Raw genomic sequence first — 57,671 nt, 5'->3', positions numbered from 1 at the left:
ACCCGTTTCCCCGAGGACCCGCGTGACCGCCTGCGGGCCTGGGACGCCTCCGACGCGTATCTGCTCCGGCACCTGGTGGACCGGGAGGTGCCGCTGACCGGCACGGTCGTGATCGCCGGCGACCGCTGGGGCGCGCTGGCGACGGCGCTGGCGGCGCACGCGCCGACGCAGATCACCGACTCCTTCCTCGCCCAGGAGGCGACCCGCGCGAACCTGGCGCGGGCCGGGGTGCGGCCGGGCACGGTGCGGCTGCTCACCACGCAGGACCCGCCGCCCGAGCGGATCGACGTACTGCTGGTGCGGGTGCCGAAGAGCCTGGCGCTGCTGGAGGACCAGTTGCTGCGGCTGGCGCCCGCGCTGCGCGCGGACACGGTGGTGGTCGGCACCGGAATGGTGAAGGAGATCCACACGTCGACGCTTCAGCTGTTCGAGCGGATCATCGGGCCGACCCGTACCTCGCTCGCCGAGCAGAAGGCGCGGCTGATCTTCGCCACGCCGGATCCGTCGTCGCCGCGGCCGGAGAACCCGTGGCCGTACAGCTACACGCTGCCGGACGGCATCGGGCCCGCCTCCGGGCACACGGTCGTCAACCACGCGGGCGTGTTCTGCGCCGACCGGCTGGACATCGGCACCCGGTTCTTCCTGGGGCATCTGCCGCCGAGCCGCGGGGCCGAGCGGGTGGTGGACCTGGGCTGCGGCAACGGGGTGGTCGGTACGGCGGTGGCGCTGGCCAATCCGCAGGCCGAGGTGCTGTTCGTGGACGAGTCGTTCCAGGCGGTCGCGTCGGCCGAGGCGACGTACAAGGCGAACGGGGTGCCGGGGCACGCGGAGTTCCGGGTCGGGGACGGGCTGGCGGGGGTGGCGTCCGGCAGCGTGGACGTCGTGCTCAACAATCCGCCGTTCCACTCCCACCAGGCCACGACGGACGCCACGGCCTGGCGGATGTTCACCGGCGCCCGGCGGGTGCTGCGGCCGGGCGGCGAGTTGTGGGTGATCGGCAACCGGCACCTCGGGTACCACGTGAAGCTGCGTCGTCTGTTCGGCAACAGCGAGGTGGTGGCGAGCGACCGGAAGTTCGTGGTGCTGAAGGCGGTCAAGCGCCGCCAGGGGGTGTCGTGAGGACACGGATGATCCGCGTCACCGCCTCCGCCATCGCCTCCCGGCCCACCGTCAGGTAGCCGCGGGAGTCGACCGCCTCGGGGTGGGCGGCGAGGTAGGTCCGGATCGCGGCGGTCATGGCGATGTTGAGGGCCGTGCCCACGTTGACCTTGGTGATGCCGCCCGCCACCGCCTCGGTCAGTTCGTCGTCCGGCAGCCCTGAGGAGCCGTGCAGCACGAGCGGTACGTCGAGGGCGCCGGCGAGGCGTTTGAGCAGGGCGTGGTCGAGGCGGGCGGTGCGGGTGGTCATGGCGTGGACGCTGCCGACGGCGACGGCGAGGGCGTCGACTCCGGTGTCCGCGACGAAGGCGTGGGCCTGTGCCGGATGCGTGCGCGCGCCCGGCGCGTGGGCGTCCAGTGCGGGCCGCCCGTCCTTGCCGCCGACCTCCCCCAACTCGGCCTCGATCCACAGCCCTTGGGCGTGCGCCCAGTCGGCCGCTGCGCGGGTGGCGGCCAGGTTCTCGGCGTACGGCAGCCGGGCCGCGTCGTACATCACGGAGCTGAACCCGGCGTCCGGCGCCTGCCGCAGCAGGCTGTCGCTCTGCACGTGGTCGAGGTGCAGGGCGACGGGTACGGCGGCCCGTTCGGCGGCGGCGACGGCGGCGCGGGCCAGCGGCAGGAGCCGTCCGTAGCGGTACTTCACGGCGTTCTCGCTGACCTGGAGGACGACGGGCGAGCCCGCCGCCTCCGCGCCGGCGACGACGGCCTCGATGTGTTCCAGCGTGATGACGTTGAAGGCGGCCACGGCGGAACGGGCCGCGGCGGCGCCGCTGACGAGCCCGCCGGTGGGGACGAGAGGCACGGTCTGTCCTTTCCGGCGCGGGTCAGGGCGCGAGGATCACCGAGCGGGTGAGGTGGCGGGGCCGGTCGGGGTCGAGGCCGCGGGCGGCGGCGACGGCGACCGCGAGGCGCTGGGCGCGGACCAGTTCGGCGAGCGGGTCGAGGGTGCCCGCGACCCACTGGGCGCCGGTGGCCCGTACCTGTTCGGCGAGGCCCGGGGGTGCCTCGCCGAACATCCAGGTGGCGGTGCCGTGCGTGGTGACGCTGATGGGACCGTGCCGGTACTCCATGGCCGGGTAGGACTCGGTCCAGGCGCGGGCGGCCTCGCGCATCTTCAGCGCGGCCTCGTCGGCCAGGCCGACGGTCCAGCCGCGGCCGAGGAAGGTGAACTGGGTGCGGTCCGCCAGCCCTTCGGGCAGGTCCTCGGCGAGGGCGGTACGGGCGTCGGCGACGACGGCGTCGGTGTGCAGGCCCAGGTGGGCGCGGAGCAGGGTGAGCGCGGTGGTCGCGAAGCGGGTCTGCACGACGGAGCGTTCGTCGGCGTGGTCGAGCACGACGAGGTCGTCGGCGACCTCCATGACGGGGGTGCGCGGGTCGGCGGTGATCGCGGTGGTGCGCACCCGGCCGCGCGTCTTGCCGAGCAGTTCGAGCACTTCGGTGGTGGTGCCGGAGCGGGTGAGGGCCACCACGCGGTCGTAGGGGCGGTCGTGCGGGAACTCCGAGGCGGCGAAGGCGTCCGTCTCGCCCTGCCCGCTGCTCTCGCGCAGCGCGGCGGCGGCCCGTGCCATGAAGTACGAGGTGCCGCACCCGACGACCGCGACCCGCTCCCCCGGTGCGGGCAGGGCGGCACGGTGTCCGGGGGCCTCCGCGGCGGCCCTGGTCCAGCACTCCGGTTGGGTGCGCAGCTCGTCCTCGACATGCGTCATGCCGTAACCCCTCCCTGCGGTGATTGTTTTTGCAAGGTAGCGCGATTTTTCAAGCATCTTCAAGCATTCGATGGAAGGTGGGGTGCGCTAGGGTCACCGGGAGGACACGGAATGGAGGGTGCGGATGTCACGCGACGCCCGCTGGAAGGCGCTGCTGGAACTGCTCGTCGAGCGCGGCCGGCTGGACGTCGAGGAGGCGGCCGCCGAGCTGGAGGTCTCGGCCGCGACGATCCGCCGGGACTTCGACCAGCTCGCCGAGCAGCAGATGCTCGTCCGCACCCGGGGCGGCGCGGTGGTGCACGGGGTGTCGTACGAGCTGCCGCTGCGCTACAAGACCGCCCGCCGCGCCTCCGAGAAACAGCGCATCGCCAAGGCGGTGGCGGAGCTGATCGCGCCCGGTGAGGCGGTCGGTCTCACCGGGGGCACGACCACCACCGAGGTGGCCCGCGCGCTGGCCGTGCGCGGCGACCTCGGCTCCGGCTCGCCCGCGCTCACCGTGGTCACGAACGCGCTCAACATCGCCAACGAGCTGGCCGTACGGCCCCAGTTCAAGATCGTGGTGACCGGCGGGGTGGCGCGGGCCCAGTCGTACGAGCTGATCGGGCCGCTCGCGGACGGCGTCCTGGCCCAGGTCACGCTGGACGTGGCGGTGCTGGGGGTCGTCGCCTTCGACGCGGTGCACGGCGCCGCCGCGCACGACGAGGCCGAGGCCGCGATCAACCGGCTCCTGTGCGAGCGCGCCGAGCGGGTGGTGGTCGCCGCGGACTCCAGCAAGCTGGGGCGGCGGGCGTTCGCCCGGATCTGCGGCACGCGCGAGGTGGACACGCTGGTCACGGACACGGCGGCGGACGAGGCCACGGTCCGCCGGTTCGAGGACGCGGGGGTCCGGGTCGTCGCGGTGTGACCGCGCACGGAAACCTCGCGCCCGGCGGGCGAGGCGGTGGGGCGGCCCGGCGGCGTCGCGGTCGGCTCCGGCCGGCGTGGAGCCGGGATGGGGGCCGGCTCGTGGACTGATCCATTCCGGGGGTCCGGCCATCCTCGGCGCCCTAAGCTGGGAAACGCGTTGGGGCGGACCGTTCGAGGGAGGCTGCGATGGGCGAGGCACCGAGTGACGGCACATCCGGGGGCTCGCGCTATCTGCCGATCGCCGAGCACGGGCTGATCGGCGATCTGCGCAGCGTGGCCCTGGTCGGCACGGACGGCACGATCGACTGGTACTGCTGCGGCGCGTTCGACGCCCCGAGCGTCTTCGCGTCGGTCCTGGACGCGGAACGCGGCGGCTCCTTCCGGCTGTCGGCGGCCGGACCGGCGAAGACCAAGCAGTTCTACTTCCCCGACACCAACGTCCTGATCACCCGCTTCTTCACCGAGGACGGCGTGGGCGAGGTGCAGGACTTCATGCCGATCCGGGGCGAGTCGGTCGAGGCCGAACGGCACCGGCTGATCCGGCGGGTGGTGTGCGTCCGCGGTTCGGTCGTGTTCCGGGTGCGGGTGGCGCCGCGCTTCGACTTCGGCGCCCAGGAGCACACCCTGCGCATGGACGGCGACGTCGCGGTGTTCGAGTCGCCCGCGCTGTCGCTCGCGCTCACCGCGACCGTGCCCCTGGAGCCGGACGGTCCCGACGCCCAGGCGGAGTTCAAGCTGGCCGAGGGCGAGTCGGCGGTGTTCGCCCTGGACCAGGTCGGCGGCGACGTGTCGCCACGCCGGTGTCCCCGGATGGAGGCGGAGGAGCAGTTCGACGCGACGGTGAAGTACTGGCGGCGCTGGCTGTCGCAGTCCCGGTACCGGGGCCGCTGGCGGGAGATGGTGCACCGCTCGGCGCTCACCCTGAAGCTGCTCACCTACGCGCCGACCGGCGCGATCGTCGCCGCCCCGACGACCAGCCTGCCCGAGCAGCCGGGCGGCGAGCGCAACTGGGACTACCGGTACGTGTGGGTGCGCGACGCCGCCTTCTGCGTGTACGCGCTGCTGCGGCTGGGCTTCACCAGCGAGGCCGAGGCGTTCATGAACTTCGTGACCCGGCACATCAGTCCGGGCGACGGCCACGCCTCCGGACCGCTGCAGATCATGTACGGCATCGACGGCCGCACCGATCTGACGGAGCGTGAACTCGACCACCTGGAAGGGCACGAGGGCTCGGCCCCGGTCCGGGTCGGCAACGCGGCCGCCGAGCAGCTGCAGCTCGACATCTACGGCGCGCTGATCGACTCCATCTACCTGTACGACAAGTGGGCACGGCCCATCTCCAGCGCCCAGTGGGACGACGTGTGCGCCCTCGTCGACTGGGTGTGCGAGCACTGGGACCAGCCCGACGAGGGCATCTGGGAGACCCGGGGCGGGCGCAAGAACTTCCTGTACTCGCGGCTGATGTGCTGGGTGGCGATCGAGCGGGCCATCCGGATGGCCAACCGGCGCGGCCTGCCCGCCGATCTGCCGCGCTGGCAGGCCTGCCGGGACACCATCTACCGGCGGATCCACAGCCGCGGCTGGTCGGAGAAGCGGCAGGCGTTCACGCAGTACGAGGACGGCGAGGTGCTGGACGCGGCGGTGCTGATGATGCCGCTGACCAAGTTCATCGCGCCGACCGACCCGAAGTGGCTGTCCACGCTGGACGCGCTGACCGATGAACTGGTGTCGGACTCGCTGGTCTACCGCTACGACCCCGAGGCCAGCCCCGACGGGCTGCGCGGCGACGAGGGCACGTTCTCGATCTGCTCGTACTGGTACGTCGAGGCGATGGTGCACGCCGGCCGGGTGGACGAGGCGCGGCTGGCGTTCGAGAAGATGCTCACGTACGCCAACCATCTGGGCCTGTACGCCGAGGAGATCAGTCACACCGGCGAGCAGCAGGGCAACTTCCCGCAGGCGTTCACCCATCTCGCCCTGATCAGCGCCGCGTTCAACCTGGACCGTGCCCTCGGCTGATCCGTCCGCGTCCTTCTGGAGAGTTCGTATGACGAGCCTCGACGGCGTCCCGCGCCCCCGCACGGCCGGGCACGCCCGCGTGGTGCCCGCGTTGACGCTGACCGGGGTGCGGCTCGGTGCGGGCGGCCCGGCCGGGGCGCTGCGGATCGCGGGCGGCCGGATCGTCGCCGTCGCGGCGGACGCCGAGGACCTGGGGACCGGCGCCCGGGAGAGCGTCGTCGACCTGGCGGGGCGGGTGGTACTGCCGGGGCTGGTGGACGCCCATGTGCACGCGGCGCAGTGGGCGAGCGTGCGGCACCGGCTGGATCTGTCGCAGGCGGACTCGGCGAGCGCGGTCGCGCGGGCCGTACGGCGGCGGGCGGCCGAGGCGGCGGAACCGGAGGTGCTGATCGGGTACGGCTTCCGGGACGGGCTGTGGCCGGACGTGCCGCACCGGTCGCTGCTGGACGCGGTGTGCCCGGACCGGCCGGTCGCGCTGGTCAGCGCCGATCTGCACGCGGCCTGGCTGAACTCTGCGGGCCTCGCGCTGGTCGGGCGCGGCGGGCATCCGACGGGGGTGCTGCGCGAGCACGAGTGCTTCGCGGCGGTCGCCGCGCTGCCCGAGGTGCCCGTGGACGTCCTGGACCGCTGGGTCGCCGAGGCGTGCCGGGCGGCCGCCGCGCGCGGGGTCACCGGCGTGATCGACTTCCACTACGCGGACAACCTCGGCGACTGGGGCCGGCGTGCCGCCGCCGGGCCGCTCGCCGTGCGGGTGGACGCGGCGGTCTATCCGGAGCACCTGGACGCGGCGGTCGGGCGCGGCCTGCGCACCGGCGACGTCCTGCGCGGTACCGGCGGTCTGCTGCGGATGGGCCCGCTGAAGCTGTTCACGGACGGCTCCCTCAACACGCGCACCGCGCTGTGCTGCGACCCGTACCCCGGGCTGGAGGGCACCGAGGAGGCGTACGGCATCGAGCAGACGCCGTACGAGGAGCTGGTGCGGCTGATGCGGCGGGCCGCCGGACACGGTGTCGAGCCGGCCGTGCACGCGATCGGCGACCGGGCGAACACCCTGGCGCTGGACGCCTTCGCGGCGGTCCGCTGCCGGGGGCGGATCGAGCACGCCCAGCTGCTGGCCGCCGCGGACGTGCCGCGCTTCGCGGAGCTGGGGGTGACGGCAGGGGTGCAGCCGGCGCACGCCCCGGACGACCGGGACGTGGCGGACCGGCACTGGGCCGGGCGCACCGGGCGGGCCTTCGCGTACGGCGATCTGCTGGCCGCCGGGGCGCGGCTGGAGTTCGGCTCGGACGCGCCGGTCTCCCCGCTGGACCCGTGGCTGGGCATCGCGGCGGCGGTCAGTCGAACCGGCGACGAGCGGCCCGCCTGGCATCCGGAGCAGCGGATCCCGCTGCGGGCGGCGCTCACCGCGGCGGCGCGGGGGCGGGGCCTGATCCGGGTCGGCGACCCGGCCGACCTGGTGGTGCTGGAAACGGACCCGCTCACCGCGGACGCCGGCACCCTGCGGGAGATGCCCGTGCACGCCACGCTGCTGGGCGGACGCTGGACGCACGGTCCGCTCGCCTGACGTCCCCCTTCCGAGTGTCTGCCCGTCAGAGGCCGACCGCGCGTCGCGCCAGCAGGGAGCGGTGGATCTCGCCCGCGCGGATCGCCGTGGTGGACAGCAGGGTCGAGGTGAGTCCGTGGGTGTGTTCGGTGCTGCCCTGGAGGTAGATGCCGGCGGCGACGTCGGGGGCGGTCTCCACCAGGTGGTCGCGGGTGACGCGCAGGGCGTCGCCGTCGTCGCGGAGGCAGACCTTGGCGGCCTCGCCGAGCAGGGCGGCGGGGTCGCGCGGGCGGTAGCCGGTGGCGTGCACGAGGAGGTCGGCTTGGAGGGTCCGCTGTTCGCCGGTGGGCAGGAACTCCACGCCGACTTCGAGCGAGCCGTCGGCCCGGGTGCTCACCTCACGGATGCGGGAGACGTTGAGGAAGCGCAGCCGCTCCCGGCCGGTGACCTTCTCCTGGTAGGCGGTGGCGTACAGGGACTCGATGAGGTCCATGTCGACGACCGAGTAGTTGGTTGAGCGGTGGTAGTCGAAGAGGGACTGCTTGACCTCGGCCGGGGCGGCGAAGTACACGTCCACCGCCTCGGGGTCGAAGATCCGGTTGGCGAACGGGCTGTCGTCGGCGGGGGTGTAGCCGTACTTGGCGAAGACCGCGCAGATCTCGGCGTCGGGGAAGGAGCGGTGCAGGTAGTCGACGGTCTCGGCGCCGCTCTGCCCGGCGCCCAGGACGATCGCCCGGCGCACGGGGGCCCGGGTGGCGGTGAGTTCGGCCACCCGGGGCAGTAACTGGCTGTTGTGCCAGACGCGTTCGGTGAGGGTGACGCCGGGCGGCACATGGGGTTCGAGGCCGACGGCGACGCTGAGGTTGCGGGCGCGGCGGGTGACGGTTCCGCCGGCGGGATCACGGCAGACGACGTCGAAGGCGGTGACGGTCCCCGTCTCGTCGCGGACCGGTTCGATGGCGGTGACCTCGTGGTCGTAGGCCACCTGGTGGCGGACCCGGGCGGCGGCCCATTCGAAGTACTCGTGGAACTCCACGCGCAGCGGGAAGAGCGTCTTCTGGTTGAGGAAGTCGATCAGCCGGCCTTTCTCCCTCAGGAAACACAGGAAGCTGAAGTCGCTGGCCGGATCGCGCAGGGTGACGAGGTCTTTGAGGAACGACACCTGCATGGTGGCGTCGTCGATGAGCATGCCCCGGTGCCAGCCGAACCGCGGCTGGCGTTCCAGGAACAGGGAGTCGAGCCGGCGGTCCGCCGGAAGGCCCGCGTTGTGTTCCTCGATGGCTATGGCCAGTGCCAGATTCGACGGGCCGAAACCTATTCCGAGGATGTCGTGGATGCTGTTCGAGTCCGATCCCTTGAGCGGTGATTTCACCGTGGCATCGCCTCCCTCAGGCAGGCACATGTTAGATAAGGTAAGCCTTACCTTGCAACGGAGCCGCCGAAGGGGAGCACCTTCATGCGCGTCGTCATGTTCGGGTACCAGACCTGGGGTCACCGCACGCTCCAGTCCCTGCTGGACTCCGACCACGAGGTCACCCTCGTGGTCACCCACCCCAGGAGCGATCACGCCTACGAGAAGATCTGGGACGACAACGTCGCCGAACTCGCCGAGAAGAACGACCTTCCCGTCCTGCTGCGCAACCGCCCCGACGACCCGGAGCTCCTGACCGCGCTGCGCGAGGCCCGCCCGGACATCATCGTCGCCAACAACTGGCGCACCTGGCTGCCACCGGAGGTCTTCGACCTGCCCCCGCACGGCACCCTCAACATCCACGACTCGCTGCTGCCCGCCTACGCCGGCTTCTCGCCCCTCATCTGGGCGCTCGTCAACGGCGAGGAACGGGTCGGCGTGACCGCGCACCGGATGAACGGCGAACTCGACGCCGGGGACATCCTGATCCAGCGCGCGGTGCCGGTCGGCCCCACCGACACCGTGACCGACCTGTTCCACCGGACCGTCGACCTGATCGCCCCCATCGTGCGCGAGTCGCTGGACCTCATCGCCTCCGGCAAGGACGCGGGGCTGTGGCAGCCGCAGGACCGCAGCCGGGCGAGCTTCTTCCACAAGCGGTCCGCGCGGGACAGCCTGATCGACTGGAACTGGCCCGCCGAACGGCTGGAACGCCTGGTGCGCGCCCAGTCGGACCCGTACCCCAACGCGTACACCTTCCACCGCGGGCAGCGCCTGCGGGTCGTCTCCGCGGCGGTCTCCGAAGGCCGTTACGGCGGCACTCCCGGCCGCGTCTTCATCCGCGAGGGGGACGGCGTGGTCGTCGTGGCGGGCGCGGACGCGCACACCGGCAGGCACCCCGGACTGCTGGTCCGGCGGGTGCGCACGGACGACGGCACGGAGTACGCCGCCACCGACTGGTTCCGGACGATGGGCGGCTATCTGACGAGCCACCCCGACGTCCACTGATCTGCTGCTGATGGGTCGTCAATTTGTGCGGTGAGCAATGCGCTTGACCGCAATCCGTTGCTGAGGCAAGGCTTACCTTGCTTAACTGACGGCCGTACACATCTGCCCGTACCTGGCGGAAAAGGGGCGTTGTACATGACGAGACCGTTCCTGAGGACCCTGATCGTCCTCTCCCTGGCCGCCGGACTGGCCGCCTGCGGTTCCGTGGAGGACGACGAGGAGGGCGGCGCGGCGCCGGGCGGGTCCGGGGCGGGGTCCTCCTCCGCCGCGTTCCCGGTGAGCATCAAGCACAAGTTCGGGACCACCGAGATCGAGCAGGCCCCGGAGCGGATCGTGGTGATCGGCGACGGCGGCACGGACGACGTGGACGCGCTGTACGCCCTCGGTGTCCACCCCGTCGCCATGTCCAAGGACGCCTTCGCCGCGGACGGGATCCACCCGTGGCTGAAGGACAAGGTGGACACCGAGCGGACCAAGCTGCTGGACACCATGAACGGCGTCGACTACGAGGAGGTCGCCGCCCTCCAGCCGGACCTGATCCTCGCCACCTCGGACTTCCAGCTGGACAAGAACTACGACAAGCTCGCCGCGGTGGCGCCCACCGTCGGCTTCGAGACGGAGTGGGGCCGGCAGACCTGGCAGGAACACGTGCAGGTGGTCGGCCAAGCCGTCGGCAGGGAGGAGAAGGCCGCGCAGGTCGTCGAGGACACCGAGGCCGCCATCGCGGAGGTGAAGGAGAGGCATCCGGAGCTGGCGGGAAGGACGTACAGCCTGTCCATCGGCAACACACCCGCCAAGATCTTCACCATCGCCTCCGAGGACGACTTCGCGGCCAAGCTGATGGGCGAGCTGGGCCTGCGTCTGACCCCGTCGGTGACGGACATCAAGACGGTCAGCGGCAGCCCCACCGGTGAGCTGTCGTTCGAGCAGCTCGACAAGCTCGACGCCGACCTGGTGATCATCGCCTTCACCACACCGGAGCTGAGAAAGGCGTTCGAGGCGAGCACGCTGGTGAAGAACATGGGCGCGGTGCGCGACGACCGTTACGTGGTCACCGACGTCTCGACCATCAGCCAGCTGCGCAGCCCGTCCGCGCTCGGCATCCCATGGGCGCTGGACAACCTGGAGCCCGGTTTCGCCAAGCTGGACCGATAGCCGTCCACTCCAGGGGGGGGGCGGGGCGGCGGGGTGCTCGACACGCACCCCGCCGCCCCGTCGTGCACGCCCCTACGCGTCGCGCAACGCGGAGTCGACCTCCTCCGCCGACATCGTCTCGATCTCCAGGTGGATCGCGGCCACCTGTTCGAGGCGTCCCGGGGTCTCCTCCTCCGCGGCGAGGCGTCCGGCCATGCCGCCGGCCGTGAGACCGGCGAACAGGGAGCGGACGGTGACCTCGGAGGTGTCCAGCGCCTCCCGCAGCCGGGCCACGATGACGGTGGCGAGCACCGAGTCGCCGCCGAGGGCGAAGAAACCGTCGTCGAGGCCGACCCGGTCCACACCGAGGACGTCCGCCCACACCCGGGCCACCACCGTCTCCAGCGCGGTGCCCGGCGCCCGGTGCGCGGGCTCCTCCGCGCCCGCCTCCCACAGCGCGCGGACGGCACGCCGGTCGAGCTTGCCGTTCGCGGTGAGCGGCAGCTCCCCGGCGACGGCGATCCGCGCCGGGACCATGTGCGGGGGCAGCGCCTGCCGCACCCAGTCCCGCAGTTCGCCCTCGGCCGTGCCCGGGTCGGCGGCCACCGCGGCGGCCAGCTGGACGCCGGGCCCGCGAGTGAGTCCGGCCACGGCCCGGCGTACGGCGGGATGGCGGGCGAGGGCGGCCTCCACCTCGCCCGGTTCGATCCGGAAGCCGCGCAGTTTCACCTGGTGGTCGCGGCGGCCCAGGAACTCCAGGGAGCCGTCGGGCCGGTACCGGGCGAGGTCGCCGGTGCGGTACCAGCGAGTCCCGTCCCGCTCCACGAACCTGTCGGCGGTCCGCGCCGGATCCCGCCGGTAGCCGAGCGCCACGCCGTCCCCGCCGATCCACAGCTCGCCGGGCACCCAGTCCGGGCAGTCCCGGCCGCGCCCGTCGACGACCCGGCAGCGCACGTTGCGCAGCGGGGTGCCGTACGGCACCGACCGCCAGTGCGCGGGCACCCGGCCGTCCGTCACCTCGCAGACGGTCGAGTGGATCGCCGTCTCGGTGGTGCCGCCGAGCCCGGCGAACCGGCAGCCGGGGGCCCGCTCGGCGAGCCGGGCCGGCAGGTCGGTGCCCACCACGTCGCCGCCGAGCAGCACCGCCCGCAGCCCGGCGAGTTCGCCGGGGCCGGTGGCGAGCAGCAGCATGTCCAGCAGCGGCGGCACGCAGTTGAGGAGGGTCACGCCGTGGGCGTGCACGAGGTCGACCCAGTGGCGTGCCTCGCGCCGGTCGTCCTCGTCGACGAGTACGACCGCGCCGCCCGCGCCGAGCAGCCCGAACACGTCGTAGACGGAGAGGTCGAAGTCGAGGGCGGACAGGGCGAGAGCGCGGTCGTCGGCGCCCACCGCGAAACGCTCGTTCAGGTCGTCGAGGGTGTTCACGGCGGCCCGGTGCGGGATCTCGACGCCCTTGGGTTCGCCGGTGGAACCCGAGGTGAACAGCACATAGGCGATCTGCTCGGCCTCCCCCGGCACCGGCTCCGCCAGCGGCGCGTGACCGCATGCCTCGGCGACCGGCAGGGCGTCGGCGCCGTCGAACGGGCGGCCGTCGGTGAGGGCGACGGTGAACCCGGCGGTGGCGGCGATGCGGGCGCGGCGGGCGGGCGGCTGGTCGACGCCGACCGGGACGTAGGTGCCGCCCGCGGCCAGCACCCCGAGGACGGCGGTGATCTGGTCGGGGCCCTTGGGCAGGGCGACCGCGACCGTGTCGCCGCGACGTACCCCGCGCGCCACCAGGGCGGCGGCACAGCGCAGCCCCCGGTCGGCCAGCTCGCCGTAGGTCATCGCCCCCCGCTCTCCCCACAGCAGCGCCGGTGCGCCGGGGTGCTCGGCGGCGCGGGTGAAGAAGGCCTCGTGCAGCAGGCGCCGGCCGCGCGGGCCGTCGGTGGCGTTGACGGCGGCGCGGACCACCCGCTGGTCGGGGGGCAGCAGCTCGGGCACGGGCCGTTCCCAGACGGTGTCGTCGGTGCCGAGCCGGGTGACGAGCCCGTGGAACGCGGCGAACATGGCGTCGACCAGTCCGGGCGGGAAGGCGTCCTCGCGGACGTCCCAGTTGAGCAGCAGTCCGCCGTCGACCTCGGTCACCTGGGCGTCGAGCAGCACCTGCGGGCCCTGCGAGACGATCCACACCGGCTCGCCGAAGCACCGCCGCACGCCCGCGTCGAACAGCTCGCCCAGGTTCAGCGCGCTGGTGAACACCACGGGAGCGAGCACCTGTTCGCCGCGGTGCCGGGAGAGGTCCCGCAGCACCTCCACGCCGGAGTGGTCGGCGTGGGCGGCGTCGGTGTGCATCCGGTCCTGGAGGCGCCGGGCGTGCGTGGTGAACGGCGCCTCGCCGGTGAGGTCGACGTCGAGGAGCACCGAGCTGGTGAAGTCGCCGACGAGCAGGTCGACGTCGGGGTGGGAGCCCCGGCGGTCGAACATCGGCACGTTCAGCAGGAAGCGCTGCCGTCCGCCGAACGCGGCCAGCGTCTCGGCGAAGGCCGTCGCCACCGCCATGGCGGGGGTGAGGCCGTGCCGGTGGGCGCGTGCGGTGAGCCGGTGCTTCTCCCCGGGCGGCAGCCAGTGGTGGCGCCGGGTCACGCGGGTGGGGTCGGCGCGCTCGCCCTCGGGGACGAGCGGCAGGTCGGGCGCGCTGGGCAGGTCGGGGACGCGGCGCCGCCACCACTCGCCCGCCTGTTCGCGGCTCAGCCGCCGCACCTCGGCGCGTTCGGCCAGGTAGTCCGGGTAGGAGGTGCGGATCGGCGGCAGTGGCGCGGCGGGGGTCTCGTAGAGGCCGGCCAGGTCGGACATCAGGATGCGGTAGCTGAGCGCGTCCGCGGCGAGCATGTCGACGTCGACGTGCAGCCGGCCCCGTCCGTCGGGCAGCAGCGACAGGTGCACGGCGAAGACCTCGCCCGCCTCGATGTCCAGCCGGGCGTGCGACAGCGTCTGCCGCAGCTCCTCCAGCCGGACGGCGGCCGTCTTGTCGTCCAGGCCGCGCAGGTCGTGCACGGTGGTCGCCGGGCGGGTGAGCGCGGGCAGGATCTCCTGCCGTCCGTCGTCGGTGAACCGGGCCCGGAGCATGGCGTGCCGGTCGGCCAGGGCGCGTACGGCGGTGTCGAGGCGGCCGGGGTCGAGGCCGGGCCCGTCGAACTCGACGTAGAGGTGCGCGGCGACGGATCCGAGGGTGGTCTCGTCGCCGCGGCCGATCCAGTAGGCGTGCTGCATGACGGCGAGCGGGAACGGCTCGCCGGGGGCCGTGCCGGGTGCGGTACCGGGTGCCGGGGGCACGGGTCCGGGGTCCGGGGCGCCGGCGGCGGGGGCGTGCGCCTGGAGCAGGGTGCGCCAGGCGCGCAGGGTCGGTTCCTTCGCCAGCTCGGCGAAGCCGACCTTGACGCCCTGCCGGCGCCAGCCGCCTGCGATCCGCATCAGGGTGATGGAGTCCAGGCCCCAGGCGATGAGGCTGTCGTCCTCGCCCGGCGGGGTGTCGAACGTGTCGGTGACCGCGCGGAGCAGTTCGTCGGCGGTCGGGGGTTGCTGCGTCACCGGTTCCTCCGCTTCTGCTTCAGAAGTCGTCGTGCTCGCCGGGGTGGATGCCGAGGTCGTCGAAGGCGTGCGCGAAGTCGTCCAGGTCCTCCTGGGTCACCTCGACCAGGGGGAGGTCCGAGGGGGTGAGGCCGCCCCCGGGGGACGTCCGCATGTGCCGGACGAGTCCGGTCAGCGCCCGCCGCCAGGCCGTGAGCAGGCCGTCCGCCTCCACCGCGGTGAGGAGGGCGGCGGGCCAGGCGGCCGAGACGTGCAGCCGGACGCCCGTCGGGTCCTCGACGGCCACGGCGTCGAGTTCGAGGGCGGCGGCCGCGCGTTCCGGGCGTACGCGCAGCATCGGCGCCTCCGGGGCCAGATCCCAGGGTTCGCCCGAGGCGTCGGCGGAGGCGGTGAACCGGCCGAGGTAGTTGAAGGTCACCTGGGGCTGCGGCAGTTTCTCCAGGACGGGCGCGGTGTCTGGGTTGAGGTGGCGGAGGAGGCCGTAGCCGAGGCCCTGGCCGGGGACGGCACGCAGTTGCTCCTTGACCCGTTTCAGGGCGGTGCCCGCGGCCGGGCCGCCGGTCAGGGCCTCGTCGAGGTCCAGCGGGCCGGGGTCGACGGCGACCGGGTGGTAGCCGGTGAACCAACCCACCGTGGCCGACAGGTCCACGCCCTCTGCGATCTCCTCGGCCCGCCCGTGGCTCTCGACGCCGACTAGCAGGGAACGGCCCGCCAGGTCGCCGCGTTCCTCCCGCCGCGCGGCGGCCGCCAGGGCGAGGGCGGTGAGCAGGACATCGGGCACGGCGGCGTGGTAGGCGGCAGACACGGTCGTCAGCAGCGGGGCGGTGATGTCGTGCGGGAGCACGAGGGTGCTCTCCTGGACCGGGCCGGCCGGGTCCGGGGTGTGGTCCAGCAGCGGGCGCGCGCCCTCCAGCACGCCGGTCCACCAGGGCAGTTCACGCACCCGCTCGGGGCTGCGGGCCTCCTCGGCCAGCAGGCGGCTCCAGGTGCGGAAGGAGGTCCCGGCGGGGGCCGGGCGGGGCCGCCCCCCGGCCCTGACGGTCTGCCAGGCCTCGGCGAGGTCGGCGCCGACGATCCGCCAGGAGACTCCGTCGACGGCCAGGTGGTCGGCGACGAGCAGGAGCCGTGCCCCGTCCGGCCACCAGACGGCCTGGAGCATCCGCCCGGCCGACGGGTCGAGGCGCCGGACCGCGTCCGCCAGCCGCGCGTCCCGCTCCCCCTCCGACAGCCCGGCCCGGCTCAGCAGCTCCCCGGCCCGTACGGTGCCCTCGCCGGGGACGACGAGCCGGTCCCCCACCCGTCGTGCCCGCAGCATGGCGTGCCGGTCCAGGACGGTCTGGAGTACGACGGTGAGATCGGCCTCCGTGAGGTCGGGCGGGGTCACCAGGAGGACGGCCTGGGCGAGGCGGCCCCGGTCGGCCGTCCAGCGCATGACCGGCGTCAGCTCCAGCTCGCCGACCGGATCGTCGGCGACGGATGTGGAGGCGGGGGCGGGCTCCGGGGCGTCGGTCACGCTCGCGGCGAGTCCGGCGGGGGTGGGGGTCTGGAAGACCTGGCGCGGGCTGATCGGGATGCCCGACTTGCGGGCCAGGGTGACCAGCCGGATGGAGACGATGCTGTCGCCGCCCTGCTCGAAGAAGTGGTCGTCCACGCCGACGTGCGGCCGTCCGAGCACCGTCGCGAACAGTTCGCACAGCCGGCGCTCCCGGTCGTTCGCGGGTGCCCTCCCGGCGTCGGACCGCGGGGCCTCGGGGGCGGGGAGACGGGCGCGGTCCACCTTGCCGGAGGGCAGCAGCGGGAAGGCGTCGAGGGCGGTGAGGGTGGCGGGCACCATGTGGGCGGGCAGCCGTTCGCGCAGCCAGTCACGCAGGGCGGGCAGGGCGTCGGGGGGTGCCAGGCAGTAGCCGGTGAGCCGTTCGACGCCCGGTGCGTCCCGGCGGAGCGCCACCACCGCGCGCCGCACGGCGGGGTGCTGTTCGAGGACGGCCTCGATCTCCTCCAGCTCGACCCGCATGCCGCGGATCTTGACCTGGTGGTCGGCGCGGCCCAGGAACTCCAGGGTGCCGTCGCGTCGCCAGCGGGCCAGGTCACCCGTGCGGTACAGCCGCTCCCCCGGCGGGCCGAACGGGTCGGCGACGAAGTGGTCGGCGGTGCGGCGGGGGTCGTTCACATAGCCGCGGCCGAGGTAGACGCCGCCCGCGTACAGTTCGCCGGGCACGCCGACGGGGGTGGGCCGGAGCCGGTCGTCGAGGACGTACAGGCGGGTGTTGCCGTTGGGGCGGCCGATGGAGACGGCGCTGCGGATGGCGCCGGTGCGGTAGACGACGTGGCTGACGCCGATGGTGGCCTCGGCGGGACCGTACCCGTGATACATCACCGCCGGGCTGAGGGCGCGGAAGCGGGCGAACAGTTCCGGGGTGAGGACCTCGCCGCCGCACCACACGTGCTTGAGGGAGGCCGCGCGCCGGGCGAAGCCGTCCTGTTCCAGCAGCAGGTCGAGCATCGAGGACACCAGGTAGGTGAAGGTCACCCGGTGCCGTTCGACGGTGTCGAGCAGCTGGTCGACGTCGCGTTCGCCGCCGGGTTCGGCGACCACCACCCGGCCGCCGTTGACCAGGGGCAGGAAGATCTCGTTGACGGAGATGTCGAAGCCGAGCGGCGCCTTGAACAGGGCCGCGTCCCCGGTGCCGAAGCCGAGCAGTCCGCGCTGCCACAGCAGCCGGTGGGCGATGGCCCGGTGCCGGATCATCGCACCCTTGGGGACGCCGGTGGAGCCGGAGGTGTGGATGACGTAGGCGAGCCCTTCCGGGTCGACGGCGACGTCCGGGCGGGCGGCGTCCGGCACGGGCCCGCTGAGGTCGACGTCGACGACGGGCGGACCGTCGGCGCCGAGGGCGTCACCGGTGCGTCCGAGCACCGCGGTGAGGGCCGCGCCGCGGCACACCTCGGCGATCCGGCGGGCGGGCCAGTGCGGTTCGAGCGGCACGAACGCGCCGCCCGCCTTCAGCACCGCGAGCAGCCCGACGACCATCTCCACCGACCGTTCCAGGTGGATGCCGACCCGGCGTTCGGGGCCGACTCCCAGCCGGATCAGCCGGTGGGCGAGGGCGTTGGCGCGGGCGTCGAGTTCGCCGTACGTCAGCCGGGTGCCGCCCGGCACGCCGTACTCGACGGCGGTCAGGTGCGGGGTGGCGGCGGCCTGCTCCTCGACCAGTGCGGTGAGGGTGGTCGACGGCACGGGGTGGGCGGTGTCGTTCCACTGGCCGAGCAGCAGGGAGCGCTCGCGCGGGGTGAGGACGTCGGCGGCGCGCACGGGCCGGTCGGGGTGCCGGGCCAGGTCGGCGGTGAGCCGGACCAGCCGTTCGGCCAGGTCCTCGGCGCTCTCCCGGTCGTACAGCGCGGTGCTGTACACCAGTGACCCGTCGATGCCGCCCGCCTCCGGGTGTTCGAAGAGGTGGAAGGCGAGGTCGGTCTTGGCGGTGTGGAAGTCGACGCGGTGCCCGGTGAGACCGAGTCCGGCGAACTCCCGGTGCGCGGCGGGCGCCTGCTGGTGGGCGAGCATGACCTGGAAGAGGGGGTGGCGGCCCATCGATCGGGCGGGTGCCAGGGCGTCCACCAGCCGTTCGAACGGCACGTCCTGGTGGGCGTACGCGTCCAGGTCGGTCTCGCGGACCCTCGCGAGCAGTTCGCGGAAGGTGGGGTCGCCGGAGAGGTCGGTGCGCAGGACCAGGGTGTTGACGAAGAGGCCGACCAGGTCGTCGAGGGCGGGGTCGGCGCGTCCGGCGACCGGGGTGCCGAGGGGGATGTCGTCGCCCGCGCCGAGCCGGCCGAGCAGCACGGCGACGGCGGCCTGGAGGGTCATGAACACGGTGCCGCCGCCGGCGGCGGCGAGGTCGCGCAGGGCGGTGTGGACGTCGGCGTCGAGGGTGAAGTCGACGGCGTCGGCGGCGTGGTGGTGGACGGCGGGGCGCGGTCGGTCCACGGGGAGCTGGAGTTCCTCGGGGAGGCCGGCCAGCCGCCGGGTCCAGTGTTCGAGTCCGTCGTCGGGGAGCCGCCGCTGCCAGAGGGTGTGGTCGGCGTACTGGACGGTGAGCGGCGGCCAGGCGGGCTCGGTGCCGGCGCGGCGGGCGGCGTAGGCGGTCTCCAGGTCGGCGAGGAGCGGGTCGGCGGACCAGCCGTCGGTGGCGATGTGGTGGACGAGCAGGAGCAGTACGTGGTCGTCGGGGGTGAGGGCGTAGAGGGTGGCGCGGACGGGGAGTTCGCGGTCGAGGGCGAAGGGGTGGGCGGCGGCCTCGCGGAGGAGGCCGTCCAGTCGCCGGGGGTCGGCGGGCACGGTCTCGAAGGGCACGTCCGACGGGGGCAGGACGTGCTGGCGGGGGGTGCCGTCGTCGTCGGGGTAGACCGTGCGCAGCGTCTCCTGCCGGGCCACGACGTCGTTCAGGGCGGCCCGCAGGGCGTCGGGGTCGAGGGGGCCGGTGAGCCGGTAGGCGGTGGGGATGTTGTAGGTGGGGCTCGGGCCCTCCAGCCGGTGCAGGAACCAGAGCCTGGCCTGCGCGGAGGACAGGGGGAGGGGGTCGGGGCGCACGGGGGCGGGCCGCAGGGCGGGCCGGTCACGGGCGGGGGTGCCGGCGTCCAGGAGCGGGGCGAGCGCGGCCGGGGTGGGGGTGTCGAAGACGGCCCGCAGCGGCACGGTGACGCCGTGCGCGGCGCTCAGCCGGTTGACGAGCCGGGTGGCCAGCAGGGAGTGGCCGCCGAGGGTGAAGAAGTCGTCGTGGACACCTGCGGACGGCAGGCCGAGCAGGTCGGCGAAGAGCCCGCACAGGACGGCCTCCGCCGCGGTGCGGGGCGGGGTCGCGGTGGTGAGGGCCGCGAGGTCGGGGGCGGGCAGCGCACGGCGGTCGAGTTTGCCGTTCGGGGTGAGCGGCAGGGTGTCGAGGAGTACGACGGCCGCGGGCACGAGGGCGTCCGGGAGCGTCGCCGCGAGGCGCTGCCGCAGGTCCGCGGGGGCGGGCCGGGCGCCGGGCAGCGGGACGGCGTAGGCCACCAGCCGGGGCTGCCCGTCCTGGTCCCGGCTGACGGTGACGGCGGCCTGGGAGACGCCGGGCAGGGCGGCCACGGCGGCCTCCGTCTCGCCCGGCTCGACCCGTGTCCCGCGGATCTTCACCTGGTCGTCGGTGCGGCCCAGGAACTCCAGCGTGCCCCGGCCGCTCCAGCGCACCAGGTCGCCGGTGCGGTAGAGGCGGGCGCCGGGCGGGCCGTAGGGGTCGGCGACGAACCGTTCGGCGGTCAGCGCGGGCCGGCCGAGGTAGCCGCGGGCGAGCTGGACGCCGCCCAGGTACAGCTCTCCCGGCACGCCGGGCGGGACGGGGCGCAGCAGGTCGTCGAGGACGAGGGTGCGGGTGTTCCACACCGGGCGGCCGATGGGCACCGAGCCGCCCGGCGAGCGGGTGCCCTCGGCGCACGGCCAGGCGGTGACGTCGACGGCGGCCTCGGTGGGCCCGTACAGGTTGTGCACCTCGGTGCCGTGCAGGAGCCGGGTGCAGCGTTCGGCGAGTTCGGCGGGGAGGGCCTCGCCGCTGCAGATCACGCGGCGCAGGACGCCACGGGCGCGGGCGGCGGCGGGGTCGTCGAGGAAGGCCCGCAGCATCGAGGGCACGAAGTGGGCGGTGGTGACGCGGCGGGCGTGGATCAGCTCGGCGAGGTGGGCGGGGTCGCGGTGGCCGTCGGGGCGGGCGAGGACGAGCGTGGCCCCGGTGATCAGCGGCCAGAAGAACTCCCAGACGGAGACGTCGAATCCGGCCGGGGTCTTCTGCAGGACGCGGTCCTCGCGGCCGAGCCGGTACGTCTCCTGCATCCACAGCAGCCGGTTGACGATCGCGGCGTGCGGGACGACGACCCCTTTGGGGCGGCCGGTGGAGCCGGAGGTGTGGATGACGTAGGCGGGGTGTTCCGGCCGCAGGGGCGGGTGGAGGTCGGTGGGGTCCGCGTCGGCGAGGCGTCGTCGGGTGCCGGGGTCGTCGAGGAGCAGCAGCAGCGGCGCCGGGGCCGCTGCGGGGATCGGGTGGCCGCCGGTGGTGATGATCAGGGCGGGGGCCGTGTCCTCGATGAGCAGCGCCAGCCGTTCGGCGGGGTGGGCGGGGTCCAGGGGCACGTAGGCGCCGCCCGCCTTCAGCACGGCGAGCAGGGCCACCACCAGGTCGGGGCCGCGTTCCAGGGCCACGCCGACCCGTCGCTCGGGGCCGACGCCGTGCGCGGTGAGCAGCCGGGCGAGCCGGTCGGCGCGGGCGTGCAGGCCCGCGTAGTCGCAGGCGTTCGGGGTGGTGTCGGTGGCCAGGGCGACGGCGGTCGGGGTGCGGGCGGCCTGCCGGGTGAGGAGGTCGGTGAGGGTGACGGCGGGGACGGGGCGGTCGGTGGCGTTCCACTCGCGCAGGACGCGGTCCTCCTCGTCGTCCGACGTCAGCGGCAGCCGGGACACCGGGAGCGCGGGGTCGGCGAGCGCCGCGGCGAGCAGGGTCTCCAGCCGGCGCAGGAGGCGGTCGACGGTGTCCGGGGTGAACAGGCCGTCGCGGTGGGTGGCCTCGACGCGCAGCCGGCCGCCGGTGAGGAACGCCTCCAGGGAGAGGTCGAACTGGGTGGTGTCGTTGTGGACCGTCTCCCACTCGGCGTGGACGCCGGGCAGGTCCGGACCTTCGAGGCCCTGGGTGAGGAAGAGCAGCATGACGTCGAACCAGACGGCCCGGCCGGGCTGCCGGGGCGGGCGCAGTTCCTCGACGAGCCTGTCGAAGGGCATGTCCTGGTGGGTGTAGCCGTCGGTGCACACCCGCCGTACCCGTTCGACGAGTTCGGCGAGATCCGGGTCGCCTTCGAGGTCGGCGCGCAGGGCGAGGGTGTTGCCGAAGTTGCCGACCAGCTGGTCCAGTCCGGCGAGGTCGCGGTGCATGACGGCCGAGCCGATCGGGATGTCGGTGGCGCCGGTGGTGCGGTGCAGCAGGGCCGCCAGCGCGGCGAACAGCACCATGAACGGGGTGGCTCCGGCGGTGCGGGCGAACGCGGTGAGCCGGTCGGTGACGTCGGGGGCGAAGGTGTGGTGGCGGCGGCCGCCCCGCGCGGTGGGCCGGGCCTCGCGCGGCGCGTCGACGGGCAGGGCGAGCGGGGCGGGCGGCGGGACCAGGTGGGCACGCCAGTGGTCGAGGTGCGGGGCGAGCCGCGCGTCGGTCCAGGTCTCGCGCTGCCACAGCGCGTAGTCGGCGTACTGGAGGGGCAGCGGGGGTAGGCCGGACGGCGCCCCGGTGAGCGCGGCGCGGTACAGGGCGCCGAGGTCGCGGGAGAGGGCGTTGAACGTGCCGCCGTCCCAGGCTATGTGGTGCACCGTCAGGACGAGCGTGTGGTCCTCGGGTGTGCGTCGTATCAGCAGGGCGCGCAGCGGGTGGTGGGCGGCGAGGTCGAAGGGGGTCGCCGAGGCGGCGCGGGCCAGGTCGTCGGCGCGCCGGTCCTGCTCCTCGGCGCCGAGCCCGCCCAGATCGGCCGTCTCCCAGACCGCCTCCGTCACCGGGTCGACGACCTGCTCGGGCGTGCCGTCGGAGCCGGCCGGGTAGCGGGTGCGCAGCACCTCGTGCCGGTCGGCGAGGCCCCGCAGGGCGGTCCGCAGCGCGCCCGCGTCCAGCGGCCCGCGCAGCCGGATGGCGAGGCAGACGTTGTACGCCGGGCTGTCCGGGTCGAGCTGCTGGAGCAGCCACATCCTCGACTGGACGTACGACAGCGGCAGCGGGCCCGCGTCGGCCGGGCGGCGCGGGATGTGCTCGGAGCGGGCGGGCGTGTTCGCCAGGCCGGCGCTCTCCAGCCGGCGGCGCAGCAGTTCCCGCTTGCGGGCCGCGAGGTCGGCCGCGTCAGGTGTCCGCGTCACTGGTCTCCGCCTTTCCGCGACTGGTCGTTCAGCGGCCGGACTTCGAGCGGCCGGACTTCGAGCGGCAGCTCTTTCAGCAGCAGGTCGAGCGTCGCCGCCCACAACCCGGCGAGCCGGTGGACGTCGGCCTCGGTGAAGAGGCGGCCGGGCCACTGCCAGCCCACCTCCAGGACCGGGCCCGCCGGGTCGCGGCCGTCGAGGAGGACCGCGTCGACGGCGAGGGCATGGGTGACCGGTGTGCGGGGGTCGGCGGTGCCGCCCGCGGCGCCGGTCTCGGGTGCGCTGGTGAACAGGGCGTCCGTCCGGTCCGGGCGTTCCCCGAGGGTCATCCGGCCGAGGTAGCCGAACTCGATCTGCGGTTCGGGGAGTTCGGCGAGGCGGCGGGCGGCGGCACCGGGGTCGAGGTGGCGCAGCAGGCCGTGGCCGAGGCCCTGGTCGGGCAGGGCGGCGAGCTGGTCGTGGACGCGCCGCACCTGGTCGGTGCCGGGCGGGGCGCCGGGGTCGAGACGGATGGGATGGGTGCTGGTGAAGCAGCCGACGGTGCCGGAGAGGTCGGCGCCGGGCAGGAGGTGGTCGGCGCGGCCGTGCGAGGCCAGCTCGACGAGCAGGGAGCCGCCGTGGGTGGGGACGGCGAGGGCCAGCGCGGTCAGCAGGACGTCCCGCACGGAGTGGCGGGTCAGCGGGACGGTGATGTCCGGGCCGAGGGTGATGGTGTGGCGGCGCAGGGTGGCCCGGGTGTCGAGCGCGGGGTCCGGCGGGAGGGCGCCGAGGGGAGGTTCGGGACGGCCGAGGATGTCCTCCCAGAGCGGGAGTTCCGGCGTCCGGCGCCGGGCCTCGGCGTGCGAGAACGTCGCCCACTCCGCGAAGGAGGTGACCGGGGGCGGGAGTTCGGTGCCCTGCCAGGCGGCGGCGAGGTCGGCGGTGAGGACGCCCCAGGACGCCGGGTCCGTGACGGTCTGGTGGAGCGCGACGAGCAGCCGTCCCTCACGGTGCGGGCCCGCGTCGAACCAGCGGAGGCGGGCCACGGTTCCCGTCAACGGGTCCAGTGCGGCGGCCAGTTCGTCGAGGGCGCCGGGCACCAGGGCGGCCATCGCCGTGTGGTCCAGGTGCGCGGCGTCGGTGCGCTGTACGCGGTCGGCGGCGCGTACGGCGCCCACGGGTGCGGCGTGCAGCCGCCAGGTGCCGTCCGGGTCCCGGAGCAGGCGGGCCCGCAGCAGCTCGTGCCGGTCCAGGACGGCCTGCACGGTGCGGTGCAGGCCGTCCAGGTCCATGCCGGGCGGGGTGCGCAGGAAGCGGGCCTGGGCGAGGCCGCGCAGCGGGGTGCCGCGTGCGACGAGGCGGGCGAGGGCGGGGGTGAGCGGGATGTCCCCGGTGCCGGTCGCGCCGGTCCGGGCGGCAGCGTGCCGGGCTGGGGCGTTCCGGACGGTGTCCACCCGTTCGGCGAGCCGTGCCACCGTCCGCCGTTCGAACACGTCGCGCGGGGACAGCGTCAGCCCGGCGGCGCGGGCCTGGGCGACCAGCCGCATGGAGACGATGCTGTCGCCGCCGAGGGTGAAGAAGTCGTCGTGCACGCCGAGGCCGTCCAGCCCCAGCACGGCGGCGAACAGGTCGGCGAGCCGCCGCTCGGTGGCGGTGCGGGGCGGCTGCGCGGCCGGGCCCGAGGTGCGGGCGGGGGCGGGCAGCGCGGCGGTGTCCAGCTTGCCGTTGCGGGTGAGCGGGAAGCCGTCGACCGGCACGATCGCGGACGGCACCAGGTAGTCGGGCAGCACGCTGGCGGCGGCCCGGCGCAGCAGCTCGGCGGTCCGCGCGGCGGGAGGCGCCGAGGGGGCCGGGACGACGTAGGCGACGAGGCGGCGGACGCCGGGGGTGTCCTCGCGGACGACCACGGCGGCGCGTTCCACCAGGTCGTGTCCGAGCAGTACCGCCTCGGTCTCGCCGGGTTCGATCCGGTAGCCGCGGATCTTCACCTGGTCGTCGGTCCGGCCCAGGCACTCGATCAGACCGTCCGGTGTCCAGCGGGCGATGTCGCCGGTGCGGTACATGCGGGCGCCGGGGCGGCCGGAGAACGGGTCGGCGACGAACCGGCTCGCGGTGGCGCCGGGGCGGCCCAGGTAGCCGCGGGCCAGGCCCTCCCCCGCGATGTACAGCTCGCCGTCGACGCCGGTGGGCACGGGGTTGAGGTGGCCGTCGAGGACGTGGAGGCGGGCGCCCGCGACGGGGCGGCCGATGGCGGGGCGGTCGGTGCGGGCGAGGTCGCAGTCGGCGGAGTCGACGGTGCACTCGGTGGGGCCGTACAGGTTGTGCACGGTCAGGCCTTCGGTGGCGCGCAGGGTGCGCCACAGGTCGGGCGGTACGGCCTCGCCGCCGACACCGAGCACTTTCAGCTCGGCGTGCCAGCCGTCGCGGGTGACCAGCTCGCCGACGAGGGACGGCGAGAGTTCGATGAACTCGATGCGGTGCTCGGCGAGGAAGCCGCGCAGCGCGTCGGGGTCGCGGCGCACCTCGTCGGGCACCAGGTGCAGTTCGTGCCCGGCGAACATCCACAGCATGGGCTGCCAGGAGGCGTCGAAGGAGATGGGCCAGGCGTGCCCGACGCGCAGCGGGCGCCCGCCGACGGCGGTCGAGGCGGGCGTGAACAGGGCGGCGCTGTGGGCCGCGAAGAGGTTGACGATGGCCCGGTGCGGGACCACGACGGCCTTGGGGCGGCCGGTGGAGCCGGAGGTGTGGATGACATAGGCGGGGTGTTCGGGGTGCGGGGGCCGGGCGGGGTCGGTGGGGTCGGCGTCGGCGAGGCGGCGCCGGGTCCCGGGGTCGTCGAGGAGCAGCGTGCGGACGCCGTCGAGGCGGGGCCGGGTGGCCGTCGTGGCGAGCAGGGCGACCGGACGGGTGTCGTCGAGGATCCCGGCGATCCGTTCGGCGGGCCAGGCCGGGTCGAGCGGCAGGTAGGCGGCGCCCGCCTTCTGGACGGCGAGCAGGGCCACGAGCGTGTCCGGGGTCGGTGGCAGCGCGAAGGCGACGACGCGTTCCGGTCCGGCCCCGGCCTCGGTCAGCAGCCGGGCCAGCCGGTTGGCCTCGGCGTTCAGCTCGGTGAACGTGAGCCGCCGGCCGGCGCCCACCACGGCGACGGCGTCGGGTGTTCGGGCGGCCTGCGCCTGGAACACCTCGGGCAGCGTGGGCCGCGGCACCGGCAACGGCGGTCGCTCTCCCGCCGCCAGCAGCGCGGCCCGTTCCGCGGGTTCGAGGGCGTCCAGTGCGGCGAGCGGCGCGTCGGGGTCCGCGAGCAGCGCGTGGAGGAGCCGTTCGAAGCGGGCGGCCAGCCGCTCGACCGTGCGGCGGTCGTAGCAGTCGGGGCGGAACTCGAAGACGACGCCGATCCGTCGTTCGTCCAGGACGGCCAGGGTGAGCGGGTAGTGGGTGGCGCCGGAGCCGGTGACGTCCACGATCCGCAGTCCGGAGGCCGCCTCGGCGCGGGCGACGGCGGCCTGGTCGACCGGGTAGTTCTCGAAGACCATCAGCGTGTCGAAGAGGTCTCCGGCGCCGGCGAGCCGCTGGATCTCGGTGAGACCGAGGTACTGGTGGTCCATCAGCCGGGCCTGCTCGTCCTGGAGGCGGCGCAGGAAGTCGCCGGCCCGCTCGCCCGGCGGCAGGGTCACCCGTACGGGCACGGTGTTGATGAACAGGCCGATCATCGACTCGGCGCCGGCGAGTTCGGCGGGCCGCCCGGCGACGGTGGCGCCGAACACCACGTCGTCCCGGCCGGTGAGCCGGGCCAGGAGCAGCGCCCACAGGCCCTGCACGACGGTGTTGACGGTGACACCGTGGGCGCGCGCCGACTCCCCGAGCGCCCGGGTCGTCTCCTCGCCGAGCCGCAGGGTGTGCAGCTCGGGCGGCACCGGCAGGAGTCCGGCGGGCGTCGGCGCCAGCAGGGTGGGGGCCGCCCCGGCCAGGGCGTCGCGCCAGGCGTCCGCGGCGGCCTCCCGGTCGCGGGCGGCCAGCCAGGCGAGGAAGTCGCGGTACGGCCGGACGGCGGGCGGCGGTGCGGCCCGGCCGGGGTCGAGCCGGGCGGCGTACAGCTGGAGGAGTTCGCGTACCAGCAGCGGGACGGACCAGCCGTCGAGGAGCAGATGGTGGTTGGTGACGACGAGCAGCCGGCGGTCGGTGCCGAGGCGGGCCAGGGTGAAGCGCAGCAGGGGCGGGTCGGTGAGGTCGAAGCGGGTGTCGGTGCCGGCGGTGACGGCCGCCTCGCGGGTGGCTTCGTCGGCGGTGGTGAGGTCGGTCTCGGTCCAGTGGACGGGGACCTGTTTGAGCACCACCTGCACCGGTTCGTCGACGTCCTCGTGGAGGAAGGCGCCGCGCAGGTTGGCGTGCCGGGCGAACAGTTCCTCGGCGGCGGCGCGCAGCGCGGCGGGGTCCAGCGGGCCTTCGAGCTCCACCAGGGTGCGCATGGTGTAGACGTCCTGGGCGCCCTCGTCGAACAGGGCGTGGAAGAGCAGGCCCTGTTGCAGCGGGGACAGCGGCAGGACGTCCTCGACGAGGGAGCCGTCGTCCTCGGGGGCGGCGGGCTGCGTGCTCATCGGTTCCTCCACCTCGCCTTGACCTTGTCGAGCTGGGACGGACTGAGCGAGACCAGCGGTGTGCCGGTCGCGGTGAACTCCTCGGGGGCGGGCCCGCCTTCGGGGGTGGCGGCGGTGCGGGCGAGGGCCGCGGGGGTGCGGCGGGTGAAGACGTCGCGCGGGGTGAGGGCGAGCCCCGCGCGGCGGGCGCGGTCGGCGAGCCGGACGGAGACGATGCTGTCGCCGCCGAGGGTGAAGAAGTCGTCGTGGACGCCGACCCGTTCGAGCCCCAGCACCTCGGCGAACAGTGCGCACAGCGCCTTCTCCGCCGCGGTGCGCGGCGGGTCGGGGACGCTGCCGCGGGTGAGGTCGGGGGCGGGCAGGGCGCGCCGGTCGACCTTGCCGCTGGGGGTGAGCGGGAGGGCGTCGAGGACGACGACGGCGGACGGTACGAGGTGGCCGGGCAGCCGCTCGGCGAGCGCCCGGCGCAGGCCGGCCGGGTCGGGGGCGCGGCCGGGTTCCGGGACGGCGTAGCCGACCAGGTGCCGCCCGGCCGGTCCGTCCTCGCGGGCGGTCACCGCGGCCCGGCGCACCCCGGGCAGGGCCCGCAGGGCGGCCTCGATCTCGCCGGGTTCGACGCGGAAGCCCCGGATCTTCACCTGGTCGTCGGCCCGGCCCAGGAACTCCAGGGTGCCGTCGGCGCGCGGCCGGGCGAGGTCGCCGGTGCGGTAGAGGCGGCTGCCGGGCGGCCCGTAGGGGTCGGCGACGAACCGTTCGGCGGTGCGGGCGGGTTGGCCGAGGTAGCCGCGGGCCAGTCCGTCCCCGGCGAGGTACAGCTCGCCGGTCGCGCCGGCCGGCACCGGCCGCAGGAAGGGGTCGAGGACGTGGGCGCGGGTGTTGGCGACGGGGTGTCCGAGCGGCACCGGGTCGTCGCCGTCCGCGCAGACGTGGACGAGGCTGTCGCCGGCGGCCTCGGAGCAGCCGTAGAGGTTGACCAGGCGGGCGCCGGGCCAGCGCCGGGTGATCGCCGCGGCGAGGTCGGGGGTGAGGGGTTCGCCGCTGGATATCCAGGTGCGGACGGAGGCGAAGGCGCCGGGTGGGGCGGTGTCGACGAGGGTGGCGTACAGGGTGGGCACGGCGGTGAGGAGGGTGACCCGGTGGCGGTCGGCCAGCGCGGCGAGGGCGGCCGGGTCGCCCGCGTGGTCGTCGTCGGCGAGGGCGACGGGCTCGCCCGCGGCGAGGGCGCCGAGCAGTTCGGTGAGGCCGTCGACGAAGCTCAGGGGGCTCTTGGAGAGCCTTACGCCGTCCTCGCTCAGCTCCCGTCCCCAGGCGAGCCGGTTGGCGAGGGCCCGCTGGGTGCCGACGACGCCTTTGGGGCGGCCGGTGGAGCCGGAGGTGAACAGCACGTAGGCGGGGTGGTCCGGGGAGAGGGGCGGCGGCGGCCGTAAGGGGGCATTGGGGGGCATGGCGTCGGGCGGGCACACCGAGTCGGCGTCGAGGGCGAGGCGTCGGGCCGTCGCCGGGTCGGACACGGTCAGGCGGGGGCGGGCCTCGTCCAGCATGAGGGCGACGCGGTCCCGCGGGTAGGCCGGGTCGACGGGCATGCAGGCCGCGCCGGCCTTGAGGACCGCGAGGAGGGCGGTCACCAGGTCGGGGCGGCGGGGCAGGGCGACGGCGACCACGGACTCGGGTCCGGCGCCGCGGGCGGTCAGGGCGGCGGCCAGCCGGTCGGACCGGGCGTCGAGTTCCGCGAAGGTGAGCGTGCCGGTGCCGTGCAGCACGGCGGGCGCGTGCGGGGTGCGGGCGGCCTGGTCGGCGAAGAGGGCGCGGACCGTGGGGTGCGGGAGGGGGCGGGCGGTGTCCCGGGCGGGAGGCGGGGGTTCGCCGGCCGTGAGCCGGGCGACGGGGCGGGCGGGGTCGTGGGGGAACTCCCGCAGGAGGCTGACGAGCCGGTCGGCGAAGCCGGTCACCGTCGCCCGGTCCAGGAGGGCCGGCTGATACGCGAAGGTCAGGGTCAGCCGGGGGCCGGGCAGCGCGGTGAGGGTCAGCGGGTAGTGGGTGGCGTCGAGCACGGAGACGTCCGTCAGGCGCAGGTCGTCGAGGGCGCGGGCGATGCCCTCCTCGTCGATCGGATAGCTCTCGAAGACCAGCAGGGTGTCGAAGAGGACGTCGTGTCCGGCGGCGCGCTGGACGTCGGCGAGGCCGAGGTGCCGGTGGTCGAGGAGCGCGGACTGCTCGGCCTGGACGCGGGCGAGCAGGTCGGCGAGCGGTTCGGCGGGGCGCAGCCGTACCCGTACGGGGAGGGTGTTGATGAACAGGCCGACCATCGACTCGATGCCGGGCAGGTCGGCGTCACGGCCGGAGACGGTGGCGCCGAGGACGACGTCGGTACGGCCGGTGCGGCGGGCCAGGAGCACCGCCCACAGGCCTTGGAGCACGCTGCTGACGGTGACTTTGTGGGCGCGGGCGGCGGCGGTGAGGGCGGCGGTGTCCGGTTCGGAGAGGGTGACGACGTACCGTTCGGGCGGTGCGGGCGGCCGGTCGCGGGCGGCGGGGGCGATCAGGGTGGGTCCGTCGAGGCCGGCGAGGGCGGAGCGCCACGCGGTGCGGGCGGCCTCGCGGTCCTGGCGGGCGAGCCAGGCCAGGTATTCGCGGTAGGGCCGTACCCGGGGCAGGGCGGCCGGGTCGCCGCCGGAGCCGTACAGCTGGAACAGCTCGCGCACCAGGAGGGGCGCGGACCAGCCGTCCCAGAGGAGGTGGTGGGAGGTGAGCACCAGCCGGTGGTCGCGCTCGCCGCAGGTCACCAGGTGGAAGCGGAGCAGCGGGGGGCGGGCCGGGTCGAACCGCTCCTCGCGGTCCTCGGCGAGCAGCCGTCCGAGGGCGGGCGGGCGTTCGTCCGGTGGGCGGGTGGTCAGGTCGGTGACCCGCCACGGGGTGCGGACCGCGCCGGGGATCACCTGGACGGTGCGCCCGGACCGCTGGGTGCGGAACGCGGCCCGCAGGTTGGCGTGCCGGTCGAGCAGCGCGGAGGCGGCCGTGCGGAGCCGGCCGGGGTCGAGTGGTCCGTCGAGGCGGAGGACCGTCTGCCCGGTGTAGACGTCCCGGGCGTGCCGGTCGTACAGCGCGTGGAAGACCATGCCCTCCTGCGTCGGGGACAGCGGGAGGACGTCCTCCACGGCCGGGCGGGCCGCCATCAGGCGTCGGCCTGGCGCATGGCCTCGGCGAGGCTGCGCGGCCGCATGTCCGTCCAGTGCCGTTCGACGTAGTCCAGGCACGCCGTGCGGCTGTCGGGGCCGTGCACGCCGGTCCAGCCGGCGGGGACGGGGGCGAAGTCCGGCCACAGGGAGTACTGGCCCTCGTCGTTGACCAGGACGCGGAAGACGCCGTTGTCGTCGTCGAACGGGTTGGTCATGGGTCAGTTCCTCTCCTGCTCGCGGGTGCGGCGGTGGGGTACGGCGATGGTTCCGGGGAACTGGTCGGGTGCCCCGGGTACGGGTTCGGACGGGTCGGCGCCGAGGGCGACGATCCGGTTGGCCTTGTCGACGTGGACGACGCGGGGCCGGTGGCCGGCGCGTTCGGTGTCGTCGAGCACGGCGAAGGACATGACGATGACCAGGTGGCCGGGGCGGATGAGATGGGCGGCCGCGCCGTTGACGCCGAGGACGCCGCTGCCGGGTGCGCCGGGGATGGCGTAGGTGGTCAGGCGGGCGCCGTTGTCGATGTCGACGACCTGGACGGCCTCGCCGTCGACGATGTCGGCGGCGTCCATGAGGTGCCGGTCGATCGTCAGCGAGCCGACGTAGTGCAGGTCGGCCTGGGTCACGGTGGCTCGGTGGATCTTGCCGTTGAGCAAGGTGCGCTGCACCACTACCCCCTGAGTGTGACTTAGGTGAGGCTAACCTCATTCATCGCGTGTGTGGAAGAACTCCAGCAGCACCCGGTTCACCTCCGCCGGGCGCTCCAGGTAGCCGTAGTGGCCGCAGTCCTCGATCTCCCGGTAGCGGGCGCCGGGGATGGCGTCGGCGACCTCGCGGGCCAGGCGCGGCGGCAGGATCAGGTCGTCGGCGAAACCGATCACCAGGCAGGGCACGGTGATGGCCCGGTAGGCGGCGAGCCGGCCGTCCGGCACGCACAGCTCCGACTGGGCGCGGACGCCCGGCCCGGTGACCGGGGGCGCGAACTCGAAGAGCTCCAGCCAGTCCTGGACGTGCCGCTCGTCGTCCAGGGTGGCCGGGGAAAGGTTCTGCAGGGCACGCGTCCAGGCGGAGTACGCCGGCGGCAGCTCCACCCCGGCGTCGTACAGGGCGCGTTCGGCGGCGGCCATGGCGGTGCGCAGGGCGTCGGTGCGGCCCCGGGTGGCCATCAGCACGCCCTGGCGGACGAGTTCGGGCCGGGCCAGCAGCAGCTCCTGGACGACGTACGCGCCCAGGGAGACGCCGACGACGCGGCAGGGCGCGAGGTCCAGGTGCTCGATCAGGCCGGCGGTGTCGGCGACCAGGTCACCGATGGTGAAGCCCTCCGCGCACTCGTCGGTCGGCGGGACGCCCCGGCTGTCGAAGGTGACCGTCCGGTACCCGGCCGCGACCAGCGCGGGCACCTGGTGGAGGTGCCAGGAGCGGCCCCCGGCGCCCCGGCCCGTCACCAGGACCACCGGATCGCCCTGGCCGGTGTCCTCGTAGTGCAGGCGGATTCCGTTGATCCGTGCGCTCGGCATGCCCCTCCCTGGCGTACGGCGGTCTGGTCAGTCGGTGGCCTCGACGGGCGCCGGCGGCCGGTCCTCGGTCGCGGGCGGTCCCTGGAGGGTGGCCCTGCGCAGGCCGGGCATGGCCACCGCGAGGGTCGCCACCCCCGCCAGGCAGACCAGTCCGCCGAGGACGGCGGCCCCCGCGGAGGACCCCAACGCCCTTGCCACCAGGCCCGCTTCGAGGTTGCCGACGGACGGGCCGGCGGTCGCCTGGGCGAGCCACAGGCTGCCGACCCGGCCCTGGAGCCGGTCCGGGGTGTGGTGCTGGAGCAGGGCGCGGCGCAGGATCTCCGAGGCGGTGTCGCCGAAGCCCGCGAGGGCCAGGAAGGCCAGCGCGAGCCACAGGCCGGGGCTGAGCCCGAAGCAGGTGACGGCCACGCCCCACAGCGCGACCGCGCCGATCAGGGCCCGCCCGGTGTGGTGCACCCGGCCGGTCCAGCCGCTGGTCAGCGCCCCGCACAGGGAGCCGACGGCGGGGGCGGTGTAGAGCAGTCCGACGGTGGACGGGCCGCCGCCGAAGTGCTCGGTGCCCAGCTCCGGGAAGAGCGCGTACGGCATCGCGAAGACGACCGCGCACACGTCGATCAGCAGCAGCCCGGCCACCACCTGGCTGCCGCGCAGGAAGCGCAGGCCCTCCGCCATCGCCCGCATCGGCCGCTGCCGCTCCCCCGCCGGGTCCGGCGGCATGGCGGGCAGCGGCGCGAGCAGGGCGAGCCCGACGACGTACACCGCCGCGTCGACGGCGAAGCACACCGCGACGCCCGGGCCCGCCGCGATCAGCCCGGCGAGCGACGGACCCAGCACGGCGCCGAGTTGGGCGGTGAGCGTGATCAGCGCCCCGGCGGCGGCCAGTTGGCCGGGCGCCACCAGGGACGGTGTGGCGGCCATCAGGGCGGGCCCGCCGAGGCCGCTCGCCGCGCCCGCGAGCACGGCCGCCACGTACACGAACCACACCTGGGGCTCGGACAGTGCCGCGTTGACCGCCAGACCGGCGATCACCACCGCCGTCACGGCCCGGGTGACCAGCACGATCCGGCGCCGGTCGACCCGGTCCGCGAGCAGACCGCCCGCGAGCAGACCGACCAGCAGGGACAGCCCGAGGGCCAGGCTCATCAGGCCGACGCGCACCGAGGAGCCGGTGAGCGTGTAGATCTGCACGCTCGCCGCGACCGAGGTGAGATGGGTGCCGACCATGGAGATCGCCTGGGTGGCGAAGACCAGTCGGAAGGGGCCGCGGGCCCGCAGCGGCGCGATGTCGACGACGACTTCTCCGAGACGCACGCCCGGACCCTAACCCTCGGCGGGGACCACGTACGGGGCGACGCTGCGCAGTTTCTCGCAGGTCTCCTCCAGTTCACGCGTGGGAGTGGACCCGGCGAGGATGCCGGCGCCGGCGCGCAGCCAGGTGCGGCCGTCCTGTTCGAACAGACTGCGCAGGACGAGCGCCGCGTCGAGTTCCCCGTCGTCGGCGGCCATGAGGACGGCGCCGCTGTAGACGCCGCGCGGCCCGTCCTCCAGCCGGGCGATGCAGTCGTACGCCTGGGACTTGGGGATGCCGGAGGCGGTCACGGCCGGGAACAGCGCGCGTAGGGCGTCCCAGCAGGTGGCGTCGTCGTCCAGCCTGCCGTGCACGCTGGAACCGAGGTGCTGCACGCTGCCGCGCCGCCGCACGGTGAGCAGTTCACGGACGGAGACCGAGCCGGGCCGGCACACGGTGGCCAGTTCCTCCTCGGCGAGTTTCACCGAGAGCACGTGCTCGGAGATCTCCTTGGGGTCGGCGAGGAGTTCGGCGCGCAGCCGCTCGTCCTCCCGTTCGCCGAGGCCGCGCGCCCGGGTGCCGGCCAGCGGCTGGGTGACAAGCTGCCCGTCCGCGCCGACCTCGACGACCGTCTCGGGGCTGAATCCGGCGACCCGGCGGCCGCCGAGACGCAGCAGGAAGGAGCGGGCGGGGGTGTTGTGGGCGCGGCCGTGCAGGTAGGTGCCGACGAAGTCGACGGGGAACGACACGGGGACGGAGCGGGAGAGGATCACCTTCTGCAGGCCGGTCGCGGCGGCGCGGATCTCGTCGACGGCCCGCGCCACGAGACCGGGGTAGTGCGCCGCGCCCTCGGTGATGTCGACGGGGCGGGGCGCGGCGACCGGCCGTTCGGCGGGCGGGGCGGTGAGCAGCGCGAGCAGGGCGTCCACGGTCTCCCGGTCGGCGCCGCGGACGACGGCCGTGCCCCGGCGGAGCCTGACTTCGGCGTGCGGGACGATCAGATGGAGCAGGTCGGCGTCGCCGGCGCGGTCGGGGCGGCCGGCGTGGAGGTGGGCGAACTCGTAGGCCATCCAGCCGTACGCCCGCCAGCCCTCGATGCCGCTCTCGCCGAGCAGTCGGTGGACCTGGCGTAAGGGGTACGGCCCTACGGGTGCCGTCGACTCGGCGGCGAGGACGCGGGCGCGCACCTCGGAGCGGTTCACCACGATCTCGGCGACCGCTCCTCCGGCGAACCAGCAGTCGCCGTCGCGTTCGTAGATCACGTACTGGTCGAACAGGCCCGACTCCGCCAGTGTCGTGGCCCATGGCACGGGGTCTCCCGGCAGTTCCGTCTCCGCGCACCGGTAACGCAGCAAGGACCTACCTCCCTGGAGTTAGGCTAACCTAACCTAATCGGCAAGGAGCCTAGCCTCCGCATCGAAGGCGCGTCCAGAACGCGTTCGACGCGGACTCGCACACATCCCTCCAGGCTTGACCCGGCGACTTAGGTAGGCAAGCCTTTCCTAAACAGCAGGCGGGAGTTGGGCATGCTCGACGGGTGGGTCCCCTGGCCGAAGGAACTGGCCGAGCGCTACCGCGCCGAGGGTCACTGGCAGGGCCGGCCGCTCGACCGGCTGCTGCGCGACCGGGCCGGACACGACCCGGGAAGCACCGCGCTCGTCGACGCCGGCGGCAACCGCTGGACGTACGCCGAACTCGACGCGCGCGCCGACCGCACGGCCGCCGGACTGCGGGCGCTGGGCATCGGCGACGGCGACCGCGTGGTCGTCCAACTCCCCAACACGGACGCGTTCGTGGTGCTGTTCTTCGCGCTGCTGCGGGCCGGCGCGATCCCCGTGCTCACCCTGCCCGCACACCGCGAGAGCGAGATCACGCACGTCGCCGAGGTGGCCGGGGCCACCGCCTACGCCATCCCCGACGTGCACGACGGCTTCGACCACCGCGTCCTCGCCCGGGCCCTGCGCAAGGCGGTGCCCTCCGTCGAGCACGTGCTGGTGGCCGGGGAACCCGCCGAGTTCACCCCGCTGTCCGCCGTCGACGCCGACCCCGTGCCGCTGCCCGCGCCCGACCCCGGCGACGTGGCGCTGCTGCTGCTCTCCGGCGGCACCACCGGCAAGCCGAAGCTCATCCCGCGCACCCACGACGACTACGCCTACAACGTGCGGGCCAGCGCCGAGGTCTGCGGCTTCGACGAGTCCACCGTCTACCTGGTGGTGCTGCCGACCGCGCACAACTTCGCCCTCGCCTGCCCCGGACTGCTCGGCACTCTGCTGGCGGGCGGCACGGTGGTGCTCTCCCCCACGCCCAGCCCCGAGGACGCCTTCGCGTTGATCGAGCGGGAGAAGGTCACCGTCACCGCGGTGGTCCCGCCGATCGCGCTGCTGTGGCTGGACGCGGTGGAGTGGGAGGAGGCCGACCTGTCGTCGCTGCGGCTGCTCCAGGTCGGCGGCTCCAAGCTGGGCGCCGAACCCGCCGCCCGCGTCGGCCCCGCCCTCGGCTGCGCCCTCCAGCAGGTGTTCGGGATGGCGGAGGGCCTGCTCAACTACACGCGGCTGGACGACCCGGACGAGTTGGTGCGGCACACCCAGGGGAGGCCGCTGTCCCCCGCCGACGAGATCCGCGTGGTCGACGCCGACGGCGACGACGTACCGCCCGGCGAGACCGGCGAGTTGCTGACCCGCGGCCCTTACACCCTTCGCGGCTACTACCGGGCACCCGAGCACAACGCCCGCGCCTTCACACCGGACGGCCACTACCGCACCGGCGACCTGGTGCGGGTCCTGCCCACCGGTCATCTGGTCGTCGAGGGCCGGGAGAAGGACCAGATCAACCGGGGCGGCGACAAGATCTCCGCGGAGGAGCTGGAGAACCACCTCCTCGCCCACCCGGCGGTGCACGACGCCGCCGCCGTCGGCATGCCCGACCCGGCCATGGGCGAGCGCACCTGCGTGTACGTCGTCCCGCGCGGCCCGGCGCCCACCCTGCGGGAGCTGACCGCGTTCCTGCGCGAACGAGGCCTGGCCGCCTACAAGTCGCCCGACCGGCTGGAGGTCGTCGACGCCTTCCCGCGCACCTCCGTCGGGAAGGTCGACAAGAAGGCGCTCGGCCGCAGGATCGCCGAGCGGCTGCGCGCGGAGGGGGGCGCGAGTGGGGGGTGAGGCCGCGCGCACCGAACAGCCGGACGTACGCCGTCCCGCTCCGCCCGCCCCACCGCACCGGCGCCGGGCCCCCGCCCGGACCCTGGCCGTGCTCGGCGCCCTGCTCCTGCTGCTCGCGGCCGCGTTGCTCAGCCTCGCGATCGGGTCGCGCTCGCTGCCCGTCCCCGTCGTCTGGGACGCCCTGCTGCACGACGACGGCTCGACCGCGGCGTCCGTCGTCTGGGACGTCCGGGTGCCGCGCACCCTGGCCGGAGTCGCGGCAGGCGCCGCGCTCGGCGTCGCCGGGGCCCTCATCCAGGCGCTGACCCGCAATCCGCTGGCCGACCCCGGGCTGCTCGGCATCAACGCGGGCGCCGCCACCGGCGCGGTGTGCGCCATCTCGGTGCTCGGGCTGACCAGCCTGTGGGCGTCGGTGTGGTTCGCGCTGCTCGGAGCCGTGGTGGCGGGGCTGCTGGTGTACTCGCTGGCCTCCGGCGGACGCGGCGGCGCCACTCCGGAACGGCTCGCGCTGGGCGGAGCGGTGATCGCCGCCGTGTTCACCGGGGTCGGCCAGACGCTGATGCTGCTCGACGCACAGGCCCTGGACCAGCTGCGGTTCTGGAGCGTGGGCTCGCTCGCCCGGGCCGACGACGAGACGCTGACCATGCTCACGCCGTTCGTCGCGGTGGGCCTGATGGTGGCGCTGACCCTGGTCCGGCCGCTGAACGCGCTGGCACTCGGCGACGACACGGCCCGCGCGCTCGGCGCCCGGCTCACCCGGACCCGCTTCCTCGGCCTGCTCGCCGTCACCCTGCTGTGCGGCGCGGCGACCGCGGCGGTCGGCCCGCTGGTCTTCGTCGGGCTCGCGGTGCCGCACATCGCCCGCCTGATCGTGGGCGCCGACCAGCGCTGGACGCTGCCGCTGTCGATGCTGCTGGCCCCCGCCCTGCTGCTGCTCGCTGACGTCCTCGGCCGGATCGCCGTACGCCCCGACGAACTGGACGCCGGAGTGGTCACCGCGGTCGTCGGCGCGCCGGTGTTCATCGCCCTGGTGCGGCACCGCAGGGTGGTGACGGCATGACGCGGACTCAGGCCCCGCCCCTCGGCAAGGCCGCGCCCCCACGGGCCAGGGTGGTCCGCAGCCGCTCCCAGCGGCTGTCGCTGCGCGTCGACGTGCGCGCGGTGGCCGTCTGCGTGCTGGTGCTGGCCGGCACCGCCGGAGTGGGCGTCCTCGCGCTGGGCACCGGCGAATACGGCATCTCCCCCGCCGACGTGGTGCGCACCCTGCTCGGCAACGGCAGCCGGCGCACCGACTTCGTCGTGGGCCAACTGCGGCTGCCCCGGCTGCTCACCGGCATCCTCGTCGGCGCGGCGCTCGGACTGAGCGGCGCGCTGTTCCAGAGCCTCACCCGCAATCCGCTGGGCAGCCCGGACATCGTCGGCTTCACCTACGGCTCCGCCACCGGAGGCCTGCTGGTCGTGCTGGTCGCCGGCGGCAGCGGCGGGCAGGTCGCGGTCGGCGCGGTCGGCGGGGGCCTGGCGACGGCGGTCCTGGTGTACGTCCTGGCCTGGCGGCACGGCGTGCACGGCTACCGGCTGGTGCTGGTCGGCATCGGGGTCAGCGCCCTGCTCCAGGGCGTCAACGCGTATCTGCTCGCCAAGGCCCGGTTCGCGCACGCCGCGCAGGCCATGGTGTGGCTCAACGGCAGCCTCAACGGCCGCGGCTGGCACGACGTACGCCCCGCCGCGATCGGGCTGCTGCTCGTCCTGCCGCTGGTCGCGCTCGCGGCGGGCGGCCTGCGGGTCCTGGAGATGGGCGACGACCTGGCGGGCGGCCTCGGGGTGTCCGTGCAGCGGACCCGGCTGGCGACGCTGGTGCTGGCCACGGCCGCCTGCGCGGTCGCCACCGCGGCGGCCGGGCCGATCCCCTTCGTGGCGCTGATCGCCCCGCAGCTGGCCCGCCGCCTCACCCGGGCCCCCGGGCCCAACCTGGCGGCGGCCACCTGCACCGGCGCCCTGCTGGTCGTCACGGCCGACTTCGCGGCGCAGCGGATCCACGAGACGGCCCAGTTGCCGGTGGGCGTGGTGACCGCGGTGATCGGCGGGCTCTATCTGGGCCTGCTGCTGCGCCGGCAGCGGCGGGCGGGCCGTATCTAGCCGCACCCGGCCGTGTCCGGCGGTGCCCGGCGATGTCCACCGTGTCACCGAAGAGACTGGCCGCCGCCCCCCTCGGAACCGGCTCTCGGCCCTGTGGAATGATGACGCGCCCATGAGGACCCGAACGCCACGACGCTGGCTGATCGCCGGGACGACGGCCGCGTGCGTGGCCGCCGCGGCACTCGCCGCCACGCTGGAGACCGAGTCGGCCGCGCGGCAGACCGAGGCCGTCACCCACGAGAAGCTGCCGCTGGGCTCCGCCACGCTGCCGGAGACCCGGACCTCGCGGCAGGTCGCTTCGGGCGTGACCCACATCGCGATCGAGCGCGGCCGGGAGTCGGCGGACGACTTCTGGACCGTCACGATCGGCGTCGCCACCAGCGAGCGGGAGGCCGCCGGGCTGGAGGCCGAGGCCCGCGACGCCGGTTACGAACCACGGCGTGACCGTACGGCGGGGCCGGCCCCCCAGGGGCCGGGTGACCGGCCTCTCGGCTGGATGGTGCGGGTGGGCCGGTACGCCGACCGGGCCGCCGCCGACCGGGCGAGGACCGAGATGGCGGCCCGCGGGCTGTCCGGGAGCGTCCAGCACACCGGTGAGGACGGGCACGCGACGACCGGCCCCTGGTCCCTGGATGTGCTCGTCGTCGACCCCGCCGAGTTCCACGGCCGCCTCCGGTCCGAGCCGGCGAGCGGGATCGTGCCGGGTCGCGAGACCACCAGCTCCTTGGCGCGGCGCACCGGCGCCCTCGCCGCGGTCAACGGCGGTTACTTCGTCACCGGCGACAGGACGACCCCCGGCAACGGGGTGGCTGGCACCGACGGCGACCTGGCGGGCGTCTCCGTGGTCGGCGGGGACCTCGTCTCCGAGGCCGTGAACGGGCGGCCCGCCCTGATCGTGCCGACCGGCTCCGGCCGGGGCAGTTCGGTACGGCGGGTCACGACCGAGCTGACGGTCCGTACGGCGGACGGCGCCGGCCGCGAGGTGACCGGCCTCAACCGGCAGTCCGGCCTGGTCGCCAACTGCGGCGGCGTCGGGAACGCCACCCCCTTCGCCCACCCCGCGCACGACTACACCTGCGGCAACCCCGACGAACTCGTCGCCTTCACACCGGCGTTCGGAACCACCGCCCCGGAAGGCACCGGATACCAGGCCACACTCGACGCCGACGGCCGGGTGACCGCCGTCCAGGACAGCCGAGGCGGCTCCGTCCCCGCGCGGGGCACCGTACTGCAGGGCACCGGGACCGGCGCCCGGTGGCTGCGCACCCACGCCACGATCGGGGCCCGGCTGACGGTGCGCGGCACACTCGTCGACGCCGAGAAGGGCACCCGGCTGCCGCTCACCCCGAAGACCTCCGTCGTCAACGGCGGTCCGCTGCTGCTGCGAGGCGGCCGGACGGTCCTCGACCCGGTGCGCGACGGGTGGAGCCCCGAGGACATCCACGGCGTGGACCGCGCGGCCTTCTACAACGACTGGTACCTGCGCCGCAATCCGCGCACCGCGGCGGGCGTCACCCGGGACGGACGCATCGTCCTGCTCACCGCCGACGGCCGCCGCCCCGGCCACAGCGCCGGGCTGTCGATCACCGAGACCGCCACGGTCATGCGCGCTCTGGGAGCCGTGGACGCGATCAACCTGGACGGCGGCGGCTCGACGGCGATGGTCGTGGGGAACGAACTCCAGGGCCTCCCCAGCGACCGCACCGGCGAACGCGCCATCGGCGACGGGCTCGTCGTCCTGCCCCGGCGACCCCGGTAGCCGCGACGCCGACCGCCTGCTGCCGCGGGCGGTACGGGTGGCGCGGCTTGTGCCAGGCCTCCTCGGTCACCAGGGGCGCTGCACGGGTGGCAGATCCGCGGTGACCGGCCCGTCGACCCATTCGGCGACGTCCACCGGGTCGGGTGCGGCCCCGGTCGTCTGCCGGATCCTGTGGTACAGCGCGCGGACCAGTTCCGGCCGGTGGATCAGCGCCCTGGCCGCCGCTGCCGGTGCCCGCTGATCGCGGCGCACGGCGAGGGCGAGACGGACCCACGGCTCGGGCGAGAGAGAGCTGTCCGCGATCTGCCGGGTCGCCAGCAGCCGGGCCTCCCGGAGATCGTCGAGGAGGCGGGCGATGTCGGCCGCCTGTCCGTCCCGGTCCGCGTCCTGCGGCCCGGCGCCCTCGTGCGTGCGCCGGAACTCCGCGAGGTCCACGGCCGCCTCGCGCAGCAGGGGCAGGCCTGTGTCCAGCAGCCGGGCCGCCGGGTCGGGGCAGAGGGCGGCGAAGCCCCTGGGGATGTCCGGGCATTCGCCGCCGGCGGCCCGGGCGCGAGTGAGACGGGCGGACACGTCCCCCTCGACTCGCAGGTGGTGGAGGCGCCAGCGGGCGCGCTGTCCGGCGGCGGCCTCGACGGCGAGCGCGGCCACCTCCTCGGGGATGTCGGTCTCCCCACGCCAGGGGCTCGCGGTCGTCTCCAGTTCGTCCATGAACTTCCGGCCGGCCTCGCCGAGGTGCGGGGAGGAGCGCAGGGCGGTGAACACGTCCCAGGTCTCCCGGCCCCAGTAGGCCAGTTCGAACTGGGCGCGCCGCCGCTCACGGCCGCTGCTCGCGCGGCTCAGCCGCCACCAGAACTCGGCCACGCCGAGGTGCGCGAACACGCCCTGGAAGAGGCCCGGGAACGGACGCGGGTCGTCCCGCCAAGGCGCGTAGCCCGGCTCCGTGAAGCGCCCCGCGGTGTGCAGGGTGACGCCGTGCAGGACGCCGGTGAGCTGCGTGTGGCGGAACTCGTGCACCAGCGTCGCGGCCAGTTCGGTCGCGTCCCGCGGTTCGCTCAGGGTGATGCCGCCGAACGCGTCGCTGGACGTCAGGGACATCCCCGTACGGCCGGGGCCGGCCGGCGGCCGGGGCGTCAGAGCGGTGACCGCGCGTCCCATCGCCTCCGCCCGCGGTGCGTCGAGGCGGACCAGGAGCCGCCACGCCTGCTGGACGAGAGCACCCCAGCGGGCGGCGCGTTCCGGGGTGAGCGGGTCGGGGGACGAGGGCCCGTCGACGTCCCGGAACGGATCGCTGTCGTCGAGCACCGGAGCCCAGGAGGCCGCCGCCGTGCGGGCCGCGATGCGGTGTGGCGTGTGCCAGCGGGCCGGGCCGCGGCCGGGCGCCTCCGGGATCGGGATGCTGCCGCCTCCCGCCTTCAGCACGGCCTGCCCCGCCACCACTTCCACGAGCGCGGTCTCCGGCCGGCCGGCACCCGCCGCGGCGTGGCCGAGGGTCGGCAGGTGGACGACTCCGTCACGGACCGGGACCGGGCCGGTGAAGTCCAGGCCCGCCTTGACGGCGGCCGCGGCGGCGAGGGCGTTGAGATGGCCGAGGTCTGTCCCGACGCGGACGGCCGCCGTGTCCTCGGGGTTCTCCAGCCTGCGCAGGACGTGGGCCATCCAGCGGCCTGTGGCGGGATACAGCAGGAGGTCGTCCAGGACGTCCGGCGCCGTGTCCTCCAGTTCCAGGAACAGCTCCACCGCCGGCTCGACCGGGAGCCGGGGATGCAGGAGGTGCGGTGACGCCATGGCGGCTTTGACGACCCGCGCCCAGGTCACCTTCCGGAGGCCGCGTTCCTGCCGGATCAGCCCGTCGACGAGGTCCCGTGTCTCCCGGCCGGTGGCGGCGCGCCGGGCGGCGAGGGTCAGCCCGTGTGACGGGGGCAGCGGTTTCGACGGCGGCTCGGGGCCCTCCTCCGGCGGGGCCGGCGGCCGGTAGGTCGGCTCCGCCTTCCCGCGGGGCGAGGGGGAGGTGTAGTCCACCCACGACATCCCGCCGCTCCCGCCGGGTTCGCCGCCGCCCCTGCTGATGCGGGGGCGGGTGAACCGCTCCAGGATCCTGAGGATCTCGGGGTCGTCCTCGTCGGCCAGTGCGAGGGCGTCGCGCAGCCGGAGGTCGGCGAAGTCCGGTACCGCCTCGCCGCGGTCGTCGGTGCCGTCAGTGCCGTCGATCATCGGTGCCGCCCCCTGTGCCGTGCCGGTCCGTCCGTCGTCTGTCAGCTCGTCCAGGACGAGAGCGAGGTTGCGTCGGCAGGTCACGACGTCGGGATGTGTGTCGCCGAGACGTCTGCATAAACTGTCGCCCACCGCGCGGTAGTGGGCCGCCGCCTCCTTGCGGCGGCCGAGCAGGTGCAGGACCGTCCCGAGTTCGTGACGGCTGGCCAGGGTGGCGGGATGCTCTGCGCCGAACCGGCGCTCCTCCACCCGCCGGATCGCCGTGAACTCCGCCTCGGCCGCCGCGTACCGCCCCTGGTCACGCAGGACGCGGGCCCGTTCGTGGCGGGCGACCAGCACGTGGGGATGGTCGTCGGCGTGGCCCTCGCCGTAGCCGTCCATGACTTGGGTGATGGTCTGCTCGGCCTCGTCGGTGCGCCCGGCGTCGCGCAGACTCCGCGTGAGGCCGGTGCCGATCGTGAGGGTGTCGATGTGCCGCTCGCCCAGCATGTTCCGGCTCTCCTGCCATACGGAGCGCAGTTCGTCGGCGGCCTCTTCCCAGAGCCCGCGCCGGTGGAGGACGGAAGCGATGTCACGCCGGGTGCGCAGCAGCCCCAGGGCGTTGGCCTCCGGGTCGCGTCGGCGGACCTCCAGCACGGTCCGCAGTTCGCGCTCCGCCTCCGCGTAGTTGTCGGCGCCGCCGAGGCCGCGCAGGGCCCGGGCCAGGCCCCCGCGGGCCGAGGGGAGCAGCGGGTCGTCGTCCGGCAGCGTGCGCGCAAGGCGCCCGATCGTCTCCCGGTACTCGGCGACGGACTCGGACAGATCACCGTTGTCCCGCAGCGCCCAGGCCAGACTCAGCCGGCCGGCGAGGGTGTGGCGGTGGTCCGGGCCGAGGCGGCGGGTGCGCAGGTCGGCGACGGCTCGCAGGTCGGCGACGGCTTCGTCGTAGATGCCCATGTAGGTGCGGTACTCGGCGGCGCGCACGGCGAAGCGGGTGGCCCGGTGAAGCAGCTTGGGGCCGCTCCCGTCCAGACCGGGCAGGTGCAGCGCCGCGGAGCAGTGCGGTGCCCAGTGGCGCCACAGCGGCCAGTCCGCCGGGTTGCCCGGGTCGAGCGGGTCGGTCGCCCCGCCGAGCAGCACGACGGCGAGCTCCAGGTACTCCGCGCCGTGGGCCCGGTTGAACTCGCGGACCAGCGGATGGAGGGTGAGCACCCAGCGGATGTCGGTGGTGAACGGGCGGTCGGCCGTGAACGGTTCCACCTGGATCAGGCCGAGCTCCTTCAGCCCGCTGAGCGCCGCGCTGATCTCCGGCTCGGTGACGTCCTCGAACTGGGTGCTCGCCGCCAGCGCGTCGGAGGACAGGAGCTGCCGGTGCGGCAGGGGTGCCAGGCCGAAGCAGGAGAGCAGGCGCAGCAGCGGCCGGGCGAAGCGCCTGCCGCGGCTCTGCGGAACCTCCTCGGCCTGGCGTTCCAGGAGCCGGAGGGAGAGTTCCCAGGTGGTCCGGATGGTCCGTCGGTCCGGGTCCGGATCCAGCTGCGTGCCGTCGGGGTCGGCCACGTCCTCCGGAAGCCGCTGGTGCACGCTGCGCCGGTAGGCCTCGAAGGTCGCCGGAGCGTCCGGGTCCGCTGCGACGCCCTGCTTGTCCGCCGCCAGGTACGACCCGGCCAGATACAGGGCGAGCGGCAGGCCGCCCAGCCGTTCCGCCAGCAGGCGGGCGGCCGGTTCCTCGCCCGCCTCCGGCGCCAGGTCGATGAGCACCTGGGCGCCGTCGTCCGCGTCCAGCACGTCCACCGGCAGCATACGTGCCTTCGGGTCCCACGCCGTGAGCCGGGAGTTGCGGCTGGTCACCAGGACCGTGCCGTTCGGGCGCCTGGGGCGCAGCCGGCGGATCACCGCCCTCAGGGCCGCGGGGTCGTCCATGTTGTCCAGCACGAGCAGCCACGGCACGGTGAGGGAGTTCAGCTGCCGCCACAGCACGGTGGACGGGTGCGCCCGGTCGAAGTCGCCCACGTCCGCCCCGGCGGCGAAGGCTATGGAGTGCAGCGCGCCGTAGAGGTCGCCGTCGGCTTCGGAGACCCACCAGACGTGCTCCAAGTCGGGTTCGAGCCGGTGCGCGATCTCCAGCGCCGCCGTCGTCTTCCCGCAGCCGCCCAGACCCGACAGCACCCAGGTGCTTCCGCCTCCGTCGCCGTCGTGGCCAGCGAGGCGCCGGCGGACCTCCTGCTCGACCTGGGCCACGAGGTCGTCCCGCCCGCGGATGAGTTCCTCGTCCACCCGGCGCGGCGGCAGGTCCACCGGGGGCAGGGGGGCGGGCGACGCCGCCGGGCCCGGGCCCGGGACGACCGCCTCGTACGGGAGGCCCTGGACGTACAGAAGCTTGTCGGCACGGACGTAGAAGATCCGTTCGGCGACGATGTTGTCCCGGCCCGTGACGTTGCCGTCCCCGGTGACGACCTCGCCGATGTCCCCGCCCGCGGCCACGGCCCTGGCCTCGGAGGCGGTCACCGACGGGCGCGACCGTCGCGGTGGCTCGTCCGTGTCGTCGTCCGCGCCCTCGCCGCCGCCCTTGCGGAACCGGCTCACCGCGGCCCTCCCCCGGCCCCGGTGCCACCGTCGTACGGACCCCCGTCACGGCACCGGTGACGCCCCCCATCCCTGCCCATGCCCTTCCGTTCCCCGTCGTCCGGGCGGTCCAACCCTGTCGCGGGTCAGCGTCGGTACAGCCCGACGAGCGTGCCGCTGGCCAGCTGCCGGCGGTCGAGTACGCGGTGCACGTCGTCGGCGGTGGCGTCGTCGGGGAGGGAGACGGGTTCGGGGAGGGCGTAGAGGCGGAAGAAGTAGCGGTGCGCGTCGTCGCCCACGGGTGGTTTGGGGCCGCCCCAGCCGCGTTCCCCGAAGCCGTTGCGGTGCGGTTGGCCGCCGGGGCCGGTGCCGCCCGCGGGCAGCCCGTCGGCGTGCGGGTCGATTCCGGTCACCAGCCAGTGCAGGAAGGTCCCCGAGGGCGCGTCGGGGTCCTCGCACACCAGAGCGAGCTCAGCCGCCTCATCGGGGACTCCGGACCAGGTCAGGGGCGGGGAGACGTTGTCCCCGTCCTTGGCGTACCGGCGCGGTATGGCGGTGTGATCGGTGAATGCGGAGCTGTTGAGTTCTATTCCGGCCATGTGCGCCGCAGTACCCCGGACATCCGCGGTCGAATCGGGCGCTACTGGCCCAGCGGGGCGGGCGGGGCGGTGTCCGGGACCGGGTCGGGCAGGGTGGGGCGGGCGGGCCGGGCACGCTCCTTCGTCAGGGCGCCGGTGATCCTGCGGGCCAGCAGCGGGTCGGCGGGCAGGACGTGCGAGGCGAACCAGCGGGCGGCGGACGGGTCGGGCGACGGGTCGGCGAACTCGGCGCCCGCGTAGTCGTCGAGCGGCGGGTCGTAGACGTATCCGGTGACGACGCCGTGGTTCACCACCCGCTCCACCAGGGCGTCGCGGTCGTGGACCAGCAGCGGTACGCGGAACAGGGGCACCAGGCCGTCGTGGGCCGTCAGGCCGCGCAGCGCCGGGGACGACCAGGCGGTGCCCGACAGCAGCGAGACTCCGGCCCGGCGGCGGTCGAGGTCGCCGTCGAGCCTGGCCAGGCGCAGCCCGAGCTGGCCGCGCAGCAGCGCCCCGTGCCGGGCGCGGTAGTCGTGCAGGTCGACGCGGACCCAGGGTTCGTACGCGGTCAGGCTCGGGGCGTGGCGGGCGGAGCCGGTGAGCCGGGGCGCGTGCAGGGCCATGCGGAAGTCGTCGCGTTCGAGCAGGCCGAGGCGCTGCATGGAGCGCCACACGGGGCGCACCAGGTGCAGGGTGCGCACGGTGGAGCGGGCCAGGGGCCGCAGGGTGGTGGCGAGGTCGGCGCGCAGCCGGCGCGGGACGAGCAGGTCGTCGCGCAGGAGTTCCAGCTCCCGCCGGGTGCGGGCGTCACCGACGGCGAGGAAGCCGCCGGCCATGGCGGCCACGTGCTTGGACAGGCTGAAGGCGGCCGCCGTGCCGAAGGTGCCGACGGGCTGTCCGTCCACGTGGGTGCCGATGGCGTGCGCCGCGTCCTCGATGAGCGGGATGCCCAGCGCGTCGCAGCGGCGGCGCAGTTCCACGACCCGGTCCGGCATGCCGTACAGGTTGGTGGTGAGGACCGCGTCGACGGTGCGCCAGGTGGAGTCCGGTACCGCGTCGGGGTCGATGTTGCCGTCCCACACGTTCACGGGCGCCTGTACGGGTCGCAGCCCGGCCGCGAGGACCACGAAGAGGATCACGTCGTCGTTGACCGGGGACATCAGCACCCGGGCGCCGGGCCGGCACCAGCGACGCAGGGCGAGGTAGAGGGCCAGTCTGGCCGAGGGGGTGTAGACGCATTCGCGTCCGAGCCGCCGTGTCATCGCCGCGGCGAGCCGCGATCCGTACGGCATCGTCACCTCTTCCGTTTCTGTTCCGTGGAGTGCGGGTGCGGTGTGCGGGTGTGGTGTGCGGGTGTGGTGTGCGGGTGTGGCGGCACGCCGCCGGTCGGCGTGTGCCGGTGTGCCAGCGGGGGGGAGACGCCGGTTCGTTCAGCGCGTGCGGGTGGCGGCGGCGCGCCCGCTGCGCAGGGTGCCGACCGTCTTCAGCAGCCGGTCGGCGGGCTGCCGCAGGCCGGGGTGGGCCAGGACCGTGTTGCGCAGTCCGCGCACCGGTCTGCGCCACAGCCGGTGGGCGGCCGCCACCGGGTGCGGGCGGGTGGCGAACCCCTCGCCGACCCGCAGTTCACGGGTCTTGAGCCAGTCCTTGTACTCCTTGTCGCCGCGCCCGAAGTCCATCACGCGCACACCGTCGTGGCGCGCGGCCTCGGCCATCCGCAGATGCATGAGCAGGCCGGGCGAGTAGTAGCGCAGCTCGGGGTCGTACGTGGTGAACCAGGCGGCGAGCACGGTGTGCGACCGGGGTCCGAAGTGGGCGGCGACCGGCCGGTCTCCGGCGTAGAGCACGGAGAGCACTCCGGTGCAGTGTTCCTCCCGCAGTTGGAAGAGGTGGTCGACGAGGCCGACGATCCAGGGCCGGGAGAACCGGTCCATGCGGCCGGTCCTGCGGTACTGCGCGGACTTCCAGCGCATCAGCCGGCGCAGCATCCGCGGGTCGCGCTCGTCGTGCACGAACCGCACCTCGCCGAGGTCGCGGGCGAGGCGGCGCTCCTTCTTCAGCGTCGTCTTGGCGAGGCCGGGGTAGGTGGCGCGCAGCCACTGCGGGTAGTCGGCCTCGTCGCCGGGTCTCAGGTCGACGACCGGTGAGGCGAAGGTGCCGGTGACGTGCTCGGCGAACGGCTTCTGTTCCTCGACGAGGTGGTCGAACTCGAAGATGGACAGTCCGCAGGCCCGCAGCAGTGCGTGGGTGTCCCAGGTCACACCGGGCAGATGGACGAGGGCCTGGCAGTCGGACAGGCCGAGGCCGATGGCGCGGCCGACGCCGAGGGGGTTGCGCTCGTACGGCAGGAAGCCGACGGGTTCCCCGCCCTCGCGGAGCACGGCGACCCGGGCGCCGCTCCGGAACCGGGCGATGCCGGCGGCGAACTCCGGTGACAGGAACGGGTTGGCGTACTCGGGTGACTCCTCCATCGCCCGGTGCCAGGCCCCGACGAGCGGGGCGTCCAGTTCCTCCGGTCTGTGGATCGTGATGCTGCTCAGGCTTCGCATGTCGACCGCTCCCCCCAGAACCGCGCCGCAAGGCTCAAAGGTGGCGAAACACCACGCACGCCGTCAAGAGTGCCCGCCGAAACGGTTCCGGCGGCCCCCCTTCCGATCGCCCCGGAGCGACATGGTTATCATCTGAGCGCCACCTAGCTCGAAAGATGGATCTGTGACTGTCAACGAGGACTCGTTCACGAACTGGAAGAACCGCGAAGAGATCGCGGAGTCGATGATCCCGATCATCGGGAAGCTGCACCGGGAGCGGGACGTCACCGTCCTCCTCCACAGCCGCTCCTTGGTGAACAAGTCGGTGGTCAGCATCCTCAAGACCCACCGCTTCGCCCGGCAGATCGCCGGCGAGGAGCTGTCGGTCACCGAGACGATGCCGTTCCTGCAGGCTCTGACCACGCTGGACCTGGGCCCGTCCCAGATCGACATCGGCATGCTCGCCGCCACCTACAAGGCCGACGACCGCGGTCTGCCGGTCGAGGAGTTCACCGCCGAGGCGGTCGCCGGGGCCACCGGCGCCAACAAGATCGAGCGCGGCGAGGGCCGGGACGTCGTCCTCTACGGCTTCGGCCGCATCGGCCGCCTCGTCGCCCGCCTGCTCATCGAGAAGGCCGGCTCCGGCAACGGACTGCGGCTGCGCGCCATCGTGGTGCGCGGGGGCGGCGACCAGGACCTGGTGAAGCGGGCCTCGCTGCTGCGCCGCGACTCGATCCACGGCCAGTTCCAGGGCACGATCACGGTCGACGAGGAAGCCGGCACGATCGTCGCCAACGGCAACACGATCAAGGTGATCTACGCCAACGACCCGTCCGAGGTCGACTACACGGCGTACGGCATCAAGGACGCCATCCTCATCGACAACACCGGCAAGTGGCGCGACCGCGAGGGCCTGTCGAAGCACCTGCGCCCCGGCATCGACAAGGTCGTGCTGACCGCGCCGGGCAAGGGCGACGTCCCGAACATCGTGCACGGCGTCAACCACGACACCATCAAGCCGGACGAGCGGGTGCTGTCCTGCGCCTCCTGCACCACCAACGCGATCGTCCCGCCGCTGAAGGCCATGGACGACGAGTTCGGCGTGCTCCGCGGCCACGTGGAGACCGTGCACTCGTTCACCAACGACCAGAACCTGCTGGACAACTACCACAAGGCCGACCGCCGGGGCCGCTCGGCGCCGCTCAACATGGTGATCACCGAGACCGGTGCCGCCTCGGCCGTCGCCAAGGCGCTGCCGGACCTGAAGGCGCCGATCACCGGCAGCTCCATCCGGGTGCCCGTGCCGGACGTCTCGATCGCGATCCTCAGCCTGCGCCTGGGCCGCGAGACCACCCGCGAGGAGGTCCTGGAGTACCTGCGCGACGTCTCGCTGAACTCCCCGCTCAAGCGCCAGATCGACTTCACCACGGCCCCCGACGCCGTCTCCATGGACTTCGTCGGCTCGCGCCACGCGTCCATCGTCGACGCCGGCGCCACCAAGGTCGACGGCGACAACGCGATCCTGTACCTCTGGTACGACAACGAGTTCGGCTACTCGTGCCAGGTCATCCGGGTCGTGCAGCACGTCTCCGGGGTGGAGTACCCGACGTACCCGGCGCCCACCGTCTGATCCCGTCACCCGGCGACGGCCGTGTGCCCGCCCGCCCCTCCTGGGCGGTGTGAGCACACGGCCGTCGCCGTTTGCGTTGCCGACGTCCGAAAACAGCGCAACCATTCCCCCATCCCGGCTGTCTCACCTGATAACGGACAGTAGATCTGCGGGGAACACAATGGGACGAACGAAAGCCGTATCGGTGACGCTCGCGCTCCTGGGCGCGACCTTGGGGATGGCGGCGGTGCCGGCCGCGGCCGGCACCCTCACCGCCACCCAGGCCACCGCCTGCCCCACCGGCTGGGGCAGCGGCACCAAGACCGACGACGCCGCCACGACGGCGCCGGTGACGGACATCAGGGCGGGCCGTCACGCCTGCTTCGACCGGCTGGTCGTGGACATCCCGGGCGGCGGCACCGTCGGCTACCGGGTCGGATACGTCGACCAGCTCCACCAGGACGGGTCCGGCACCCCCATACCCGTCGGCGGCGGAGCCGTCCTCGAGGTACGGGTCGCCGCACCCGCCTACGACCCGGAGACCGGCGCGCCGACCTATCCCGCCCGGGCCGGGCAGGCCCTGCCGGGTGTGGACCTCACCGGGTACCGCACCTTCCGGGACGCCCGCTTCGCCGGCAGCTTCGAGGGCGACACCCAGATCGGGCTCGGCGTCCGTGCCCGGCTGCCGTTCCGGGTGACGCAGCTGGCCGACCGGGTCATCGTGGACGTCGCCCACAACTGGACCGGCGCCAGCTGACCGGACCGGTTCCCGGCCGAGCGGGCTGATTCTGCCTGACCGGACCGGTTCCTGGCCGAACGAACTGATTCCGCCTGACCGGACCGATCACCGCCTGATCCGGGCCGGCGCCCGTCGGCCCGGATCGCGCCCCGGCTCAGGCCCCGGATCAGGCCCCGGATCAGGCGGCCTGCCGGGACCTCGGGGCCGCTCCGGCCGGGCGGGCGGCCCGCGCCGCCCGGCCCCGCCGGGTCGGCCCCCACGGCTTGAGAACCGAGACCGCCGTCATGAAGACGTAGGCGGACAGCGAGACGACCGGGCCGAACAGCACATCGCCGGCGTCCGGCAGCGGTCGTCCCGCGGCGACCGCGGCGACCGCCTCGTTCACCCCCGGCCGCAGGGCGAACGCCGTGGCGGTGGTCGTGGCGAGCGTGAGCCAGAACTTGGTGTACACCCACCGGTGACGCGCGAGCCCCCACGCGGTGCCCAGCGCCAGCACCAGCCCGCTGAGCAGGGTGAGGAACGCGGCCGGCAGCAGCAGCCAGTCGGCGAAGAGCTTCATGGCCCGTACGGAGGCCTCCACGGCCGCCGCGGAACCGGTGCCGGCCGCGGTGGTCCCGAGGGCGAGCAGCCCGAGCGTGAGCCCGAGCCAGCAGGCGGAGGCGGCCACATGGACGACGAGGAAGGCCCGGCGTGCGGGTCGGCTGAGTTTCACGCCCACCACGCTGCCCGGCCGCGGCGGCGAACGCGTCTGACGGCGGGAACAACCGCGGGTACTCGGCTGGGCGTACACGCCACCGCGAGGGCTGGCAGATCTTCCCGCGCGACGGGTGAAACCGCAGGTCAGCGCGGCGCCTGTGGGGGCGTCAGGTGGCGCAATACTTCGGCAACACCACTGTGCGCCACCCCCGCCTGGTTCAGAACCCCAGTCGTCCCCACCTCCCGAGCCGCAGGGCCGGATCAGCGGCGTGGTGGCCCGCTTCATCGAGGGCGAGGAGGCACACGAACGGATGGACCGGCTGGCCCGTAAGTACCTGGGCAGCGAGCGCTTTGAGTGGATCATGCCAGGGGAACAGCGGGTCGCGGTGATCGTGCGCCCGGTCAAGGTGCGGCACATCCTCGGGGTGGAGCGGTTCCGTCCCGGCGGTCCGGTCCGCGCTGACCGGCACACCCGGCATGGCAGGCGTCGCCGCGGGCTGGGTTCCTTGATGCCGGGGATTGCCTGTATCGCGGGCGTATCGAGAATCGCATACGCCGCCACAACGGCCCTCGGTCTCCAACGAGGGCGTGAACCACGACGCATCCCTGTCAGCCCCGCCCCGCCGCACGCACAGGCTCGTACTCCTCAGCCTGGAGGTCCTCGGCATGGATGACCATGATGCCGGGCGGCGCGGCCGGCATCGTCCCCGGCCGGGTGAGCCTGGCGCCGCTGCGGGGCCTGGTCACGATGGGGCCGCTCGGGGTCGTCGGCAACCTGCCAGTGACTACAGACAGCTCGCCGAGCTGTTCGGGCACGGCGCCTTCGACGACTACCTCCACCTCCACGTACCCGGCGCCGGTTTCCACCTACCCGGCGCCCGGCGGGGTGCTGGAGCGGGCGGGCTCCGAGCAGGCCGACCAGTTCTTCTACTGACTCACCGAGGGCCCGGACCCCGACAGGTGGCCCATCCTCATGCGGGGCGAAATCCCTGGTTCCTGGCAGCGGTTCGACGGGATGACCGGGGGCCGAGTTCATCTACCGCATGCTCACCGACCGGCAGCACCCGTTGCGAGCCGTGCGGCGCGCCTGCCGACGTACCCCGTGACACGTCTGTGACAGTCGGCGGACAGCGTCGTGAAGTCGTCCGGGCAATCTTTCTCAAGAGGACAAATAGAACTATTCGGTCGTACGCCTCCTGCTTCCGAGGATGCGAGCAGTGATGACCGAGCCGATCCGTCGGAGACGATCCCATGAGCCTCACCGTCACCATGCCGCACGTCGAAGCCCCCGCTTCTGTGCTGGCTCCGCGCGAGCGAGAGACACTGCGACACATCGCCGCTGGGCGTACCTACCTGCAGACGGCCCGCCACATGGGGCTCTCCAAACACACGGTCGACGCCTATCTCCGCCGTATCCGGGCCAAGCTCAACATCCACAGCACGGCCGAACTCACCCGCCTGGCCATCTCCATGGGGCTGTGACGCCCGACCGTGCCGGGGCGCCCTGGCCGCCGTCGCGGTCATTACGCGATTGTCCGCGACAGGCTGCCGGTCACAGGAGTGATGCGACAGCTGAAGCCATGCTTGGCTCCCCACTCAGGGACTGCTCGGCCCAGACGGTCTTGCCGACGAGGGAGTGCCGGGTGCCCCAGCGGCGGGCGAGCTGGCCGACCAGCAACAGGCCGCGACCTCCTTCGTCGAAGATCCGGGCACGCCGCATGTGCGGGGTGGTGCTGCTCAAGTCGGAGACTTCGCAGATCAGGGTGTTGTTCTCGTGGATCAGCCGGAGCTGGACGGGTGGGCGGCCGTAGCGGATGGCATTGGTGACGAGTTCGCTGACCATCAGTTCGGCGACGAAGACGGCGTCGCCGAGTCCCCAGTCCGCCAGCTTGTCGGTGGCCAGCCGGCGGGCCCGGGCGACATCGGCGGGGTCGCAGGCCAGGTCCCAGGCGGCGACCCGGTCGGGGGCAAGGGCCCGGGTGCGGGCGATGAGCAGGGCGACGTCGTCGTCCGGGCGGTGGGCCAGCAGGGCCGCCAGTACCCGGTCACAGGCCGACTCCGGTGTCTGGGCGGGTTGGGCGATGGCGGCGAACATCTTGTCCAGGGCCTCGTCGATGTCGCGGTCGCGGACTTCGAGCAGACCGTCGGTGTACAGGGCGAGGAGGCTGCCTTCGGGCAGCTCTGTCTCGATGGTCTCGAACGGCAGGCCGCCCAGGCCCAGCGGCGGGCCGGCCGGCACGTCGAGGAGGTACACGGCGCCCCCCGGGGTGACCACGGCGGGTGGGGGGTGGCCGGCTCGGGCGAGGGTGCAGCGGCGGGAGACCGGGTCGTAGACGGCGTACAGGCAGGTGGTGCCGACACCCCCTGCGGTCTCGGCGGCGCCGCCCGTGACGGCCGCGTCGGAGGACAGGCGTATGACGAGATCGTCGAGGTGGGTGAGCAACTCGTCGGGCGGCAGGTCGACATCGGCGAGCGTACGCACCGCGGTGCGCAGCAGGCCCATGGTGGCCGAAGCCCGGATACCGTGTCCGACCACATCGCCCACCACGAGGGCCACCCGCGCGCCGGAGAGCGGGATCACGTCGAACCAGTCGCCGCCCACGCCGGCACGGCTGCCGGCCGGCAGGTAGCGGGAGGCGATCTCGAGGGCCGCCTGGTCGGGCAGTGTCTGCGGGAGCAGGCTGCGCTGCAGAGTCATGGTGGTGGTGTGCTCACGGACGTGCCGCCGGGCTCCGTGGATGCCGGCGGCCGCCCGGGCGGTGAGCTGCTCGGCGAGCCACAGGTCTTGCGGTGTGAAGGGCTCCGGGCTCCGGTGACGGCCGAAGAGGGCGACGCCGACCGTGTTGTCCGATGAGCGCATCGGCACCACCATCAGCGAGTGGGTCCCCACCTGCCGGATCCGGGTGGCCTGGGGGTCCTCGCCCGCCCACCGGGCGACGGCGAGGTCTGCCGTCGTGTACAGGGCGCCACGGCCCCGGGCCAGGCATCGGGCCACGGGTGACAGTGCCGGGTAGGCGGTCGTCTCGCCCGTCGCGACCACCGACTCGGGGCACCCGTCGAGAACCGACTGCACCGCGGTGCGGCGCAAGGTGACGCCCCCGGCCGGCGGGGCGGGAGGCATCTCGGCGCCGCTGCCGGGGCCATCGAACAGGTCGACGACGGTGAAGTCGGCGAGAGGGGGTACGGAGGCGTCGGCCAGTTCATGCGCGGTGCGGGCGATGTCCGAGGTGGTGCCGATGCGGGCGTCGGCTTCCTTCAGCAGGTCCGTGTGCTGCCGGGCGGGCAGCGCCTGTGCCCTGTGGTGCGCCGCCAGGCAAACGGAGCGCACCCGGCCGTCGGGGTCCTTCATCGGGGCCAGCGAGGTCAGCTGGGTCTGCTGCAGGCCTGACGCCGTAGCGGGGCGGACATCGGCCTGCAGGTACTGCGGCTCGCCGGTCTCGAAGGCCATACGCATCCTGCTGTGGGCCTCCTCGCTCGTGGGATGCGGTGCGATCTCCGGCAGGCACAGCCCGCGCATCTCGGTTTCCGTGAAGCCGAGAGCGCGTTCCATGGCGGCGTTCGCCCGCACCAGGCGCAGATCCGCGTCGAACAGCGCCAGACCACAGGGGGACTGGGTGAACATCCATTCCCCCGGCGTCTCTGCCGCAGGCCTGCTGGGACGGCCGGCCACAGCGCAGACCACGAGCCACTCGCCGGCCTGCCCGGCGTGCGTGCGCCGGTTCGCGAGCAGTCGCAGCCGGAGCCGGCTGCCGTTCTGGTGCCGCACCGCCACGCTGCCGCTCCACCTGTCCCGCCCGGGGACGCTCTCACCCAGGGCATCGGCGAGCAGGTGGGCGGCGGGGCGTCCCACGACCTGCGGAGGCTCGTAGCCGACCAGCCGCCGCGCCCCCTCGCTCCACCCCGTCACGATGCCCTGTGCACTGACGGTGGCCGCGGCCGTGTACGGCGGCTCGCCGGAGTCGTCCGCCCTGTCGTGCCACTCACCAGGAGGTGTGGGAAGTCGCTGCATCGCCGCTCATCTCGCCCTCGCTAATTCCTTCCCCTGCAGTCCCGCAGGAACCTGCACGGCCAGGGCCCTACTGACAAGCATGATCCTGCGAGGCGCGCAGCACCAACACAACGGCGTCACCAGGGGTCCGAGCCAGTCCCTGTGAGAAGTCCGCGATATCCAGAAATGTCCGGATACTGTGACAGGTTTACCCCGGCCGTTGACGACGCCATTGCCGGCCCCCACGCTGGTGGTAGGCAGTCCGTCCACCCAAGGGAGATCATCGTGAAGACGACCGTCTGGCGGTGCCTGCGACATATCGCCGGTGCGTCCTGCGCCGCGGCGCTGCTCGCCGGAACGGTGGGCGTGGCGAGCGCCGAGGCAGCGCCGCGAACGACGAAGGGCGCTGTGGAATCGCCCAGGGCGACACCGCACGACCCCTGTACGGGCAACCACATCGAGGGCGGCTCGCTGGTCTGGGACCCGCCGGGCTGCACCCCGCCCTGACGTCAGGTGAGGCAACCACCACCGACGCCGCGTAGTCACCAGGCCTGCTGCGGCGGACAGCGGCTGGGCGGGGTGGTCCCGCCCGGGACGGCGGTGGTGCCGGTCCCGCCGGAATCGGCCGGGCACAGTGCTGACGCGTCAGACGTATTCCGGAACGGGATCACCGACACCGAGTCCGCGACGAAGTTGGACACGAGGAGCTGGCGCCTGTCCTGGTTGGGCGACACCGCCACCTCCAGCGGGCCGCGGCCGACGGGGATCGTGCGGTCCACCTTGTCCGTCGCCGTGTCGATCACCGACACCGAGCCTTCGTAGTTGTTGGCCACGTAGACCCAGCGCCTGTCCGGCGACACCGCCACGCCCCACGGGCCGCCGCCCACGCGGATGGTGCGGTCCACTTTGTCCGTCGCCGTGTCGATGACCGACACCGAATCCGAATATCTGTTGGTCACATAGACCCGGCGCCCGTCCGAGGAAACCGCCACCCCCAGCGGGGCCTTGCCGACGGAGATGGTGTCGTTCACCTTGTTCGTCTTGGTGTCGATCACCGACACCGAGTCCGAGCCGTAATTGGTCACGTAGACCCGGCGTCCGTCCGGGGCCACCGCCACCCCTTGCGGGTCTTTGCCGACCGAGATGGTGCGGTCCACCTTGTCCGTCGCGGTGTCGATCACCGACACCGAGCCCGGCACCGAGCCCGAACGGCTCAGGGTCACGTACACCCAGCGCCCGTCCCGGGACACCGTCACGCCCACCGGGGTGGAGCCGACGGTGATGGTACGGTCCACGCGGTTGGTGAGGGTGTCGATCACCGAGACCGAGTCCGAGCCGTAATTGGTCACATAGACCCGGCGCCTATCCGGGGACACCGCCACATCCCGCGGGTTCTTGCCGACCCGGATGGGTTTGTCCTCGGTGCGGTTGGTGAGGGTGTCGATCACCGACACCGAACCCGAGCCGAAATTGGTCACGTAGCTCCGGCGTCCGTCCTGGGACATCGCCATCCCCTGCGGTGAGTCGCCGACCCGGATCGAGGGCGCCGGTTCAGGGTCCGAGGGGCCGGACTGCGCCAGGTAGACGCCGGCGCCCCCCACGGCCAGCACCACCGCCACCATCCCCGCAACGAGCCTGCCCCGTCGGCGCCCGGAACGCGACCGGGCCTCGTCACCATCGGGCGCCAGCGGCTGAACGGGCTGGGCCGCTTCGGCCGCTTCGGCCGCCTCGGCCGCCTCGGCCGTCGGTAGCGGCTGACGGGGCAGGTCGGCAGGTTCGACCGGCGGCAGCAGCTCGGTCGACGGCTCCGGCTCCCGGGGGCGCGGCGGCTTCTGGCCGGCCGGCTGCTCCGGCTCGGTCGGCGGCACGACCGGGGGGAGAGTCAAGGGCTGCGAAGCAGAAGGGCTGGGCTGGGCGGCGATGGAGGTGAGCCGCTCGGCGGCCTCGTCGCCGCCCATGCGCTGCGCGGGGTCCTTGGCCAGCAGCCCGAGGAAGACCGGGGCCAGCTCCACTGCCCGGCGCGGCGGGGCGGGAGACTCCGACAGGAGGGCGCTCAGCATGTCGCAGTCGGAGTCGCGGTCGAAGGGGCCGGTTCCCTCCAGCGCGAAATACAGGGTGCCGCCGAGTGAGAACAGGTCGGAGGCCGGGGTGGGCGTCTCCCCGCGCAGCCGTTCGGGAGCCATGAAGCGCACCGTCCCGATGATCTCCGCGGGGGCGGTCAGGCGCGCCTTGCCGGAGCTCGGCTCCAGCGCAATGCCGTAGTCGGTCAGCAGCACCCGGCCGTCCTCAGCAGCGTGGGAGGAAGCCGGGTCCGGGTCGGTCAGCAGGACGTTGGCCGGTTTGACGTCCCGGTGCAGGACGCCGAGCCGGTGGCCCTCCAGCAAGGCGTCCAGAATCGCGAGCCCGATCCGGGCGACGTCGGCGACAAGCAGCGGCCCTCGCTCGCGCACCACCGCCTCCAGGTCCATGGCGCCGGGAACGAACTCCATGACGATCCACGGCAGGCCGCCGGACTCCACGATGTCGTACACCGTGACGACATGGGGGTGATTGCGCAGCCGGGCGGCGTGCTGCGCTTCGCCGCGGGCCCTGGCGATCCGGGCGCCCACCTCACTCTCCGGGACGTGCGGCGGGAGGATGATCTCTTTCAGCGCGACCTCGCACGCCAGTTCCTGGTCGTAGGCCAGCCACACCCGTCCCATGCCACCAGCGCCGAGTCGACGCAGGAGCCGGTAGCGTCCGGCGATCACGCGCCCGGCGGCCTCGTACGCTCCCGTCATGGCGCTCCCTCTTCCGGGAACGCCCAGCAGGGTTCCCG

Annotated in this window: 34 protein-coding genes (1 of these 34 only partly in view); 15 read left to right on the top strand and 19 right to left on the bottom strand. The window is 74.1% G+C overall.

Annotated features, from left to right (window positions below; genetic code table 11):
- Nucleotides 1-1,119: the 3' portion of a methyltransferase gene (locus tag ACSU6L_RS33850; RefSeq protein WP_437063070.1), read on the top strand. The gene continues 30 nt to the left of window position 1, outside the view; 1,119 of the gene's 1,149 nt are visible here — the last part of the coding sequence; its start codon lies off the left edge, out of view; the stop codon is at nucleotides 1,117-1,119.
- On the opposite strand, the gene ACSU6L_RS33845 is transcribed toward ACSU6L_RS33850, so the two are convergent.
- Nucleotides 1,094-1,960 (bottom strand): class II fructose-bisphosphate aldolase, encoded by an 867-nt coding sequence (locus ACSU6L_RS33845; RefSeq protein ID WP_437063068.1) that lies wholly within the window; start codon nucleotides 1,958-1,960, stop codon nucleotides 1,094-1,096. The genes ACSU6L_RS33850 and ACSU6L_RS33845 overlap by 26 nt on opposite strands.
- 22 nt (nucleotides 1,961-1,982) lie before the next feature.
- On the bottom strand, nucleotides 1,983-2,864 hold the full coding sequence (locus ACSU6L_RS33840; protein ID WP_437063066.1) for an SIS domain-containing protein: 882 nt from the start codon (nucleotides 2,862-2,864) through the stop codon (nucleotides 1,983-1,985).
- Nucleotides 2,865-2,988: 124 nt separating this feature from the next.
- Here ACSU6L_RS33840 and ACSU6L_RS33835 point away from each other — a divergent pair, with 124 nt between their 5' ends.
- The 3 genes from ACSU6L_RS33835 to ACSU6L_RS33825 all read left to right on the top strand — a co-directional run bounded on the left by ACSU6L_RS33835 (nucleotide 2,989) and on the right by ACSU6L_RS33825 (nucleotide 7,353).
- Nucleotides 2,989-3,768: a DeoR/GlpR family DNA-binding transcription regulator gene (locus ACSU6L_RS33835; RefSeq protein WP_073945253.1), complete on the top strand. Its 780-nt coding sequence runs from the start codon at nucleotides 2,989-2,991 to the stop codon at nucleotides 3,766-3,768.
- 188 nt (nucleotides 3,769-3,956) lie between these two features.
- The gene (locus ACSU6L_RS33830; RefSeq protein WP_437063064.1) at nucleotides 3,957-5,789 is read left to right on the top strand and encodes a glycoside hydrolase family 15 protein; all 1,833 of its coding nucleotides are present in this window, start codon (nucleotides 3,957-3,959) and stop codon (nucleotides 5,787-5,789) included.
- A 28-nt stretch (nucleotides 5,790-5,817) separates the two neighbouring features.
- Nucleotides 5,818-7,353 carry an amidohydrolase gene (locus ACSU6L_RS33825; protein ID WP_437063062.1) on the top strand — a complete coding sequence of 512 codons (1,536 nt, stop codon included), beginning with the start codon at nucleotides 5,818-5,820 and terminating at the stop codon, nucleotides 7,351-7,353.
- 25 nt (nucleotides 7,354-7,378) lie between these two features.
- On the opposite strand, the gene ACSU6L_RS33820 is transcribed toward ACSU6L_RS33825, so the two are convergent.
- Nucleotides 7,379-8,734, bottom strand: a complete 1,356-nt coding sequence (locus ACSU6L_RS33820) for a lysine N(6)-hydroxylase/L-ornithine N(5)-oxygenase family protein (protein WP_437063060.1) — start codon at nucleotides 8,732-8,734, stop codon at nucleotides 7,379-7,381.
- A 54-nt stretch (nucleotides 8,735-8,788) separates the two neighbouring features.
- On the opposite strand from ACSU6L_RS33820, the gene ACSU6L_RS33815 reads away from it, so the two are divergent.
- Nucleotides 8,789-9,751, top strand: a complete 963-nt coding sequence (locus ACSU6L_RS33815; RefSeq protein WP_437063058.1) for a methionyl-tRNA formyltransferase — start codon at nucleotides 8,789-8,791, stop codon at nucleotides 9,749-9,751.
- Between the two features lie 135 nt (nucleotides 9,752-9,886).
- Nucleotides 9,887-10,906 (top strand): iron-siderophore ABC transporter substrate-binding protein, encoded by a 1,020-nt coding sequence (locus tag ACSU6L_RS33810; protein ID WP_437063056.1) that lies wholly within the window; start codon nucleotides 9,887-9,889, stop codon nucleotides 10,904-10,906.
- Nucleotides 10,907-10,978: 72 nt separating this feature from the next.
- Here ACSU6L_RS33810 and ACSU6L_RS33805 read toward each other — a convergent pair whose 3' ends face one another.
- Genes ACSU6L_RS33805 through ACSU6L_RS33765 form a run of 9 tightly spaced genes read right to left on the bottom strand, consistent with a single transcriptional unit; the run spans nucleotide 10,979 to nucleotide 34,268 of the window.
- A complete protein-coding gene (locus tag ACSU6L_RS33805; RefSeq protein ID WP_437063054.1) occupies nucleotides 10,979-14,455 on the bottom strand; it encodes an amino acid adenylation domain-containing protein in 3,477 nt (1,158 codons plus the stop codon).
- Between the two features lie 19 nt (nucleotides 14,456-14,474).
- On the bottom strand, nucleotides 14,475-22,358 hold the full coding sequence (locus tag ACSU6L_RS33800; protein WP_437063052.1) for an amino acid adenylation domain-containing protein: 7,884 nt from the start codon (nucleotides 22,356-22,358) through the stop codon (nucleotides 14,475-14,477).
- Nucleotides 22,355-26,932 carry an amino acid adenylation domain-containing protein gene (locus ACSU6L_RS33795; RefSeq protein WP_437063050.1) on the bottom strand — a complete coding sequence of 1,526 codons (4,578 nt, stop codon included), beginning with the start codon at nucleotides 26,930-26,932 and terminating at the stop codon, nucleotides 22,355-22,357. Before ACSU6L_RS33795 ends, ACSU6L_RS33800 begins: the two co-directional genes overlap by 4 nt.
- Complete coding sequence (locus ACSU6L_RS33790) at nucleotides 26,929-30,105, bottom strand: amino acid adenylation domain-containing protein (protein ID WP_437063048.1); 3,177 nt, start codon at nucleotides 30,103-30,105, stop codon at nucleotides 26,929-26,931. The genes ACSU6L_RS33795 and ACSU6L_RS33790 overlap by 4 nt, the downstream gene beginning before the upstream one ends.
- Nucleotides 30,105-30,323 carry an MbtH family protein gene (locus ACSU6L_RS33785; protein WP_073945061.1) on the bottom strand — a complete coding sequence of 73 codons (219 nt, stop codon included), beginning with the start codon at nucleotides 30,321-30,323 and terminating at the stop codon, nucleotides 30,105-30,107. Before ACSU6L_RS33785 ends, ACSU6L_RS33790 begins: the two co-directional genes overlap by 1 nt.
- Nucleotides 30,324-30,326: 3 nt before the next feature.
- Nucleotides 30,327-30,776 (bottom strand): aspartate 1-decarboxylase, encoded by a 450-nt coding sequence (gene panD / locus ACSU6L_RS33780; RefSeq protein ID WP_437063045.1) that lies wholly within the window; start codon nucleotides 30,774-30,776, stop codon nucleotides 30,327-30,329.
- A 36-nt stretch (nucleotides 30,777-30,812) separates the two neighbouring features.
- The gene (locus tag ACSU6L_RS33775; protein WP_437063043.1) at nucleotides 30,813-31,625 is read right to left on the bottom strand and encodes an alpha/beta fold hydrolase; all 813 of its coding nucleotides are present in this window, start codon (nucleotides 31,623-31,625) and stop codon (nucleotides 30,813-30,815) included.
- 27 nt (nucleotides 31,626-31,652) lie between these two features.
- Nucleotides 31,653-32,936, bottom strand: a complete 1,284-nt coding sequence (entS, locus tag ACSU6L_RS33770) for an enterobactin transporter EntS (RefSeq protein ID WP_437063041.1) — start codon at nucleotides 32,934-32,936, stop codon at nucleotides 31,653-31,655.
- A 9-nt stretch (nucleotides 32,937-32,945) separates the two neighbouring features.
- Nucleotides 32,946-34,268, bottom strand: a complete 1,323-nt coding sequence (locus ACSU6L_RS33765) for a salicylate synthase (RefSeq protein WP_437063039.1) — start codon at nucleotides 34,266-34,268, stop codon at nucleotides 32,946-32,948.
- Nucleotides 34,269-34,439: 171 nt separating this feature from the next.
- On the opposite strand from ACSU6L_RS33765, the gene ACSU6L_RS33760 reads away from it, so the two are divergent.
- From ACSU6L_RS33760 to ACSU6L_RS33745, 4 genes are all read left to right on the top strand, one after another.
- Entirely contained in the window at nucleotides 34,440-36,071 is a 1,632-nt protein-coding gene (locus ACSU6L_RS33760) for a (2,3-dihydroxybenzoyl)adenylate synthase (protein WP_437063037.1), read from the top strand.
- Nucleotides 36,061-37,131, top strand: coding sequence for a FecCD family ABC transporter permease (locus ACSU6L_RS33755; protein WP_437063035.1), 1,071 nt, complete (start codon nucleotides 36,061-36,063; stop codon nucleotides 37,129-37,131). The genes ACSU6L_RS33760 and ACSU6L_RS33755 overlap by 11 nt, the downstream gene beginning before the upstream one ends.
- Entirely contained in the window at nucleotides 37,128-38,207 is a 1,080-nt protein-coding gene (locus ACSU6L_RS33750; RefSeq protein ID WP_437063033.1) for a FecCD family ABC transporter permease, read from the top strand. The genes ACSU6L_RS33755 and ACSU6L_RS33750 overlap by 4 nt, the downstream gene beginning before the upstream one ends.
- A gap of 112 nt (nucleotides 38,208-38,319) precedes the next feature.
- Nucleotides 38,320-39,966 carry a phosphodiester glycosidase family protein gene (locus ACSU6L_RS33745; RefSeq protein ID WP_437063031.1) on the top strand — a complete coding sequence of 549 codons (1,647 nt, stop codon included), beginning with the start codon at nucleotides 38,320-38,322 and terminating at the stop codon, nucleotides 39,964-39,966.
- Nucleotides 39,967-40,032: 66 nt separating this feature from the next.
- On the opposite strand, the gene ACSU6L_RS33740 is transcribed toward ACSU6L_RS33745, so the two are convergent.
- From ACSU6L_RS33740 to ACSU6L_RS33725, 4 genes are all read right to left on the bottom strand, one after another.
- Nucleotides 40,033-44,739, bottom strand: coding sequence for an aKG-HExxH-type peptide beta-hydroxylase (locus ACSU6L_RS33740; protein WP_437063029.1), 4,707 nt, complete (start codon nucleotides 44,737-44,739; stop codon nucleotides 40,033-40,035).
- A gap of 125 nt (nucleotides 44,740-44,864) precedes the next feature.
- Nucleotides 44,865-45,317 (bottom strand): YbhB/YbcL family Raf kinase inhibitor-like protein, encoded by a 453-nt coding sequence (locus ACSU6L_RS33735; protein WP_437063027.1) that lies wholly within the window; start codon nucleotides 45,315-45,317, stop codon nucleotides 44,865-44,867.
- Nucleotides 45,318-45,358: 41 nt separating this feature from the next.
- Nucleotides 45,359-46,588, bottom strand: coding sequence for a DegT/DnrJ/EryC1/StrS family aminotransferase (locus tag ACSU6L_RS33730; RefSeq protein WP_437063025.1), 1,230 nt, complete (start codon nucleotides 46,586-46,588; stop codon nucleotides 45,359-45,361).
- Nucleotides 46,589-46,726: 138 nt separating this feature from the next.
- Nucleotides 46,727-47,842 (bottom strand): GNAT family N-acetyltransferase, encoded by a 1,116-nt coding sequence (locus ACSU6L_RS33725; RefSeq protein WP_437063023.1) that lies wholly within the window; start codon nucleotides 47,840-47,842, stop codon nucleotides 46,727-46,729.
- A 163-nt stretch (nucleotides 47,843-48,005) separates the two neighbouring features.
- Between ACSU6L_RS33725 and ACSU6L_RS33720 the strand changes: the two genes are divergently transcribed.
- Nucleotides 48,006-49,451 carry a glyceraldehyde-3-phosphate dehydrogenase gene (locus ACSU6L_RS33720; protein ID WP_437063021.1) on the top strand — a complete coding sequence of 482 codons (1,446 nt, stop codon included), beginning with the start codon at nucleotides 48,006-48,008 and terminating at the stop codon, nucleotides 49,449-49,451.
- Nucleotides 49,452-49,611: 160 nt separating this feature from the next.
- Nucleotides 49,612-50,187, top strand: a complete 576-nt coding sequence (locus ACSU6L_RS33715; RefSeq protein WP_437063019.1) for an AMIN-like domain-containing (lipo)protein — start codon at nucleotides 49,612-49,614, stop codon at nucleotides 50,185-50,187.
- Nucleotides 50,188-50,347: 160 nt separating this feature from the next.
- On the opposite strand, the gene ACSU6L_RS33710 is transcribed toward ACSU6L_RS33715, so the two are convergent.
- Entirely contained in the window at nucleotides 50,348-50,881 is a 534-nt protein-coding gene (locus tag ACSU6L_RS33710) for a DUF2269 family protein (RefSeq protein ID WP_437062995.1), read from the bottom strand.
- A gap of 654 nt (nucleotides 50,882-51,535) precedes the next feature.
- Here ACSU6L_RS33710 and ACSU6L_RS33705 point away from each other — a divergent pair.
- Both ACSU6L_RS33705 and ACSU6L_RS33700 read left to right on the top strand, forming a co-directional pair.
- Entirely contained in the window at nucleotides 51,536-51,799 is a 264-nt protein-coding gene (locus ACSU6L_RS33705) for a hypothetical protein (RefSeq protein WP_437063017.1), read from the top strand.
- Between the two features lie 317 nt (nucleotides 51,800-52,116).
- A complete protein-coding gene (locus tag ACSU6L_RS33700; RefSeq protein WP_073945074.1) occupies nucleotides 52,117-52,347 on the top strand; it encodes a response regulator transcription factor in 231 nt (76 codons plus the stop codon).
- 70 nt (nucleotides 52,348-52,417) lie between these two features.
- On the opposite strand, the gene ACSU6L_RS33695 is transcribed toward ACSU6L_RS33700, so the two are convergent.
- Nucleotides 52,418-54,874, bottom strand: a complete 2,457-nt coding sequence (locus ACSU6L_RS33695) for a SpoIIE family protein phosphatase (protein WP_437063015.1) — start codon at nucleotides 54,872-54,874, stop codon at nucleotides 52,418-52,420.
- Nucleotides 54,875-55,138: 264 nt separating this feature from the next.
- On the opposite strand from ACSU6L_RS33695, the gene ACSU6L_RS33690 reads away from it, so the two are divergent.
- A complete protein-coding gene (locus ACSU6L_RS33690) occupies nucleotides 55,139-55,360 on the top strand; it encodes a hypothetical protein (RefSeq protein WP_437063013.1) in 222 nt (73 codons plus the stop codon).
- A gap of 35 nt (nucleotides 55,361-55,395) precedes the next feature.
- Here ACSU6L_RS33690 and ACSU6L_RS33685 read toward each other — a convergent pair whose 3' ends face one another.
- Entirely contained in the window at nucleotides 55,396-57,633 is a 2,238-nt protein-coding gene (locus ACSU6L_RS33685; protein ID WP_437063011.1) for a protein kinase domain-containing protein, read from the bottom strand.
- Nucleotides 57,634-57,671: the final 38 nt, after the last annotated feature.

Origin of the sequence: Streptomyces sp. enrichment culture (genome assembly GCF_964272855.1) — a bacterium.
GTDB lineage: Bacteria > Actinomycetota > Actinomycetes > Streptomycetales > Streptomycetaceae > Streptomyces.
The sequence above is the reverse complement of the archived record's forward strand: the minus strand, read 5'-3'. Positions and strand labels throughout refer to the sequence as shown.

Bases quoted from the DNA above. Each gene is read 5' to 3' on its own strand.
- ACSU6L_RS33830 (WP_437063064.1), top strand. From the start codon at position 3,957: ATGGGCGAGGCACCGAGTGACGGCACATCCGGGGGCTCGCGCTATCTG.
- ACSU6L_RS33685 (WP_437063011.1), bottom strand. From the start codon at position 57,633: ATGACGGGAGCGTACGAGGCCGCCGGGCGCGTGATCGCCGGACGCTAC.
- ACSU6L_RS33795 (WP_437063050.1), bottom strand. From the start codon at position 26,932: ATGAGCACGCAGCCCGCCGCCCCCGAGGACGACGGCTCCCTCGTCGAG.
- ACSU6L_RS33705 (WP_437063017.1), top strand. From the start codon at position 51,536: ATGACCATGATGCCGGGCGGCGCGGCCGGCATCGTCCCCGGCCGGGTG.
- ACSU6L_RS33760 (WP_437063037.1), top strand. From the start codon at position 34,440: ATGCTCGACGGGTGGGTCCCCTGGCCGAAGGAACTGGCCGAGCGCTAC.
- ACSU6L_RS33820 (WP_437063060.1), bottom strand. From the start codon at position 8,734: ATGTGCCTGCCTGAGGGAGGCGATGCCACGGTGAAATCACCGCTCAAG.
- ACSU6L_RS33840 (WP_437063066.1), bottom strand. From the start codon at position 2,864: ATGACGCATGTCGAGGACGAGCTGCGCACCCAACCGGAGTGCTGGACC.
- ACSU6L_RS33750 (WP_437063033.1), top strand. From the start codon at position 37,128: ATGACGCGGACTCAGGCCCCGCCCCTCGGCAAGGCCGCGCCCCCACGG.
- ACSU6L_RS33825 (WP_437063062.1), top strand. From the start codon at position 5,818: ATGACGAGCCTCGACGGCGTCCCGCGCCCCCGCACGGCCGGGCACGCC.
- ACSU6L_RS33815 (WP_437063058.1), top strand. From the start codon at position 8,789: ATGCGCGTCGTCATGTTCGGGTACCAGACCTGGGGTCACCGCACGCTC.
- ACSU6L_RS33775 (WP_437063043.1), bottom strand. From the start codon at position 31,625: ATGCCGAGCGCACGGATCAACGGAATCCGCCTGCACTACGAGGACACC.
- ACSU6L_RS33725 (WP_437063023.1), bottom strand. From the start codon at position 47,842: ATGCGAAGCCTGAGCAGCATCACGATCCACAGACCGGAGGAACTGGAC.
- ACSU6L_RS33835 (WP_073945253.1), top strand. From the start codon at position 2,989: ATGTCACGCGACGCCCGCTGGAAGGCGCTGCTGGAACTGCTCGTCGAG.
- ACSU6L_RS33715 (WP_437063019.1), top strand. From the start codon at position 49,612: ATGGGACGAACGAAAGCCGTATCGGTGACGCTCGCGCTCCTGGGCGCG.
- ACSU6L_RS33785 (WP_073945061.1), bottom strand. From the start codon at position 30,323: ATGACCAACCCGTTCGACGACGACAACGGCGTCTTCCGCGTCCTGGTC.
- ACSU6L_RS33730 (WP_437063025.1), bottom strand. From the start codon at position 46,588: ATGCCGTACGGATCGCGGCTCGCCGCGGCGATGACACGGCGGCTCGGA.
- ACSU6L_RS33695 (WP_437063015.1), bottom strand. From the start codon at position 54,874: ATGCAGCGACTTCCCACACCTCCTGGTGAGTGGCACGACAGGGCGGAC.
- ACSU6L_RS33790 (WP_437063048.1), bottom strand. From the start codon at position 30,105: ATGGCGGCCCGCCCGGCCGTGGAGGACGTCCTCCCGCTGTCCCCGACG.
- ACSU6L_RS33810 (WP_437063056.1), top strand. From the start codon at position 9,887: ATGACGAGACCGTTCCTGAGGACCCTGATCGTCCTCTCCCTGGCCGCC.
- ACSU6L_RS33735 (WP_437063027.1), bottom strand. From the start codon at position 45,317: ATGGCCGGAATAGAACTCAACAGCTCCGCATTCACCGATCACACCGCC.
- ACSU6L_RS33700 (WP_073945074.1), top strand. From the start codon at position 52,117: ATGAGCCTCACCGTCACCATGCCGCACGTCGAAGCCCCCGCTTCTGTG.
- ACSU6L_RS33745 (WP_437063031.1), top strand. From the start codon at position 38,320: ATGAGGACCCGAACGCCACGACGCTGGCTGATCGCCGGGACGACGGCC.